Raw genomic sequence first — 57,671 nt, 5'->3', positions numbered from 1 at the left:
CTGATCCTGCACGGGCTTGACGACCGTATTCTTCAAGTTGCTGCTCGACTTGTTCTGTATCCGTTAACATAAATCGCTGCCGCCAAAGAATCGGCATTCCTGCTTCTGCAATGCGACGGCGATTGTCGGATTCAGCGAGAATCGTACTGATACGGGCGTAATATTCTTTTTCACGTTCGATCAGCCGATCGCAGATTGCAGCCCAGTCTTGCTCGTATTTCATTAGGTTTCTCCAGATATTATTTCCTGCCTGCGTGTTTATAAACTGAAATTGATTCGTTTTGTAAGAAAGACAACAAAAGCAACCGACTTCGGATTAGGTTGAGTGTTCGGGTCGATTACTTTTCCCATTAAATCGGCAATTCCTTTGTGTTCTAGAAGCCACTCGTCGTTTTCAATGGTTAAGTATCCTACTCCAAGATTGCTTTAACGGTCTTTTCGACATCGGTAACGTGTTGACAAGATTTAATCTGCGTCATGAATTCGAGCATTCCTGTCTCATCTTGAAGAACTCGGTAGTCAAGTAAACAGAGTGCAACGTGCATAACGGTACAGGGAGCATGTGCAAACTGAATGAGTTCTGAGGCTTCTAGATAGAGTAAATCTGCTGCTTCATCGGTAAGATTATATTTCATTCGGTTTGCGATTCCGACTAGAACCTCCCGCATTGATCGTCGAACAAGTTCAAGTTCCGGCAGCGACAGCGGTAGATGATTCATTGTGTGTTCTGGTATTCCTAATGTGGGTAATTTTGGTCTTGCTGCTGTTAGTTTTTAACACCTACCAATCCTTTTCCTCCACAGTGAAAGAGAGCTTTTGGACTCCATCTGAGCGCATCACGTAGAATGAATGGTTTAAATCTGTCATTTCTAAGACAATGTGATTGTCGGATAACCGATAATCTGCTAAGCCGGAATCAATTGAATCGACTACAGGCTGCGGTAGCTCAATCATGGGTGATTTGACCATTGCTGAACGGTAGGGATAAATTCCAGTTAGATACCAACCCGGGATGAGCTGTAAACCATTAAGCTGTTGTTTCATTAGGTTCTCCGTGACACCCCCACTTCGCTCCGCTAAAACCGCACTGGAGTTCATTTCAGGTTGGCGGTAGCCAAAGTTCAGTATTACGATACTCAAGCGTCGATCGTGCTGGTGTGCCAGATCGGAACAGGGGGTGATTTCAGTAAAATGAAGCTTTCATTCTTGATTCATCGTTTGCAATTTGAGCTACACGGTTTCGGGATTTCTCACTTTGCAAGGAATCAGATACAGAGACCGCCACTTGTTGCCGATCTTGCTTATGTCTTAGGGGCGTAAAGACTGGCGGTAAAGCCGCAGTGTTTTGGCTCCTTGAGCAAATTCTACCCTGACCCAACCTTGCTGATAGAAAAGCTGCTTAATTGCACTCTGTTGGTCTTGATCAAAAACCCTCAAGTTGACCGGTAGCGGAATTTCGATTTCGATTTGGCACCCGTTGTCTCTTTGTTGTCGTTGTGCATTAACGTATTGAACAAACTGATTTTTGAACTCATCAAAGTTCTGGCTAATTTCGGTTGCGCTGGTTGGGGGCGCAGGCAAGATTTTGTCAGTACTGGGCGGAAGTGCTCTACGCGAGAGCTTAAAGGTTTTGTTGTCATCGGCAAATTCCGCTAACGTCCACTGAGCTTCTAGATAGCGATCGCAGATATCTTGAATGACTTGTGGATTCCTTAACTGAAACTGCGGAGGCAACGGAATTAGGATGTCTTCTTGAGCAAGATCGTCGTAGATTGGACGTTGACTTTCAATGAAGTTGATAAATGTGTCTCTGATCTGTCCTAAATCAGAAATGCTGCTTTGCGGACCACTTGGAGTTTTATTCATACCTTTGCCTGTGTCAGAATTGTGTAGATAACCGTTTCAATATCTTGAGTGACAGATACCCAAGCTGCATCTCTATCTTTCCAGCTCGTGATAGGAACCCCATTGGGGGGCAACCACTGTAACTTTCTAAGGTCTTCGAGTGCGCTCAAGTTGAAAGGTCGTACAAGAATGGGAATCACGATCGACTGCTGTGCCTCGTGTTGCCGGACAGCCCGCTTAATCTCATACTCGTAACACCAGTCATTGTTGAAAAAACTTGAACTACACAGCAGCAAGATGATTTTTGCTGACTCGATCGAGTGAGTAATGTTTTCTTGCCACTCGCGACCTGGGGGGACGGAGCGGTGATCATTTAACGTGATTAATTTTCTTCGAATTAATGAACTTAGGTGAGATTTAAGTTCATCTCTTAGATTTTCGTCGGTGTCATCGTAGGCGATGTAGACAGAGGTGATCATAGGTTTGCTTTAGTTTTGGAATGGATTTTAGTTGAAGCCACTGAAGTCTTGCAGTTGAAGTTCTTGCTGGTTTATTGCGAGTGCTAAATCTTGTAGCTTTTGCCAGCAGGGATCTTCGGAAATTGGTTTTCGTCTGTATTCTGGCATGATTTGAGCGATTTCGCTGCTGCCAATTGATTCGGGAAATGATTCCAGTATTATGACTACGACGATGAGCAGTGCCTGTTGAAAGGCAACACTTTTCCCTGCACAGTAAGCGATATCAAAGCAGGCGTTGCAGGTGCGACCTGCACGAACTCGTACACCAAATAGCATTGGTTTAAGACCGACTTGCCACTGTTCGGTTTCGGATGTCCACCGTAAATGTAGATCTACGGTCGGTTGTGCTTTGTTAAACCTCATAATTTGTTGTAATTTGGGGTATGTGAAATTTTATAAGAACTTTGGAAGTTCCTCTGATCTCTTTTTCATAGAACAATCAAGCAATTACGGTTCTCCGTTCTTTGCTGCTATGTTTAATAAGCTAGAACAACGGTATTTGTGTTTTCAGTTTTGGACTTAAAGCTTGATTAATTGCTTTATGTTGTTTTTTCTATTACTTTTACTGTCTTAGTTTTAAGCGCGGTTTTCTTACTACTAGCATGTCTTGAAGCAAAAAATATTTGCGGTTGTATGAGAGTCCAACGGTGCGCTGAATCGCATTCCAAGCGGTCTATAGCAAAACCAAGCTTGGCACTTTCTAAGCACACAATCTCTTGAAATTCTATACGGGTGCTTCTAGCGGTTAAGATGCAGCTATCTGATTCGAAAATTTGTGTTCAGTGATGGTGTGGTTGTCTAGGGAAGCTGGCGCTAGAATCACAAGAGGTCATTTCCAAGCATCAGTACCGATTTCTAAGATATGAGTGTTCAAGCGAAATTTGATTGTTTTTCTTCTATTTAACAATTTTTCGATAGAAGTTACGCTCTGGCGGCACTCCAGCTTCTTCAAGCATTGCTGCCATTGTTTCTTGCATTATACGGCTAGAAGCGTGGTAGGCTTTTTTGAGTGTAGACTCAACGGATTGACTGAGCTGTTCAGAAGAAGAATGCATCGCCTCACTTGAGATAGAGACTCCGACTGGCGCTTGCAGACCATTGAGGACAATAGAAATAAAGGTATCGTCGGAAATTTCCTCAATCTGCATAGCTTGTAGCTGTGACTGTACTTTATCTGCGCTTGCTTGAATCTTTTGTGTTGCTTTAATTATTTGTATCAGTTCATCTCGGTCCGAATCGTTGGACGGTCGAGCTTTTTTGTGGTTTTCCATCATTAACTTTGCCTTGTGCGGTATTCAAACTAAAAACTGATTTCTGAATTTTGATGTTGGTGCAACTGCGCCTTTAGGAGGCGCTACATCATATTACTGAGTTTTTCGTTAGATCGCTATTTGCCAAATTTAAGCCCCTGACTCTAGGTTGGAAGCCTATTAATGCTGGTTTTTCACGAGTACTAGTGCCTCAGCACTGTCCAGCTAGTGGTCAGTGTCTAGATCCGTCACAGCGATCCGGTTCTTTCGGTGGAGTTCGTGTTTTTAATGCCTCAATTCGCTTTGCTTTATGAAGGAGTTCTAGCGTTTTTTCGAACGAAGTGCTTGAACGCGCTCTGCTAAAACTCCCTCTAAAGAGTAGACCTCAAGATGTGAATTTTCAGCGTATTCACATCCCCCAATCTGAAGAGCAAGAACATCTTTTTGAACATCAATAAGAAAATGCCAACCCGCTTTTGAATCGAATCTTACAGCATCCAGTACAAATATTTCCTTGTTTGCTCTTTTTGCAATTCCTAAAGCATGATTCTCGAAAATGTTGAAAGCGGTTGTTGTTCTTCCTATTGGAAGAAGAAAGATACTTCTCTCCTTATTTTGCTCGATAAAGGCTTGAAGACATTCTATTTGATTTGGATTATCTTTGATATTTCCATAATCAAATAGACCCATCGAAGAATGCATAATTAAGACTTGTTCTATGGTTGTTGAAGTAGAGATAAAAACATAACCAGAACAGGCTCCATGTCCTATACTTACAACTGGAAAGTCGTTGTTTTTCGTCAATAAAACTGCGGATTTTTCATAAATTTCAATGCAATTATCTATGCTTTTTTCGGGTAGAAAGTTAATTAAACTTGGCATTGTTCTTAAGTACTCCAGACTCATTTATAGTTAACGCTTTATCTCGCGCACAATCATGCGGTTTTAATTTCGGTGGTCGTGAAGCGCTAAACTACGAAATTTCTACTACCGTTTCTTTAGCAAAATCCACCTTTATCTTAATGATTATGAACCTACCAATCTTTGGCAAGCAGTTGTTATTTTTACTGAACGCCGCTTCAATGCGCTTTCTGCAGCCTGAAGGCGGGCGAATTCGGTCAAGAGTTTTGAGGTCAGTCTGGGCAAGCTACTTTCATCCCCCGATGAATCGTTGGGCGCTAAACTCCGGAAGCGCGGGCAACCCTAGAGATGCCTCCATACCCCAGGCTCTGTGCTTCTGTGGCAAGTACCAACCACTGTTGTCGTTCATCGAGATGCGGTAAGATCAGCAATAATTTCTCGCACAGTTTCTGCTCATCGTCTGGTGAATGTGCTTCAGTCTGTTCCATTAATAATCAATTGATACAATCCTTGGTTCTTGAGGATCAGTCAACTCAAGCATAAATCCCAGTTCAAGCGGTTCAGTTTTTGCAAGAGCTGAAGTTGAAGGCAAATATCCTGTTGCCCTTACCCTTGCACTCACTAAATCTGATCCTTGAAGTTGGGCGAGTTGGATGTCTTCAATCACAACTGTATGATACTTGGAATGCAGGATCGCATCTCGAAAAGCTGTGCGACTGCTAACTGGAAGTAGGTCTAGCTTCTGTTCCTTAACTGTTGTCTCTGTGCGATTGCTGTAGGATGTTGTAATCCAATCATTCAAAAACCTGAACACTGCATGATACTCAACTCTGAAATCGAGCCATGTTGCTTGCTCGCGGAGCGTCGAGTGATCCTCAATCGATTCATCTAGCACGATGCCAAATTCACTTTCAAGCTGATTCTTTAACAATGTGTAGGGTATCGTCGCGCACCATCCTGCCAAATCCCAAAAGTCCGACTCTTGCGTTAACGATTGATACCGCTCGATCGACAAGCTCAAAGCGTATCTCCAAATTTCTGCTAATTTTCGCTCTGTTTCAGTAAACTGCTGCACGTCGTTAACCTCTTCATCAATAGACATAATTTTGTTGTCTATCTGCTGCTGTTCGGAGCTTGTATGCGTCAATTTTTGGGAGTAGTCTGGAATGTCCCTATAATTAATTGGAGCTATTCTCTGAAGAATTTCTGGGACTGCATCGAGATACCGCAAGGTATGAGTGAGTCGATTTGTGCTGTCTCGATAAAAACCCGTATCCATCTTGCCTTTTGCAACGATTTCAGCTAGTTGCATATCAATTTCCTGATCGAAGCCAAGATCGGAAAAATTGAGAAGTGCAGACTGATGATTGTCAATCTCCACAGCTTCAGTAGTTCCTTGGGCTTTGAGTCTTTCAGCCAATTCAACGTTGAGAAATTCCCGCTCCTCCGCGCTCGCTTGCTTAAGCCACTCTTCCCGTTGCACCTCACTCAAATTTAGAAATTCATCAAGACGCATGAAGGAGTAACTCCTGTTATCTGAATGTATAGCCTCATTGTACTGTTGAAGTAGAGGTTGTACCGGCTATTTGTTGATGGTTCCTTAGGGTTGAGTTAGTTAGATTATCACTGTATAGAAACGGCAGGTTCTATTCCAGTACACTTCGCAATTTCGATTAGATAGTTTTAAGCTATTTCTAATATTGATCTTCTCGTTTTCAAATTTCTGGAATTTCCAAATCCTTAAATAATGCTTGATAAATCATTAATGTAAGTTGTTTCCACATAGATCAGCTTATGATTGTGCTGCTGCTTTCTAATAATTTTAACAACTCAACAACTCATTCAGATTCTACGTTTTACTAGTATTTTCACGTATGGTAAGAATATCTATGATATCCTTTTGGGCGTAGGCGGCTTTCGTTACCGAGTCTATATCTTCATCTAAATTCGGAGGGGATGAGTCTTTATCCTGTTTTGCTTGTGATTAGTTGCGTTGTGTTTTCTGTACTTGTTGTGTCTTTGAGATTTGTTGTACTAACCTATGCCAGAATCTTCTTTAGGTTTGTCTATTGCTAATTTGGTTCCCCAGCAGGTTGCTGATGAATTATGTCAGGACTTTGCGGTTCGTTTGAGTTCAAAGTTGGAATTAATGGGTATAGATTTTGCGTTTCCTGCTTCTTTTCAGCGATTTCCTTTGCATCAAAGCTGCTGCTTGATCACAGACTGGGCGAAGACGGGTAAATCTTTAACGCTGGAATTGGCGGAGCAGAATTTACGTCTAATTCTTGATGTTCTTTATGATCAGCAAGCTGATGCTATCTGGCATAACTATCAGTGCTTTGGATCGCCTCATGTTTCTGGAGGAGTATCCCTTAAATCCTGGGAGCTTGCGCTTGCTGCGGCTTTTGCTCGTCATGCTGTTCTAACTACTGGTGTTATTGGACGAAATGGCTTTCGATCCTTGACTGGGAAGTCTGACTTGGAGGTGGAGACGTTGCATAACGAGTACTGGGATAAACGAGGTGGAAGAGTTAATGCCTTCGCTCCTGAAAAAATTCAAGCTTTACTTGCACAGACAGGTGTTCAGGGCTTTTGATTACGGTTGAGGAGGTTTAAGTTCGATTGTTTCTTTTCCTGAGGTGAACTTTATGGGTAGTTCCGATATTGCAGCAATCCGAGCATCAGCTACAGATTTCCTAGATAGGATATGAACAATAACCATACATAAAAGCTCTGGCAAATGTAAAGGTTTGACAGTGGGTTGCAAGCTTGAATAACAGCTTGACTGCCCAAAAGCGATGACACAATCGAGCATACTTGCGAATGAACTGCTTCGCTTGCAGCCAAACATCTTCAATCGGATTTTGCTCCGGGGCACGAGGAGCGAGGCGAACACAAGTGATGTTCCATTGCTCAGATGACAGTCCTGCATTGACTTGAGCGAGAAACTCTTGCATCATGGCTGAACGATGGTAGTTGACTCCATCCCACACGATGATCAAGCGAGTGGACGGGTCGTAGCACGATTGCAGGTACTTGAGAAAGGCAACCGTGTTGACCTCGTTGCCCGCACTGTACTCTTGCACCACCACTTGTTTGGTCAAGTAGTCCAAAGCTCCATAGTAGGTTTGACGCTCTCGCGTTGATGCAATGGGCACATCCACCCGCTGATTCCGCCGACTCCAGGCGTATCCACTCACATCGCCCCACACCAAATGGCACTCGTCGAGAAACAACACCCTCACGTGCCCACTGGCAATTTCGCTTCGCCACTGCGACAAGAGCGCCAAAATCTCGGTTTTTTTTCGCTGACTTGATCCACATCTTTATCGGGGTGCGTCGGGTGTGACTTTTTCCAACTAAATCCTGCTTGTTGCAGCAATGAATAGTAGCTTTGGCGTGACTGATAGACCACCCCGTACTCCGTTTCGAGGTGCAGCATCACTTCCTCAATTGTCCAGTAATCCTGTTGGTCGAGCCATGCCAGTAACGATTGTTTCTGTTCCTGAGTCAGATAGCCTTGCGTCCCCCAGTAGTTCGACTTCAATCCCTCGACTCCGCCACGCTCATAACGCTTGTTGGCTTCTGTGATAAACCCGATGGAAACGTGCATCACATCTCGGATCTGGCGATACCGGTATCCCTGCTGACTCATTTGAACCGCGAGGGCACGTTTGAGTTCATTCGCAGGCGGATTACTTTGGATGTACTGTTGAAGCTCAATCATCAAGTTGGTGTTTGGGTTAGGAGTCACCTGATTGTATCACTGTTCACATCCTATCTGGGCAAGCTGTACTTCTGATTGGCTTACCCAACTTCGTAAAGGGCATCGGGTTGAGGTTTGGTATTTATTCCATGGTTCCTGGCTCAAGCGGATTTTGGCGATCGCTAATGTCTCTCATTCTACAATTTTCATTCCTGGTGCTTCTGACACCAATTTGAGGGGGGTGTGGGGTGGATCTGGGGGATACTTTTTTCGAGAGACAGGGGTCGATGCGAGATCGATTTCTGTAAAGTCCGGTGAGGACGTAGATTTTATTACTCCTGCTGCTGGGGAAGATTACACCGTGTGTCGCTTTGACTCTAACCAATCCGAAGTAGATTTTTATCCCAAGCCGGAAGAATTAGGCACTACTCTTGAATGGTTGCTTTCTATTACCTCTGGAACGTTAGTTGCGATTCATTTCTGGGTAACTCCCCAGAACGGGCGATCTCGTCGATATTACGTGTGTCGAACTGTTCAGAATGTAACTTCACAGTATATTTTTGTTGCTGATGCTTCTCCAGAGCGAGTAATGGGTTTGCCTGCTAAGACTGCTCATGGCAGGGGCAAGTTTGAGCGTAGTACGGGATTTCGGTTGAATGCCAGGGATTCTCTAGGAGACTTCATTAGCCCTATGTCTTGTGCCGATTTTGATCCGTTAGGTAGAACAAGCTTAAGCCACGTTGAGGCAATAGAGGCAAAACCATTGCCTGTATGGAGGTTTGATTCGTTGGTCGATAGCTCTATGACGCTCTGGAGGCGTTGGGTTACTGACTCGATTCACTTGATTTCGAGCTTGGTTTACTTTGAGGTAGGACAGCGGTTTGGTTTAAGGGGATGCCCCCGATGTTATCCAGAACATTATCGGGATCGAGTGCTTCCGGAGAAAGGACCATTGGCGCGGATTAAGCACTGGGAGGATTGTCACTCCAGCGTTCTTCTGGGTAGGGGCGATCTGCAATGGATACTGGGAGAACCACAAGTTGTGGATAGGACAGCCATAAGCGAACTCCTTTCAGGGCAAGCGGAAATTTCAATTTCTCAGTTAGCGAACAAGCTTGATCAAACTGCGTTGCAGGAGCGGTTTTTAAGTTCTTTAGAGTTCAAAAAGTGGGAACTTGTGAATCAGCAAAGGAAAAAGTGTGATGTGGTACTGGATAGGTTGGTAAAAGCGTTCTTTTCTGACTTCTTGCCAATTGTGTCTCTTGAGTATTTGCGATCGCTTGATAGTCTTGAACTTACTCAGAACCTTGATTTTTGGGTTAGAACTATTTTTTTGCGTTTGATTGTGAAGCAAAACTTTTCAACCCAGGGGCAAGTTGAGAACTTATTGGATCGTTATTTTTGTCGTGATTTTGTGACGGTAAGTATATTAGAAGAGTTAGGTGTTTTGAGCGAGCCAGGATGAATCTATACTGGTCGCTGCGATTGGATATTTGTCTCTCTATTAATATTTTTGCTCTGTTGTCGTTGAGTTAATTCTTGGTTTATGGTTCTTCAGATTAAGCCCATTGATTCCAATCTGCGTGGGAGTACCGCATTTTATAAAATGCGGAAGGCTCCAGAGCTTTATGAGTGTGATGTTCCTGAATATCTGCTCGATACTCCTTCTTTTGAATTTTACCCTATTGGTTCTGCCAGTGGTTTTGAGGCATGGCTTCAGTCGCTTTTTTCTGATTCAGGAGCCAGGGGTGTTTGTTTTGGAGATGCTTCTGTTGGCAAGACTTTTGCAGCAATTCATTTTGCTCGTAATCATTCTGCATTACAGTACCGCTATGTGTCCCAACAGGTTCCTGTAGTTTTTATTCGACCAGAACCTTGTACTCTTCTTTCTTTACTGAAGGATGTCTCTTATGATATTTTTCCTTGGGTTGCCGTTTCTCAGTGTCGAGGTCGGGCCGATTCTGGAGGAGCAAAGTATTGGCAGCCGAAGGCTGTGGAACTACTTCGGGCGGCTAAAACAAAGTTGTTAATTGTTGATACTTCTTCTTTATGGCAACCCAATTACTGGAAGGAGGTTCTTCAGTTTTTTGATGAAGTTATTCCTGATATTTCTGTTGCTTTGATAGGCACCCCTCTGATGATTGATTGGTTTATGCATCAGACTCCTTCACTCTGTCGGTGGCAGTCCTTCTGTTACAGCTGCTTGGATGAACACCAGTGCCTAGAACTGATGCGGTTGTGGGAAGTGAAGGCTTTGGGGAATCATTGTATTGACTGGCAGGGTTGTAGCCAGTTATTAGCAGAGATTACAGGTGGACTTCCAGAGCGTGTTTTGGGTGTATTGAGGTCGGCGTATGATTTATCATATCGACGGCAAGCTGAGCAGGAAATAAATGCTGAACAGCCCAAGAAATGCTGGATTTATCATGATGATGAGGGCAATTCAAGGTCTACCTATCCTGATAAGTATTGGTTTGGAAGCCAAGAGAAAGACGATGCTGCCCTTGCTCGTAAAGTATTGGAATTAAAGAAACGAACTTTTAACATTAGTCGTTTTATAGAAACACTTTCTTGTGAATTAGTTAAGCTTGAGCAAGCTAAAATTGCTTCTCTTTCTTCTCAACATTTTTTTCAGTTAAGACTTTACGAGAGTCTAAGAGAGTACCGCTTAACTTCTGAACAGAAGCCACTTCTAACTGTTTTGCAGTTAATTGGAGATGATTATGTGTTGAGGCAGTCTATTCGAAATAGGGTTATTTTTGCGTTTGAAAATCACAGCTTGGTTGGGGATCTGCTTTTGGAAGATCTTCGTATTCAGTGGGATTATGTGGATTTTAGTACCATAGATGGGGCAGGGATGTCGCCGGAGAGGATTGCTTATGCTTTAGATGCCTATTTTTCTTTGAAGAACCAGTCTGATGTTTCGACTTTACCTGATTTGGATTCTGTCAGTGCTATGTTGTCGTCTTTTAATCCTTCGATTCGGCAAAGCTCGGACGATTCTGGTGTTTCTAGGTATTTAACCTCGTTTTTGATGAATGAGTTGAGTTTGTCCATTATTAGAAATAGAAGAAGGTCCTAGCTAACAAACTTGCGATCAGTCGATTTTCAAAGCGTTCGCAAGACGGGTTGAATCGCTCAATGCGCTCCGCACTATTTGAGTTTCCTCGCTTACTGAGTAAATATTAAACCAGTGGAAGTGCTATCCCAGCATGCACCACGCCCACTATTAAGATATTGAAGATAAGTCGCCATTCCAGTGGGTGCATTCAATCGAGAGTATCAAGGTTCGGAGATTGCTATTAGTGCCGCTACCGTTTCAGCGACCTCGGCATAATCCATTTCGTCGTCTTAGAAAAATCGTTGCAGTCGCCTTATCGAGCGAATTCGTCTGAATCTTAGCTCAACAACCCATTAACAAGAGATCTGGCGATCGGGGTTGTACTTTGTGTTAGCAAGGATTAATGACGTTTGAATTAATCCTTGCTAACGTAGTAGCTTCATCGCTATAGGTCTAGTGATAATTGTTCTGAGTTCGATTCTTCTGCTGTTTTGATTTTAGAACCACGAACGGGTTTTGATTCGGATCGCTTTTGGCTGGAAGTGTTCGCAGAGCTTTCAGGCATTGGGGATGCGATGACGGGAGTAACTTCTGGCTCAGGTGCTATCTGGAGATGCGGCTGGCTAGTCCATTCTTCAGATTGACTCTCGTTTGTGCGGGCAATCTTTTGGGTTGAGCTATATACTGCTTGAACCCTGGCAGCGCTGCACCGAAAGGGAGGTTCCGCTTCGTATTTGAGCACAAGGCGATCTCCTTGAACCTCAGTTACAAGAAACAGCGACTGAGCGGTCGGTAGAGGAGTTGTAGAATTTACAGATAACATGATAGACGGCTCTGGAAGAAGTGCCAGTTTTACTCGATCGCCGACTTTAATGGTGGTCAATGATGATAATCCGGCGACAAGTTGCTGTCGTAGTTCTTGCACAAGTAGTCTTGCTTCTTTGCGATTGTCGTTGAGCAAATCGATTGCGACGGTTTCTATTTCCGTTGGGGTTGCTAGCCGTAAATCACGAGGATTTCGCTTTGTTTGATTAGAGGTGTACGGATCGATGAGTCCTGCAGAACGTTGTCCCTTCAATTCGTGAATTTCGTTGATGCGCCATACCTTTTCAGGGGTATCATCATCTGCTTTCTCAACCACGTATTGACCTACTGCAATGTGGGGATTACCAAAGCAGCTACTTAATTCCGATCGTAACGATTCAAGAGCGGACTGAAAGCTGTCTTCGTTTTTCTGCAGTTCCTCAAGAATTGCCAGTGGATGGGGATAGTCTTCTGCTTCTGGCTTGTTCTGGGACTGTTCTAGTTCCTCTGTCGTGCAGGCTTCTAGTCCGGATGCCGGGAATTTAAGGTACACCTCGTCAATCAGATTGGCGCGGAGCTGTTGGGGAATATGCAGATCGACCATCAAAGGGTTGAGCGGATTGACATCGGCAACTGTGGTAATCTGCCCCAGCCAGTGTTCCAATCCGATCGGAGTGCGATCGACGCGGACGCTATCGCCAATTGCAAACTCGCATGGTGGTTGGCAGCAGTTATCACTGAGCGGCTTGGCAATCACAACTAGAATTGCTGGTACGCCCGTTGTGGCAAAGGTGCCACCCGGAATCTTTTCATAGACCCCATTGAGTTCGGTGAACCAGGTTCTAAATTCTTGGGCGCGGTCGTCCTCCCGAAAAAACGGTCCGTTTGACATCAGTGAAACAATGCGTTGTCCAGGTTTGGTGCTGTCAACCATCTGCTGCAGGTGAATGACATCGGCGAAGTTTTCAAACGGGGGATTGGCGACGACGGCATCATAGGTATCAATCTGGTTTTGCGCGTCAATCAGAAAGTCATGCCCTGAAACGGTAAAACCCTTGAGATTCAGAATTTCTCTCAAGTCTTCCTGGATCTCCATCACGACGGCGTTTGCTCCCGCAGATCGGATTTCTTCTGCGATCGCGCCACTGCCTGCTTCTGGTTCCAGCACCCGATCTCCAGGCTTGATGCGTGCTAGCTTGACCATACGCTGGGCAACTAATTGCGGCGTAGGGAAAAAGCTTTTGATGCCGCGACTGAGTACGTCCAGTTCTTTGAGTAGAAGCTGGGTTTTCCGCTCGTTGAGTAGTGGGTCAGGCAAGATTAGCGAGTCGATCGCCTGTTTTGCTCGATCGAATATGACTTCCTGTCCGCCAAATGCTTTCATGGCGGCGGCTTGACTATACTGCCCGTCTACTAGTGCTTCGACTTCGGTTTTTGCTGTGATCCGCCGGAGGGGATCTGGGCAGCAGTTTTGTTCAAGTGCATAAGCAATCCCCAGCAGAACCTGCCGGACGCGATCGACTTGAATGGCTCTGTGAATGCCTTTGACGGTTTCGCGCCGCCGTTTGTGTGTGACAGGTTTGTGGGGTAGGGTGGGGCACCCTTTTGCTTGAATCGTGGATTCTAAAGCACTAGCGGCAGACTTGAGGCGATCAATCTGCTTTTTTAGGGTTGAGTTGGGGAGTGCATTGCACGCTACTTGATTCGGGGTCTGGGGGTTCTGTAGCGATCGATCAAGCAAATCTTCATAACTGATAGTCATTGGAGAGTGGTTTGGATTGCTGTGAATTTGGATCGATGTGGTTTTCGTGTTTTCCACGCGTTAAGTTCATGAAAAAGTTGTGCTCACATCTTTGGATGAGCGAGCACAACTCAATACTTGTATGTGTGCTAGGGGAAAGACTGGCGATTCCTAATTGAGATAGTCGCGAATCGGCTCTTATTTTTGTTGCTCGCCAGTGAGTTGCTCTTGACAGACTTTTGGGTTTCACCCTGTCGCAGTAATTGGGTTCTTGGTTTTTACGATGCGCTTAAGCCTGTTGCTGCCTGAACGGGGTTATTTGCCGGAAGTATCAGAAGAGACTCTAAACCAAAACGGCGATCGCAGAAAATTGGTTGAAGCGAAATGACAATTGAACAGAGTGTTGCACAACTTAAAGTTTCAGCCGAAATCATTCAGTCGTTTGTTTTTCAGGGATAAAGACAGCTGAAAGGGTTTGAGATTGGTGCGCGTTATAACGAGAAGTGCGTGTTATGGCGAGCATTGATTTGAATCGAAGTAATTGCTGTCGATCTTAAATTTAAGCACAAATTGGTAAAAAGTCAAAAATCTATGGAACTGTGATTCATAAGAGGTGACGCTTCATGCGACGAATCTGTCTGATACCGAATCAGCTACTAGTGGTTGCTGAACCCGGACTATTTAGCCAAATAGTCCGGCAGAATCCTTGTACTGTTAGGCTAGAGATTTTCCAAGAGTTAAACTCGATAGGACTTCAAGTTTGTCATCAACTCCTTGAACTCGTCTTCGAGATGTTTTACTACAGTTTAATAACGCTGTGACGTTGTATCCGTGCTTTTTGAAGAGCAGCGTAGCGGTGGTAGCCTTCTAACAAGTTGTAGTGATATGACGCAATCAGCGGCGGGAATTGAATCCCTTCCTGCATTAACTCCGAATAGCCATCAATAAGATCTGGGTTGCAAAACGGTAAACATTCCAGATTTGGTCTCAGTCGATCGAGGTTCATGATTTCATATCGGATCTGGCGCGATTTTGAAACTTGATTGATTGAGTCGGGGTGATTTATTCCTGATGCTTTATAGTGCCGTAAAGCCCATGCCCGCAAAACTTCTGGCTTCGTACTAGTTTCAAATTCTAAGTACCCAGCTTCAAGAGGATGGAATTTGGCTTGCCGTAGGAGATCAACCAGAGATTCACTGAGTAGTTGTTCAAGGATTTTAACAATTTGAGATTGACTTAGGGTTTTGTGACTGCCAATTTTCCAGCTTTCGCTTGTGAGTTTCTTCATGTAGCATGCTCCTGATTTTTGAGCATCAATGTGCCATTTTCGTTCGAGGAGCGCGATCGCTGTATCAGTCTTTGTCGTTATGGACGCATTGCCCTCAATTCGGATTTTGAATTCAGTAGGATGTTCTTCGATCAAAACTTTTACACAGTTTTTAGTCATAATGGCTATTCAGAATCTACTGCTGATGAGACACTCTCTGTCTCAAGTTTATATCTGCAATCAAAGCATTCGACCTTGATTGCACCCGTAAAATCGGGATGAGTGAGGTTGTGCTGAATAACGCCACTAGTGACCGAGTGCTGATACCAGCTAATCACCTCTTCTTGGATTTCAATGTTTAGATGTCGGCATTTCACAGCGGTAGTCTCATCGAAACCTCACGATCAACAGCAAATTCTGAATACCCGTTATTTCTTCGGTCTATGAACTGCAATTATTCGATCGTTTTGTTGTGCTTACTAAAAGCCCATTTTTTCAACTAGAGTGATGCACAGATCATTAACTGCACGGTGATTGACTGCATGTGGCAATGTTGTTTTCTGATATAACACCTCCATTTCATCGAAGAGCCTTTTAGATTCAGCGCTAACTTCTGCATATGAATATTTGCAGTTGCGAATGTCTCTTAGGTAATCTGCGTCGCCAGCAACTTCACGATTGACAATAATTTTGCCGTCTTTGAGAATTTCACATCCCATACGAAGTAGACGGATAGAGTGCATTACGTGTTTTGCGTCGTATCCTACACGCATTTCCATTCCAGCTCGTTCAGGATTGCGTTTGTCTTTCCACTCTTGATACGCTTTCCATTCATTTAACGCAGCTCGGTATTGCTGCGATTTTTGAAGTAGGAGAATAAAATCCTTGCTGCTGCGCGTCAGAGCTTGAGCATAATCAACAACTGCGTCGGGTAAGGGGTGTTGCTTTAATACTCCTTTGAAGTCGATTTCCTCGACTAACAGAGTGTAGATTTGATCACTTTTTTCCATCCATTCGACGCGATCTCGAATGAGGAGATAGAGAAATTCTAGGAAACAATTGAGATCCGCTTTATCGAGGGCTTTGGTTTCATCGAGTCCGAAGTCAGTTGCTTGCGGTTTATGCTGCGGTGGATTCAAAAGCCATCGCCGATGATTCTCAACGCGTTTAATCTGTGCGTAAGCGTAGCCACAAAATGAATGCTTGATTTTCTTGCTGTGAATGAGCAAAAGATTTGGCACAATTTGCAGATGAGTGGCACAGTTCTGCTAAGCCAGAACCCACAAATGTTTTAGGCTTCTAGCCCACTTCCAGTCATTCCCGCTTAAATACAGCTCATCTTAGGTTGTCAGGAATTAAAACGCTCACTCAGAGCCGCGTTGACGGATTGTGCCATTGATTTACGAATTCCGCCATATTTTTTGCTAATTCACACCAGAGTAATTCAAGAATATTCGGATTTGCTCCGGCTGCTAGCTGCAAGTACTTTCGCAGTTCGTAAATCACGCTGTCAGGGGCATTGTCTAATTCTTTTAATGTCCCTGGTTCTGTGTTCCAGCCTTTGTCTTTCTGCTCAAATTCACTAAAGCCGAGATAGTACTCTTTGGGTGCAACACAAATTCCTTTATACTCGAAATCTGAGTCAGGTAGGTTCGTTTGGTAGGACTGGCTACCCGCGATTCCCAGCAAAATTGTTCTTTGTTCTACGAGGGTTCTTTGCATGTGAAAATAGATTCTGAATTCAGAATCTCTCCAGAATTGATGGTGGTAGACAGTTTTGTTGATCGAGTAAATCCTAATATCTCAGTGAATGAGAACAATCGCGATTCGATCAACTAGGCTATTTGTCGAATTATTCCTAGTTCTGTACAGAACTGATGTATACCCGTTGCACAAAGGCGTAGAGGTATATTACATCAGGAGCGGCAATTCGTTCTTTGCAACAGGTGTTCATTCGATTTCTAAATATTTAGTTTTACTTAAATCGGAACACTAATGTTTTCGTTGTTGGGTCCTTCGTAACTGCACTGACGGTTTTGAGCAAGCTTTACTGTATGATTTTCTTTCTGCCTTACAGATTTTTAGTGAGCAACGATCGTAATCCATAAGTGTTTCCAAATTGCTATGGCTCAGATCTCTGTTTAGTTTTGAGAGACTGCGTTAGTTTGTAGTAAGAGGGGTCGTCCATCGGCTCATCCCAACTCCATCCGGATTGTTCTAGGTACTTTTGTAGTCCAGGATGATGTGCGAGTTCAACATACGTGAAGCCGTGAGGATTGATAGCGTGAATTGCCTCGATTAATCGAGTTCCATATCCTTTGCGTTGCCAGTGAGATCGAACTTGAATGTTAGCAACATCCACACCCCAAAGAAACTGGTTTTTGATTAAACGGGGTCTAACTCGGAGGTAAACTGCCAGAATCCGGCTCTGTGAATAAATCCACGTTGCTTGCCCATACCCAGTGATTGGAGTAATAAACTGCTGAATTTCGGTAAGGTAGTGTGTGTAATCGGGAAGTGACATGAGATGCAATTTACATAAATTGAGGAACATTTAGAGTTTATGTCGATCTGCTATTTGGTCGGTTTATATTTTGATCTGTTCTAGCTAATTTTTTTGCTATGTACTGGTATTGTTTGTATAGCAACTTCTAAAAACCTAGCGCTAACTGCGTAAAATTGTTAACTACTCGTACCTGACTCATTGTTGACTTACCCGTATGTAGCAACATTACTGCGAGACAAAACCAATTCGATTGATTGGGAATTTAGGATTTGGATCAGCACAAAATTCTCTTCCATTTCTGTGTCAAGATAGCATTTGCTTGCCTCTATGACGAGAACTGATTTATGGCTAAAAAATCAAAAAAGAGTGTAACGTGGCAAGACGTTAAAAAACTTTGCCGCTTGAGCGACAAGACCATTTGTCAAGCTCAAAAATTAGGAATGTCGCCACAAACGGTACGAGCAAATCACGCTAGTACTCGATCGGAAAAATGGAAAAGCGCTACCGCAGATTGGATTCAGGATTTGTATGAAAAGCGATTTGGTTCCGAGTGATCCACGATTCTTTGTTGGGGCAGTTTTGATTCGGTTCAGGCAGCCAAAACTCATCATAATAGAGGGTAGGTCGTGATTTATCCGAAAAGATGGTTCTCATTACCCCAGATGCCAATGCATTAGCGAGACTAGTTCAGGATTGAACTTCAAGCGGAAAAAGCTTATTGCATTGATAGAACGGGTATCGCGGCAAAAAATCAAGCAGATCGCTAGATGGAGAGCAGATTTCAAGCATAGGAGAATTGCAATGCTGATTGAGCAGCCCTCAGAGATTAAAGAAGTTATCGGAACCACACTTGTTAATGCCGTTGTATATGAGCAATTGCTTCAGCTTTGGGATGATGAGCGGCTAGGGACTAGCCATACCAGTACTGATGCGTTCCTGCTTGCAGAACAGTTGAATTTAATTGAAGCCGCCGACTGGATTCAGTACGACTCTCCGGGCTACGAGTTCGGACAACAAACTGGACGGTGGAAATTAGATACGGGAAGAACGTTCAATGGCACCGTGGTTTGTCGAGCTTTAGGCGCAAGCCGAACTCACCAACTCAATAATGTTCCCAGACTTGTACTACGACATAATTGCGGTGGTGGAGGATGGGGGTATGGAGGAAGCGGACCTCACGATTTGGCTTTGAACATTTTGACTTACTTTCTTCCTCCTGGAAGTGCCTATGGAACGTCTTTGTGGTTTCAGAACACGGTTTCATCGAAGCGGGCAGCAGAACTGCATTCCCCTTTTGCCCGCACATTTCTCGTTGATCGGGCAATGACTGATTGCTTTGATCTTCCAGAGTTAATAATTCGAGATTGGATCAAAGCGGCTACATAAATTAATTCATCCTGCTTTTACCAATGATCTCAACGCTTTTTGATGAATTTTGCATTCATCTCACACTGAATTGAAGATGATCTCGATCTAAAATCTTAACCACATTATTCTGCTAAAACTCACTTCAATGCTGTGATCCTTCCAGATAAACAAAGAGCTACAGTTCGTTTTGGGTGAGGTCTTAAAATGTGGACGACGATGCATTTCCAATTGGTCGGTAGGAGCGCTAAAGTTACCTCAGATTGGGGCGCTTATTGATTTATAGTACAATTGTTTCGTGTAAGCTATTCCTGATTAGTAAAGGCAATGACTCTTTCTAACGATCTTCAAACCTATCTCAACCCCCGGCAGCAGTGCTTGATGTTTCTCGATAACCAATGGTGGTTAGTCAACCTGCGTCAAGGAATTCGTCTGGCTGAACCGAATGATCTGAGCCGAAATCTTCCGCAGCTTGAGGTATGGAGATTCAAGCAAGAAATTCGTCAATCCTCGGCATATACAGAAATTGCCACAAATCAAGCCCACTTAACTCGATGGACTCACACCAATCAATGGCAAGACATTGTAAAAGCAATCTCTCCTTTGCCATTTGAAATTGCTATTCAGGATTGGAGATTTCGCTTACAGTATACAACTGTGGTTAACATTGTTGCTTGCTCCAGGTCGCAATCATTAAATCAATGGATACACTGCCCAATTGCGGCTCTACCCCTTCAGAGTCTTCCATTAATCTGGTTACAGACAAGCCATGAACAGATTCTCAGTATTGCACCGGAAGGTGCGGCTGTGTTGTGGAAGGAGTTAGTAGAAGTCGCACAGCCCAGTCCAATTTGCGAGTTTGTTCGGTACGACAGAAATTTAACAATGTCGTGTGGGTACTTCGAGTGTCCATACTGCCTGAAGCAAGCATCACTTGAGCAAGATGCTCATTTATCAACCTGTACCCATCAAACTGAATCTTGCCTCATTTTTCACTATGGACGTAATCAACTGAGCGAAGTTGATGATCTCCAAGTAAATTTTCCGGAGTATTTTAAGCGAACTAAAATGTATCGCTCGTAGCGTATTTTATCAGAAACGGCGATTGCCAAAAGCTGGGTCTAGTTGCTAGGAATTGCTAAATCGAGTAGCAAGGTCAATATCAATTCCTCATGTCACTAGATTTCTAAGGGTTTTGAGCCACAGTTAAAGGCTGTTGCCCTGAACCCCAATAGAATCTACATCGGCGATCGAGCAGTTGAGTTTAACTTGATGAAACGGTACGCCGTATCGATTGATCAAGGTGATCTTCAGATCAGCGTCTCCAATTTCCATTACTTTACAATGAAATTTGATTGCGCCATAAGTTCCACCAAAACGATGTAATACAATTGTCGGTTCACTAACTGGTTTGCAGTCAAACAGGTCGGAATCCATAAGGCAATAAATTGGATATTCTTCTTCCTCGTATGTCCAATCTTTAGGATTAAATGGCGCGATATCAATCTCAACAATGTAGGATAAACCAAGTTTTGCTGTTTTCGGATAAGTGACGATTGGTGCAATATTAAGGCTGTTCATTGTGAAATCTTCGTGTGGGTGACAGCGACGCTGGGTCGGGATTGATCTCGCCTAGCTCTGTGTGTTTATTAGGATTTGATTTCTCTTTGTTGTTTGATCTGTTGATCTGTCCAATACATATCATGTTCTCGATCCAGGATTTCTTGCTTGAGAATTTCAATTTCTTGTTCGATCTCACCTCTATAGGCTTTGAGAGATGCTTCGTAATCTTCGAATAGGTCAGCTTCTTTGACAAGTGCAGTTGCATTGAAGTCATCGTCAATTTCTTTAGTTATGCGGTTAAAGTTGTGGATATAAACGAGTCCATTCGGCTGGATCACAACTTTACCGAACCAAGGACGAATTGGCTGATCTGAATCAGATTCCATCGGCTGCCGGATCGTCCAAGCATAACGATCTGTTGTAACTTGAAGGGTTTGTTTTTCTTCTTCATATTGGTCTTCTCGTAGATCGAATACGTCCTGCATATTACTTTCCTTTTGTCAGTTTGCCATTTTTTGCGGTGGAAGACGCCGCTGTTAAATTAAGTCAAGCGCCTTTATCTTTCGATGTGAAGATGGGGAACCTCGAAAAACCTATTATTGGAGTACAACATTGCCTTGACTGTATCGAATTCAATCACAGACAGGGAATGATTGTGATAAGCACGTCCATGATGGTGTCCATACACGAGCACCGCTCAATGATGACAGCTTGTCCATCTATCAGCTTCTCTGTAAAGGTCATTTTTCTACGACTCTCAAGCGTTTTTTCTCGTAAGTGAATTGGGTCCTGAAATTTCCACCCTGATTGACAATTCGTCCGATTGTGTCCCAGCTCCATTCGTACTTTTCGCTGCCGTCTAAAGCGCAAACCCAGCCGAATGGAAGTAGGCGACCTGCAAGAACTGCAGGTTTGTGGTTGAGTGTAACGTTGAGGGTCGCTGCACGATCGAAAATTTGATCAATTTTGGTTTGGTTCATTGTTTAGCTAATGAAACGGGTTGGTGGTGTTTGAAACTCTTCCGTTTCTCGATCGACAAATAGTGGTTCTCTGACTAGTTCTTGAAGCTGTTACCGAAGCGACTTCTAATATTGTTGAGGTTGACGGATGGTTAAAGCAACGGTCAGTTGAACTTGGCAAACTCTGGCATTTGGCACTTAACCTCTTGCAGCTATTTTGATGTCGTTATATCAACCGGAACAAATGAAAAGATTAGGCTTCCTACTCATTTCGCAGGAAGCCTAATCAGTATTTACGTGCACGAAGTGATCTCTATAGTGCGTGGACATCTTTCACCGAAACGCGTGTCATTCGTCCAATCATACACACACCTGAGTCTAGGGTCAGCATTTGCACATACACATCGCGATAAAGATGCCATCGTTTTTCAATCGCGATAGCTAGACTTTCATTCACTCGAACGAGGACATAGTCTCTTGGTAGCTTTTCTGTTTCGACCCAGTAAACTGTTGAGACTGGGTGCCGCTGCCCGTGCTGATCAATCAGTGACTGAATTTTTATTTCTCCGTTTAGCTGCACAATTTCTACTTCTTTGACACTGAGAAAGTGATTTGAGCGCTGTGTCATAAATAATCGAGATAGATAACTGTGGCGAAGCCATTCAATTTTCTGCTTTATTGCAGCTTCTGCGGCAAGCCGTTGAGTTTCTCTGCGTTGCCTTTCTTGCTCAAGTTCTGCTTTCCTTAATTCTGCAGCAACCCGATTTTGTTCTTCTTGTTGTTGCCTTTTCTGTTCAAGCTTTTTGGTTCTTAATTTTGCGGCAATGCGATTTCGTTCTTGATAGTAGGCACTCTGAATGTTTGTTGGATCTAAAATTTTGCGACAGCAGAGACAGATGACCCAGGTGAAAATTGGGTGCTGGATTTGAATCAACAGCCCAAAATAGATCCGCCCGGCGTAGATTTGTTGCCAATAGCGTCGGTTTGCCTCCTGTAATCGCTGGAAGAAATCGCAGCGCCGCTCTGGGTCTTTAATTTTTTGATCTGGAATCATCGTGGGCGAGATTGAGTCGATGCGGAGTGCATCCTTTAATCCTCCAGAGATACACGCGATTTGAACCCATGAATTTTTCAAGAGCCAATGTCGGGCTTGATGAACCCAAAAATTTTCTCCTCCAGGCGGGTTTGCGTTAAATCTGTCCTTTTTTGGATGCCCAAAATTGAGATAGACCTGGTCGAATCCCTGCTTTCGGTAAAGATCGCATTCCTGAATTAAGGTATCCCGATTTTGATACTTTGTTTTCAGTAGATAAATCACTTTGCGGTGGGTTTGAGGATGTGTTCCACTGACTCGGTTTGATCCAACGATCGCATCGGTTTCAAATCCTCGCTGTTGAAGTGAGATCGCGATCGTACTTTGCCACACGCCGATCAACTCATTTTCTGCTCGATAGGTGCTGCAGTACAGCTTCTTTTGAGAACTTTGGTGAATGTGAAAAAAGTGCGGCGTCTTCTCGAACGAATTTCGGTAAGCGACCCGTAACGTGCTGTCTTCTAGATATTGAGCAAATTCCTCGATCGTCTTTAACCGTAAATCTGTCACACAGTCCGCACAATAGAGCGCTTGCTCCACATCTTGTCGTCCATTTTGGCTTTTGTGCTTGAGTTCAGTACGAATTGCATCCTGCTGTAGCTCGGTTGCCTGAAGCAGAAGGATGCGAGGATCGATGATTTGTAATTTCGAATTGACAGCTTGGTAACTCATCGACAGCAGAGGTTAAAGAGAGAAAGAGTTAAATAGGACCAGGTTCGCAAGTGATGCTATAGAGTTGCTGTTCTGATTCAATTTCTTTCCATTCTATCGATTGCAATAATAACTGCCCTCTAGTTTGCGTTGAATTTTTTACAAACTCTCTAGACATCTAGAAGAAAGGTCACAAGCAATCGAACTTCCCGAAATCAAATTCCTGTCGGGACTCGGCTGGAGGTGATGATATCTTTGACCAATGCCTCTGAAGTAATGGCATCTAAGATAATCAACGAACTCCTTACCCGCACTAATTCATAGATAAAACGAATTCATAGATAAAACGAATTCATAGATAAAACAGGGGTTTATCCGATGAAAACGCCGGAGTTTTGCTAAAGCAAGACCTGAAGCTGCACGTTCTTAACCGAGAAATTTGCATCGGAAGTTACGAGAGCGACTGCTCTCGTAAGCGGTTGATCAAAAGAGCCGCAGTCTTTACAGCCTGATGATGCCGTGTTGAGCTATTTGCGCTTTTCGAAGGGCGGCGTAACGATGATAGCCTCCTAGTAGGTGATAGCGACGCGACACGACCAAGGGTGGAAATTGCACTCCTTCTTGCATGAGTTCTGAATAAGCTTTGATATGCTCTGAGCTAGAAAACATCAAATTAGCCGGATCTGGTCGTATTTGATCGAGATTTACAACTTCATACTGAATTTGGCGGGATTGCCGAATTTGATTGAGTGAGTCGGGATGATCGATTCCAGACGCTTTGTAGTGTTGTAGCGTCCACGATCGCAGCACTTCTGGATCGGTGCTTGCGTTAAACGCTAGATATCCAGTTTCAAGTGGATGCGCTTTTGCTTGCCGCAGCAGGTCGACGAGTGGTTGATCGAGCAGATGTTCAAGAATGTCAGCAATTTCAACTGGTTTCAGGATTTTGTGTGGGGCAATCTTCCAGCTTTCGCTTGTAAAATACGGGGTGACGAAGGATCCCGACCTTTCAACATCGACGTGCCACTTTCGCGCCAAAAGCGCGATCGCTGTATCGGTTTTAATCGATAGACGGAAATGTGCCTCGATTCTGATTGTGAACTCAGTCGCTGTTGCTTCTTCGAGCAAAACTTTTTTCTTCATTTAGACGTTGTTTGAAAGTGGTGAGCCTGTTGCGGACCTGTGTTGGACTTTTGATTGTCTCAGGAACTGTTTTAGCGTGAACGATCTCTGTGTATAGCTGCTGTTCGTTTACAGCAGAGACGCTTTGACGATATAGAGAAACACTTAAACTTAAATCTTTGCAATCGTTTGAACGTTGTAGAAGTGGATGTTCCATTCTGCTTCGCTTCCACGATCTAATTTTTCGTTGCATAACAATTCTAATCTATCTGTTTAGTAAGAATTGGAATTCAAGAATTTTACAGTTTTGACTCATGCTATAAACCATCTCACAGAAACAGCTTGGTCAGAACACTATGAATTGATGTTTACCCTACATCGAGAGCAAGCAGAAATTGAATATCTATTGGGTAATTTCGAGCAGTCTGAACGCTTGATTGAAATGACCTTGAAACAAGCAAAATCTGCCCTTGAGAAAGCAGAAATTTACCAACTGCTGATTGTTCTCTACACCATGCAGGGGAAGTATCAACCCGCGATCGAGACTGGACGAGTAGCACTTTCATCCTTCGAGATTGATATTCCTGAATCAGAGTTATACAAAGCCTTTGAAGATGAGCTTGCGATCGCGAAAACACAACTCGCCCAGCAAAAGATTCCGGCATTATTAGATCAGCCAGAAATGATGATTCCAGAGAAAAGAGCCGCTGCAAGATTGCTCACAACCTTAGGAGCGCCGACTTACTTTTCAAATCATGATCTCTGGCTGATTTGTGTGATGAAGTTAGTCAATCTTTCTCTGAAACATGGGGTGATTTCAGAATCTACCTATGGCTATTCTGAGTATGGATTGATTCTAGGATCAATGCTCGGTGACTATCGAGCAGGCTATCAGTTCGGACAACTCAGCCTGAAGGTTAGCGAAAGATTTAACAATCAAGCGGAAAAGTGTAAAGGCTGCGTGGTTGTTGGTGGTTCGGTGAATCATTGGATTAGACCCCTCAAAGAAGATGCTGAAATTTTCATGGAAGGGTATCAGGCTGGCTTAGAGTCTGGCGAACTTCAATTTGCGGGCTACAATATTGCCCATCAAGTGATTAATTTATTCTACCAAGGAGCCGACTTAGATTCCCTGCAAGACAAGCTTCTCAACTATCTAGCGTTTACAGAGCAAACACAAAATCAGCTTGCAAAAGATATGCTGCTTGCCTGTCAGCTAATCTTTCACAGTTTACAAGAATGTGATGTTAGACAATGCAAGTTTGTAACGAAAGAACTGAGCGAGACTGAATATTTAGCAGCGTGTGAGGCACGATCGAGTTTTGCTGCGATCGGCTTTTTCAAGATTCTCAAAGCTCAAGTTTTGTATCTCTATGGTTGTTTTGAGGATGCTCATCACGTGATCGGGCAAGCAAGGCACCTGCTTAACTATCTCCCAGGCTGTATCTCGCTTGCTGAATTCATTTTTTACGACTCGCTGATTTTAACTTCCCTGTATCTAACTGCGAGTGAGCTGCAGAAGAGTGAATACTGGCAGCAGATCATAACGAACCAACAGCAGATGGAAATTTGGTCAGCGACCTGCCCAGAGAACTTTCGGCATCAATATCTATTAGTCGAAGCAGAGATCGCCCGATTGCAAAATGATTCAATGACCGCGATCGACCTCTACGATGAGGCGATCGCACTTGCAAAAACGAATGGATTTGTGCAAGATTCGGCATTAGCAAATGAGCTATCTGCGAAGTTTTGGATCACTACAGGAAAAGAGAAGCTTGCCCAAATTTACTGGATTGAGGCATATCATCTCTATCAATCTTGGGGAGCCTCTACTAAAGTTGCAGATTTAGAACAGCACTACCCACATCTTCTAGTTTTAGGAAACTCGAGCGTTGAGCTATCGCACATTGCAGATGAAACCTTATCGATCACTCATATTTCTTCAACTAGCACTAGCAGCACCCAGATTCTCGACCTCAGCACTATTCTGAAAGCATCTCAAGCTATTTCCCAGGAAATTCAACTCGATAGACTGCTTGAAAGCTTGCTTAAAGTAATCCTGGAGAGTGCTGGAGCAGAGCGGGGAGCGATCCTTTTGCCCGAAGAAGATCATTGGAACATCGCGGTTCAAGGAAATAGCGATCATACAGATGTTATACTTCAGCCGCTCACTGAGGAAATGCTGTCTCTATCAATTGTCCAGTATGCGGCTCGCACTCAACAGAGGCTAGTGATTCATGATGCTACCAAAGAGCCAATCTGTGCAGCTGATCCCTATGTATTGACACATCAACCGAAATCAATTCTCTGTTTTCCAATTGCTCACAAAAGCAAGCTATCAGGGATTATTTACCTAGAAAATGAGCAAACAACAGAAGCGTTTAGCCGCGATCGCTTAAAAGTTCTATCTCTGCTCTCTACACAGATTGCTATCTCTCTCGAAAATGCGACGCTCTACCGAACTTTACAAGCTTCCGAAGCTCGCGAACGCGAACGCGCCCAACAGCTAGAAAAATCTCTTCAAGATCTTCAAAACACGCAAGCGCAACTGATTCAAACTGAGAAAATTTCGAGCTTGGGCCAACTTGTCGCAGGTGTCGCCCATGAAGTCAACAATCCGGTCGGCTTTATTGCAGGAAATCTCAACCATACAAAGCAGGCAGTTGAAGATTTAATTGGGTTAGTCCAACTATACCGTGAAGCTCTTCCTCAACCTGGCAAAGAGATTGAGAACGAAATTGACGCGATCGATTTAGATTTTCTGATCGCAGATCTACCCCAAATGATTAGCTCAATGAAACTGGGAACGGATCGAATTAGAGAGATCATGCAATCGTTGAGAAACTATTCCCGTATGGATGGCAGCGAGAAACAACTTGCAGATCTGCACAAAGGGATTGATTCGACCCTCATGATTCTCTCGCATCGCTTGAAAGCAACTCCCGAACATCCAGCCATTCAAGTGATCAAAGACTATGGTGATCTACCCGAAGTGCCTTGCTTTGCAGGTCAACTGAATCAGGTTTTTATGAATTTAATTGCGAATGCGATCGATGCTCTAGAAGAAGCAAATCGAGGCAAGAGCTATTCAGAGTTAGAAGTAAACCCCAATTGCATTACTATCCAAACCAGCATTGAAAACAACGATGCAGTAATTCGGATCAAGGATAATGGTGCTGGAATGCCGTATGAAGTACAACAGCGAATCTTTGAAGCCTTTTTCACCACAAAACCGGAAGGCAAAGGGACAGGATTGGGGCTTCCCATTTGCTATCAGATCGTCCGTGAGAAGCATGGAGGACAATTGAGCGCGGTATCAGCGATCGGTGAAGGCACAGAATTTGTGATTCAAATTCCTATACATTCTTGATGCTTGCTATCGTTCAATGGTATCCATCAATTTAACTAGCACTACTCCGTTAAGTAGTTTGAGAACTATTAAATGACAAGCATGATCGGCGGAACGACAGCCAGAAATCCTGTTCTAAAAGTACGATCGAGAGACAATACTCCTAAATGACAACAGCCTGAATTCAGCGCTGTGTCTGGCTCTTAGCTTCGATCATAGTTGTCGCGACACGTATGATCGGATAGTGAGGCAGGATTCCTGGCTGTCGTCACCCGCCAATGTCGCTGGGCACTTGTCCAATTTTGGTGAATCCGAGAATTCAAACAGTCCGAAACCCAGAAAGCACGTTATGCTGGTTCGCGATCGCAACTTCGCTTCACCAAAAGTGGACAAGTACCGGTAATCGTCGCACAATACCCCCACGCGATGCGCAAGGAGTGCATGAAGAAACGCTAAGAGCGAGATGTAGAAGCGGTTTCAAGGATGAATGTATGCGATAGAAAAAGATATCAACTGCACGGCTTGGAGGCAGGCAACGATGTCTGAAAAGAATGTTAGTCTTACTGTAGCAGGTTTAGAAGTTACTACCACTGAGCAAGCCAATCCTGCCATTCCAACTTGGTTCGCAGAAGCTTTACTGCTAGGACAATACTGGCAACACTGTGGATTACTAGAGCGCTTGCAGCAACAGGTGCATGTGAATCGAGGACGGGTGGGCAAGTATGAAGTGTGCGACTTTGTGCTATTACTACTAGCTTATGCGGTGAGCGGTTTGACGAGTTTAGAAGCATTTTTTGAACAATTGAGTAGTGTTGCATCTGTGCTGATGTCAGTCTGGGGTCGGCAGCATTGTCCGGTTGCTTCTACCTTGAGTCGATTCCTCGCTGATGTCGATAATGATGCCGTTGAAGCTTTACGCGAACTTTTTGAGAGTGCCCTACTTGAACACTCACCCATCGACCCAGAATTGGGCGTGACAGACCGCAGTGGCAAGCGATGGATGGTCTTTGATGTCGATGGCACGACGAAGGCTGTTCGGCATCGAGTGTTACTGACTCAAAATACTCATCCTGTGCTGAAGCGTCGAAGTCGAAATGCCTGTAAGCCAGGATATGCCGGACGCAAACGCGGGGAAGCCGTTCGGACTCGGACCACGATTGAGCAGGCACATACTCGTGAATGGTTGGGGAACTTTGCAGAAGCTGGGAACTGTAACTCGAAAGAAGACCTCAAGCGATCTTGCACCGTAATTCAGCGCTACTGTGCGCGATCTACTTCACCCGTGACAGCGCTGTTGCGCTTAGAGGATGTTTTAAAAGACAATTGAGGCTGTAAAAAAGCTCTCCGGTCATAAGCTGTAAATACGTAAAAGCACAGCACCGAGAGAGCTACATGAGTAAATCGTATCCCAGTAACCTCACTCCTGCCCAATATGAATTGTTGAGCGACCTGCTACCTGATGCAAAACCTGGCGGACGACCGCGAGAAGTAGACTTATGGGACATTCTCAATGCAATTTTTTATGTTTTGGTCGAAGGAGTGCGGTGGCGAGCGTTACCTGGAGATTTTCCAGCATGGCAAACGGTCTACACTTACTTTCGTAATTGGCGCAAGGATGGAACCTGGTTGAGCATTCACGACCGTCTCTATCGCTGCATCCGCATCGAAGTCGGGCGCTCTCCGAGCCCATCTGAAGCAATTGTCGATAGCCAAAGCGTGAAAAGTGCGGCAGGAGTGCATGCAGCAATCGGATTTGATGCAGGTAAGGTGATCAAAGGGCGCAAGCGATTCATCACGGTCGATACGCTAGGATTGATCTTACGGGTCTTTGTCACTGCTGCCAGCACCCCAGAACGCGCCGGCGGCAAAACTGTCCTCCAGCGGGTGCGACAACGCGGCAAAGCTGTGTCTCGCCTACACACGATTTGGGTGGATGGCGGCTTCGATGGCTTTCCCTTTATGCACTGGGTGGTCACCGTCTGTCATTGGATTGTCCAGGTCGTATTACGCCCGGAACAAACCAAGGGCTTTGTTCTACTCAAAAAGCGGTGGGTGGTGGAGATGACCCAGCCAGACTGCCGCTGTAAACCTCAACTTTTTCAGCCGAATGTTTCGAGTCTGTTGATTTAGATTGTTGTTTCATTATTTGCTTCTCCAAGCTAAACCTATCGCATTGCAACTTTTGTTGCTAAGTTCGTTCATCGTCACTCTCGTTGGATTGGGCAAGCACTGATGTTTCTCCTTGCCACTGTTGGCGCATTCGGTCACTAAAAGACATTTGACGGCACTTGTTGAGCCGCTCAATTTCAGCTTCGTCTGCTCGAATAATCCAGCGATAGGGCGGTTTTTCCTGCTTGCGTCCCTCAATCCAGCCTCGCTTTACCCACTGATACAGTGTGCCATCGGGAATGCCAATCTGACGTGCCAGACCCGGAATCCACCACTCTCCATCGGCAAGCGGCTCTTTGTTATATCCTTTCGGACGGCGCTGATGCAAGCCTAACCGTCGTAATAGCTCCAATGTACTTTGATGACTAAAGCCCCCTTGTAATCGAGGCGGACGGAAGCCTGATTGGTTTAATTGCGCAGCAATTGCTGCGGCATCAAGTCCCTGTACGACAAATGCTTGAACTTGTTGACACAATTGCGGATAGTAACTTAACTGCTCAAAGCTGGCGACCGGACGAACGACAATTTGCTCACTCTGAAATCCGCCTAACCATTCAATGACCAGTTTTACCTGTTCACTTTGTCCTTGTGCTTCGACGACAATCCGATTGATCAATTGCCTCATGATTTCTTTGCGATGAGCGTTCGTTGTTGTATTTGCATTCCATAAGGTCGGAATATCTTGTGCAAGTTGTCGAATAGCACTGCGTTCGACCTCGGATAGCGTCAGCGGCTCTTGAGCTAAAAAACGCTGATAATCTTCCTGTACTTGTTCTACTGTAGCAAGCTTTGCTTCCCACTCTTTTCCAAGTTGACGGGCGACTAATCGATTTTCAGGTTCAACCTGTCGGTAATGCCGTCCAGATCGCTCAGCTTCGATATTTGCGCGCTCCAATTTTTGCTGCCACAGCTTATCAAGTTCAGTCCGCTCTTGCTCAATAGATTGAGCCGCTTGCAGGGATAGTTCTAGTGCCGCAGGCTCTAATGCTTGCAGCACTTGTTGAGTGATAGCAACATCGAGCGAACGACCTGCGATGTGCTGGCAGCCTCTGTCGGCATAGTCCTTCAACCGCCGATTGCATAGGTATTCGTGTGTTTTTCCCTGACCACTGTAATGCACAGTCATGCGGCAACCACAGTACTGACAGACCAGCAAGCCAGAGAGTAAAGCTGCTCCATGACGAGCCGCTCCAATAGTTTCAGCACGGGACTGGTTGGCTGCGAGGCGTGCTAGATTCTGTTGATACTGCTCCCAGCTAATATAGGCTGGAAATTGGTCAAACACTAGAGCGTGCCAATCTTCCGGTGCATTCACAACCCGTCCCGTTTTCGGTCGCCCAGGTTGTTGTTTGCGCGGGTCTTGCTGCCGACGACCATAGGCATACGCACCCGTATAAGCTGGATTCTTCAATAGATTTTGTAAGGTCATTCGATTCGGTTTGCGCCACTCTAAATCGCCACGATTGATCCCTTCACGAATTCGCACTGGAATTTGAATGTCCGCTCGCACCAGGTACCGTAGCACTCCGTTCAGCGTCCCAATTTCCTCAAATTTTCGGAAAATCAAATGCACCACCTGTTGAGCTTGCTCATCGGGGTCAAAAATCACTTCTCCAGACGGGCGACGGAGATACCCGATGGGTGGGTCGAATGGCAATTCTCCACGTCGAGCTTTATTGAGCTTGCCTTCGAGCAAACGGGTTTTGAGGACATGAAGTTCAGCTTCACTCATTGTACCTTTGAGTCCGAGTAACAATCGGTCATTGTACTGACTCGGATCATAAATCCCATCGAGGTCGCCAATCAATGTTCTAAACAACGCGCAGACTTCCAGCAATTGATGCCAGTCTTTCGAACAGCGTGCGAGGCGCGACATTTCAATGCCCAGAATTAGTCCCACATGGTTCAGGCTGACCTCTGCCACTAGGCGCTGAAACCCGCTGCGCCCCACGGCAGTTGTTCCTGACTTGCCTAAGTCTTCATCAATCACCAGCACACGTTCGCGCTGCCAACCTAACGCTTCTGCGCGATCTACCAAGCCATACTGAAGTCGGGTTGATTCTTGATGCTCTAGGACTTGTTGGAGGGTTGATTGTCGCACATAGACAACTGCTAATCGGTCGAGATGCAGATCGTCAATCTTCTCAGAGCGGCGGTTGTGAGCTTCACGTTTAGGATTCATGATGTTCCTCCTGCTCCAGAGCAGTGATCTGAGCGCTCATCATCTCGGTGAGAACGGCTACTAATCGTTGGCGTTGGGCAAGGGATAACTGAAACCACAGTTGATGGACTGCTGGCGGTTGAGACGGGGGGGAATGGGCTGTCCTGGCATACGACACCTGCTTGTGCGTCTAAGTCCTGAGTTGCCCGGTGCTGTGCCACGAAAATCACTAACCGCAACAACCCTTCAATACTTACAATAGGGCAAACTGAGTCCTTCGGGTTTAGGGCGGTATTCTGACTGGGTGATTGAACGAACTCTGGGCTGGCTGATGCACTGTCGTCGCTTAGTTCGAGACTATGAGTTACTTCCAGAAACTTCAGAAACTTGGATTTACTTAGCAATGATTCGGATCATGGTCAGGCGATTGGCATAAAATTTGACCGACTCCGGCTTTTCAAACACCCTCTTAGATGGGCTGTATGGTGGTGCGAACTATGTTACCCTTCTGCAACAGCGCCAGATGACGTATATTACTCGCTGTCGCGACTATCATCTGCTCAAAGAGCCAACCGTCAAAGCGATTCTCGCGACCGCTCCTCAACAACAATACCTTCACCCTGATAGTCCTGAGATCACCCGCGATTTGTTTGATATTGAATGTTTGGATGCCACTCGTCGCGGCTACCTTGAACCGATGCGATTGATCATTGTGCGATTGATTCGATTCTCCAAGCAGAAGCCCAGTGTCGGCAAGTGTGAGGGTAAGTACCTCTACGAACTATTCCTGACCTCATTACCGCCCTCTTGCTTTAGTGCAGCAGATGTCCTCAGTCTCTACAATGGGCGAGGTGGATTTGAGCAAACGCTATCTGAAGAGGATAGAGAGCAAGACTGCGACCGTTGGTGTAGCTGGCAGCCAGAAGGACAAAGCTTCTGGCAAATCTTAAGCCAATGGGTGTGGAACTGGCGCATTCAAGCAGGATGGCAGTCCCAAGCCCAACGTCAAATCCGACAAACGCTTTGGTCGCCTGCTCTAGACCAGCTAGAAACTCAAGAGTGCTCAGCCCCGACCATTGCTCCCCAATCTTTGCTATCCACACCGACCGTTAACCCACAACTTGCACCTTCTCCCAAGTATGGAGCAATGGTTGCCGTTCCAGGCTGGGGACAGAGCCGTCATAAGTACTCTGGTAAAGATTTTAAGATCATTGATGATGAAGCAATTGAGTGCCCTGCTGGACATCAGATGGATCGTCAAGAGGTGCGCTACAACCGAGTAGGCGATATGCAATTGGTCTTTGGAATTAAAGCCACCATTTGCCGAATCTGTCCAGTCATTCAGCATTGTCATGCAGATCGCTCAGCCAACACACGCGGTCGTCGGATCTGGGTGACTCGTGCAAAACTGCCAACGCCACCACTCCTTGCAGAAGTGCCAGAAATTATTGTGAAACAAAGCCTTTCCGCACTGAACGTTGGCACACAAGCGATCATCTGGACAGACATTCCAGCCACTCAGTTTCGACGAAAGCTAAAATGCAATCTAGAACGCAATCAGATTCAGATTGAAGCAGTTTCTGCTCATCGCCAAGCTATCGATTCAGCTCAACCCTTGCTCACTCGCCAGCAACGCGCCCATCGCCGCTTGAGTTGGGAGCAACGCTTGAAACGGAATCAATTGCAGGGGAAAGCGGTGAATTGGAAAGTCCAATTTTTTGGCATCTCTTCGAGTCTTGCTGAGTTTCTCAAATGCCCACATATTCCCGGTTTTCAGCGCTCATGATGCACTCCTTGCGCATCGCGTGGGAACAGCAGTTGTTCCTCGGTAGCAATAAATCTGGCAAGCTGCTGCCGAATTCGATCCGAGCTTTGTTTTCGACGGTCTAGAGCACTGAAGGGTTCCGATTCACCCCGTTGTTTGCGATCGAGCGCGGTCAAAACTTGTTGTTTCCATTGCTGAGAGTCAACAACGAGTTGATCCACCCGTTGGACTTGGCTGGGATTGTCTGAAACCAGGTTCCTCAACTGACTCAAGTTGGCATCGATCTCAGCATTTGCTTGCTCGTAAGGTTCCAGAAAATCCTGCCTTCCTGTCAGCAAATATCCTCGCAGCCCCGTTTCCATGTCCAGTAGCAACTTCTGAGTCGTGTTCGCTTGGGAAATCACTTGATTGGTATGATCGACCCAACGCAGCGCAGACAACAACCGAGTGATTTGCCAAATAGACATCCCAGAAAGCAGCAACAATAGCACGATCGGCAGAGCGATCGCACGAGTCAATCTCCGGCGGAATAGGGACTGGGAGAGTGCAAGCAGCATAGCCTTATCATAAGGGTCAATTTAACGCAGCGCAGTCACTAGAAATCGTCTTACACACTTTGAAGTAATACTTTTGGGAAAAATTAATTAGCCAACCTTTCTCCTCGTCAGTAAACTTGCAATTGTTTTGACTAACTCCTCTGGTTCTAAGGGTTTAGCAAGATGCTGTTGAAATCCGGCAGCTAGGGCTTGCTGATGATTTAGTTCTCCTGCATAGGCAGTGAGCGCGATTGCCGGACTTTGCTGTGCAGGTCGCAGTTCTCTAATTTTTTGCAGCAGCATATACCCATCCATTTCCGGCATCCCAATATCACTGACAATCACATCGGGTTTGCTGTGGAAAAAGACTGCCAGTGCCTCGATCGCACTGCTAGCAACAGTCACGTTCGCGCCTGCTTGTTCCAGAATAAAGACGGCTAACTCTCGTGCATCCGGTTCATCATCCACGACTAAAACGCAAATATCTTCTAAGGGATGAGGCAACAGGGAAAGTGAATCTAGGTCAGCCCCCGTCTTGATACTTTTGCCTGCGTCCTGGATGAGTGGCAGTCTTACGGTGAAGGTTGCGCCCTGATCTTCTCCAGGACTCTCTACGCCGAGGGTTCCGCCGTGTAGTTCGACGAGGTGACGCACGATTGCAAGTCCGAGTCCCAAGCCACCAAACTGACGGGTGATCGATGAATCTGCCTGCCGAAAATATTCAAACACATGGGGCAGAAAATTTGGGTCAATACCTCGACCAGTATCGGTCACTTGAATTTGGGCATAGCGTTGTCGGCTTTGGCTTCTAGAGGAGGGTTGAGTTGAATTTTCTACTGGGGATCTAGAAAGTTCAACGACTTCTAACCGGACAGCTACCGTTCCACCGCTCGGTGTGAATTTTACAGCATTGGTGAGTAGGTTCCAGACAATTTGCTGAAGCCGCGCCGCATCGCCTAAAACTTGCCCAAGTTCTGGAGCAAAACTCGTCTGAAGCTGAATCGATTTCGCCTCTGCCGCTAACCGCACCGTTTCCAGGGCGGCTTCAATCGTCGATCGCAGATCAACCGGAGTCATGTTCAAGCTGAGTTTGCCTTGCAGAACTCGGGAAACATCGAGTAAATCTTCAATCAGTTGGGTTTGCAGTTTGGCATTGCGTTCGATCGTTTCTAGCGCATGAGCCGTTTTTGCTGCATCTAACTTGCCGCTAAGAAGTATCTTCGTCCACCCCAGAATCGGATTGAGCGGGGTTCGCAACTCGTGGGACAACACGGCAAGAAATTCATCCTTGACTCGATTGGCGGCTTCTGCTGCACTTCTAGCCGTGCGTTCTGCTTCATAGAGATGAGCATTTTCAATCGCGATCGCAATTCGATGGCTAATGTCTTCTGCTAACGCCAGATCCGCTTCCCCATAACGGCGCTCGGATTCTGCGGTGACAAAAGCAATTGCGCCTAGAATTTGTCCTCGTGCCACCAGTGGCGAGAGAATGCAGGACTTGAGACCCAGTTCGTGCAGGAGTTGCAAATGTTGCTCATTCTGCACGGCAGCAGCGAGGGCTGCATCGGAAATTTCAGCCACGAGTTCTGACATTCCTGTTCGCAGTACCTTGGGCACTCCTTGGGCTGCATCCATTGCCACGGGAAACTGTCGATGAATTTGCCACCCCAATTCCACTTTTGCCGGATTACGATGAGCCACAGCGATGCGGTGAATAGATTGATTTTGCACGAGGTCGATTGAACACCAATCAGCAAAAAATGGCACGACAAGGTTCGCCACCTGGGTTAGTGTGTGCTCGCAATCTAAAGAAGACGCTAGAACCGTGCTGACTTCCGAGAGAAACGCGGCTCTTCGCTGGTCTGCTTCGGCTTCAAGTCGTGCCGTTTGCTCTTGAACCTGCTGCCGTAACAATTCAGCGCGTTCGGCTTCGTTCTGTTTGCGCTCGGTAATATCCTTGTTAATGCCAATAAAGAAAAGAGGATTTCCGGCTTTGTTGTACACCGTTCTAGCAGTAGTTTCGATCGCCACCTCTGAACCATCTTTGCGCTGACAGGGAACTTCCCCGAAAAATCCTCCCGTTTCGTCCATGATCCGAATCATTTCTGCCAACTTTGTCGGTTGGATATTCGGGTGATGCAGGAAATTGACGGGTCGCCCGATCGCTTCTGCTGCCGTATAGCCAAAAATTTGCTCCGCATTCCCCAACCACCGTTGAATTTTGCCTTCTAAATCAGTCATCAGAATGGCATCTGGCATTTGTTGTAATGCAACATCCGAGATCAGTAGCTCCGCTTCGGCTTGTTTACGCTCGGTGATGTCATGCATGACTACGACCGCTCCCTGGCTCTGTCCCTGGCGATCGACAATTGCCTGTCCACTGGCTAGCAGAGTTCGCGGAGTGCCCTGTTTCGGGGCAATCACCATTTCAACATTCTGTACGGTTTCTCCCTGCAACGCCCGAAACAATGGAATCTCGTCTTGTGTCAGTAACGTTTTACCATCGGGCTGATATAAGTCGTAGCATTCTGCCCACTGACCCGGTGGCAACGGTTGTTCTGGCAACCCATGAAATTCTCGTGCTGCCTGATTAAACAGGGTCAAAATTCCTTCGGCATTGCACGCAACAATCCCTGCCTGCACAGTGTCTAGTAGTATGCTGAGTACTTCTTGCTCTTTTTCCAGCAGAGTTTGGGCTTGCTGTCGTTCTGTAATTTCTAATTGAAGTTGATCATTGGCTTGAGATAGCTCGATCGTTCGCTGTGCAATCAGATTTTCTAAATCTTGCTGTGTCTGTTGCCGCGCTGCTTCGGTCTGCTGCCGCTCTAGTTCGGTCGTAATTCGGAGGACAAAGATAGCTAGGAGCGATTCCGCAAGCTGGACATCCGCTAGAGGTTTCGTATCCATCACGCCGAGTAATCCGAGCGGTGTCCCTGTGGCATCAAAAAATGGAATCGCAACATAGCTTTCTATACTCAAAGGCTCCAAAAGTGGCGCATTGGGAAACCGCTCTTGAACACGATTTGGATAGCAACACAGTTCTCGTTTTTGCAGGACTTCACGGCAGGGAGTGTCTCGCAGCCAATAGTCAAAGTTATCAATGATTTGCCCTTTAGCACAGACCGCGATCGTCTGAATGCTCTCTTGTTCCTTGCCGCTGACTAACCCAATGTAGGTATAGTCAACCCCTAGCGTTTTTGTGAGATGTTGCACCAGCGCTGTAAAAAAATCACTGCCGACTCTTGCAGACACGCCTTGGGTAACTTCCAGTAATGCAGCATCAATTTGCTTCACTTTGCGGGCGGCTAACCGAAGCTCTAGTTCATCGATCACCATTGCGGCAAGATCAATCAGTGTTGTTTCCTGTTGATCGGTGAGTGCCTCACGAGGTTGGGAATCGAGCAAGCAAAGTGTTCCCAAATTAAAGCCGTCATGGGTGATTAACGGCGCACCCGCATAGAATCGTACACCCGATTCACTTTGGACAAAGGGATTGCAGCCGAGGCGATCGTCTTGCCGCGTGTCAGGAATGACCAGAATTTTGTCAGACAACAGCGCTAAACTGCAAATCGTTGAATCGCGATCGACTTGCTGGAGGTGGAATCCATAGGCAGACTTAAACCAGCCTCGCGATTCATCAATCAACGACACCAGCGCGATCGGGACATCGAATAACCGGGCTGCTAGTGAGGTGATGCGATCGAAGGCAGTTTCGGGGGGGGTGTCCAGAATATCGTAGCGCCGCAGTGCTTCTAAACGTTCTGCTTCATTCAGGGAAACCGCAGGGGTAAGGTCAGTTGCTGTCGCGGCAGGAGTAAGAGCTTCAGTCATGGGAATCGATCCAGGGAAAAATTTGAAAGTGAGCGGAGAAGATACGTTGCCTGACTAAGTTGGCTTGAGGGGGTCAGGCTGTTTACCCACAAGGGATGCGATCGCATTCACTAATTGCTCTGGCTCGATCGGTTTGGTAAGATGCTGCTGAAATCCGGCAGCCAGGGCTTGCTGATGATCCAGTTCCCCCGCATAGGCAGTGAGCGCGATCGCTGGAAGCTGTTTCTCGCTGATCCGAAGGTGATAACGAATCTGCTGCATTAACTCATAGCCATCTATTTGAGGCATCCCAATATCACTGAGTAGGATATCTGGTTGGGACTGGGACAAGATCCTTAACGCTGCGGCTGCGGAATCTACGGCGGTCACGATCGCCTGCTCCAGCTCCAGCAAAAATGCTACATAATTCCGTGAATCGGGATCATCATCCACTACTAAAATCTGTAAACCCGTGAGCGATTGAGCAGGCGAGAGCGTTGTGGAATGATGGTCTATCCATTTTCTCATGGCTCTATCGCCCCATTCCCTCCGTAGCGGCAACTGAATCGTGAAGGTGGCTCCTTGTCCCATTCCGGCGTTCTCTGCCCAGATTGTCCCTCCATGCAGTTCAACAATCCGTTTGACGATCGCGAGTCCCAATCCCAGACCGCCAAACCGTCGGGTCGTAGCTCCATCTTCCTGACGGAAATACTCAAACACCTGCGGCAGAAAGTCTGGCGAAATCCCAATGCCAGTGTCACGGACGACAATTTGGGCATATTGGGTCATGGGTGCTGGGTCATGGGTGTTGGGTGAATCATCGCTGACCCACAACGGTTGTGTCGCGTTTTCGTTAGCGTTATCCGCATCAACCCATGACAATCCGACCTCCACGCGCCCTCCTGTGGGTGTGAATTTAATCGCATTGGAGAGCAGATTCCACATCACCTGTTGCAATCGAGCCGCATCGCCTGAAATCGGTTGCACATCTGGGTCAAGAGAGGTTTGGATCGCGATCGCTTTAGCGTCAGCCGCGAGTTGTACAGTCTCTATTGCAGCAGCAATGATAGATTGCAGTGGCACGGGAGTTACATTCAGCGACAACTTGCCTTGCATGATTCGAGAGATATCCAGCAAGTCTTCAATCAGTTGCACCTGCAATCTAGCATTGTGTTCGATCGTCGCCAGGGCTTGGCTGACTTTCTCTGGTGTAAACTGATGCGTTTGCAACATCTTTGTCCAACCCAAAATCGGATTGAGGGGAGTACGGAGTTCGTGGGAAATGGCAGCGAGGAATTCATCTTTCATGCGGCTGACGAGTTCTGCTTGTTCCCGTGCGGCTTGTTCGCGGCGCAAAAGCTGTTCTCGTTGCTGTTCAATCTGTTTACGAGCCGTAATGTCGGTCGTAGAGCCAACGACCCGAACGACTTGACCTTGGCGATCGCGGATGAGATAGCCCCGATCCCAGACATTGACCCAATGCCCCGCTCGATGACGAATCCGATACTCCACATCATAGTGATTGCTCTGCCCGGATACGATCGCTGCCCAGTGCTGCTCGACTTGGTGGTAATCCTCTGGATGCATTTTCTCTCCCCACCAAGCCGAGTTCTGGGGAACCGCTTCAGGAGGGAAACCGATCAACTCATACACGCCTTCAGAACGATAAACTTCCCCAGTTTGCACATTCCAGTCATACACCATGCCCGCAACCGCACGTGCCGCCAGTCGAAATCGCTCTTCGCTTTGACGCAGCAACTCTTCTGCCTGTACCTGCTCAGTGATATCCATCACCAAGGAGAGAACCGAGGCCACTTGCCCAGTCGCATCCGTGAGCGTGGAGTTATACCAGACGCAGTGAAGGATGGAGCCGTCTTTGGTGTAGTTGCGGTTCTGGGAAATAATTTGAGGTTCAGTGCCAGATAGGATGCGTTGGGAAACTTCCGTGATGATTGGAGTATCGTCCTCATACACCAGGTTCAGATCACTGATATAGGTGCCCAACACTTCCTCTGCCTTCCAACCAAACATTTGAGACACAGCACCCGACCACCGTCGAACAATCAGATTCGCATCCCATTCGATCACCGCCATTGGGGTGTTCTCCACATGGGAGTTCAGTCGTTTTAGCGCTTCCTGCAAAGAATTTTCTGTTTGCTTGAGTTCGCTCAAATCTAGATAGAAACAAACGATCAGTTCCTGTTCGGTATGCGGTTCATCGATCAGCGCTCCACCGATCAAAATTGGGACGCGATGTCCATCTTTGTGGAAGTATTCCTTTTCAAACGGGGTACTCACTCTGTGCTGGCGGAGTTCCTCCCCTGCTTGCAAATCAAGGTGTAAGTATTCTGGTGGTGTGAGATTAATCCAGAGAATTTGACCTGCTTCCAGTTCTTCTCGGCTGTATCCAATCAGGTTGAGCAGGGCATCGTTGGCATACAGCATTTTGCCGCTGAAGTCCCCGATCGCTACGCCAAACATGCTGATTTCTACCAATCGTCGGAATATGGCTTCGCGACGCTGGAGGTCTTCCTGAGAACACTTGAAGTCATGAATATCCACAGCAACGCCGAACCAGTGATGAATTCTGCCACTGCTGTCCTGAACTGGCGAACTGCGGCTCAGGAACCAACGGTACTCTCCATCGGCTCTGCGGAGGCGATACTCCATCTCGAACGGTTGTCCCTGCTGGGTCGATCGCTGCCAGCCCTGGTGAACGAGGTCTCGATCGTCCGGGTGAAGCGCAACTGTCCAACCCCATCCTTCTGCACTGCCAAGCGGTAGTCCGGTGTAGTCATAGAACCACTGATTGGCAGAACTGCACTCGCCCTTTGGCAAATTGATCCACAGTATCGCTGGGACTCCCTGACTGAGAAAACGATCGCACATTTCAATCTCGGACAGAGGCGCGAAGGTTGTGACCACCGCCCAAGGAACTGTGTTGTTTTGCTGAAAGAGCGGTTGGGCGTTGATCTTCAGCCAGACCAAATCCCCATTCGGTTGATAAACTCCCATGACTTCGCCAGTCACGGGTTGTCCCGTTCGGAGTGCCACCATTGGGGGATGACTATCTCCCGGAAAAGGAGAGCCATCGGTACGGATCGTCTGCCAAGGGCAATCGATGTAGTGGCAACCCTGCATTTGAGCCAGGGTAAATCCCAAAAATTTTTCCGCTACTGTGTTACAGGCTTGAATGCTTCCGTCTGCAAGTTGTAACACCATCCCAACCCGATCATCTCCAGAAACGAGCGCTGATGATCCAGTTTCAGTCGCTTGCCCATTGTGCTGCTCGGAGAAATCGTGACCGGATGTCTGGTTGTTAAGCATTTTTAGAACTCAATGTTAGGGAATGAACTAGGGAAGATTTAGCGACAAGAGCTGTTATCGCAGGCGATCGAGTAAGTTGACAATCGCTTCGATTAATTTGTCTGGCTCAATCGGTTTGGCAAGGTGTTGTTGGAATCCAGCACTCAACGCCTGTTGCTGGTCAAGTTCTCCGGCATAGGCAGTGAGTGCGATCGCTACGCAGTTGCGCTTTGCGCTAATCGCTGGAATCCTTCCTCCAGGTTGGGCGGACGGCAATTCCCGTTGTGAAGCCTCGAAAAGTCGTACTTGGCGCATCAGCATATAGCCATCGATCTCCGGCATCCCAATATCGCTGATTAACACATCTGGTTGCCATTGCGCCAGAATCGTTAGGGCTTCCGTTGCTGAGGCTACCACCTTGACCTGTGCCCCTTGTGCTTCTAGAATCGTCAGCATCAAGTCGCGCGTATCGGCTTCGTCATCGACCACCAGAATGTTCACGTTGTGTAAGTCAGCCGTTGAAGTTGTCGGGAACCGTTCTAGGTCAGTTGCTGAGGGGAAAGATTGTAATGGCAAGCGAACTGTAAATGTTGCTCCTTGTCCTTCCCCGGCACTTTCCGCGCGAACTGTTCCACCGTGCTGTTCGGTCAAATGCTGCACGAGCGCGAGTCCTAATCCCAGTCCGCCAAATTTGCGGGTCGTGGCTCCATCTTCCTGACGGAAATAGTCAAACACATAGGGTAAAAAGTCAGGGCTGATGCCTTTGCCTGTGTCCTGAACCTGGATCTGAGCAAACCTGTCACAGTGATCGAGGCGCACTTCGACCCGTCCGCCTTGTGGCGTAAACTTGACGGCATTGGTGAGCAAATTCCAAACAATTTGTTGGAGCCGAGCCGCATCTCCTGAAACCACGCTCTCATTATCGTTTAGGGCTGTATGAATCTCAATGTTTTTCGCTTCTGCGGCTAGATGAACGGTTTCGATCGCTGCCTCGATCGTCGTTGCCAAATTCACGGAACTGATGTTCAGCACCATCTTGCCCTGCAAAATCCGCGAGACATCGAGCAAATCTTCAATCAATTGGGCTTGCAGTTTGGCATTCCGTTCGATCGTGGCGAGTGCCTGAGCCGCTCTTTCTGGGCTAAATTTCTGGCTTTGCATCAGTTTCGTCCACCCTAGAATCGGATTGAGCGGCGATCGCAGTTCGTGGGACAACACCGCTAAAAATTCATCTTTGATGCGGTTCGCTCGTTCGGCTTCTTCACGAGCCGTTTGTTCTGCCACCAAACTACGAGCCAATTCAGCTTGGGCGTGTCGTTGCTGAGTCACATCGCGCAGGGTGACGATCGCGAGGATCACCTGCCCTTGCTTATCCCGAACCGGCGTGCCGCCATAGTTGCCAATAAAGGTTCTACCAATGTCGCGACGATGAGCTTGGATCTCACAATTGGAGAACGTTTCACCCTGCAAAGCTCTGGCGATGGGCCATTGCTCCATCGGGACGAAACTCCCCTGCAAATCATGCACCTCAATCGTCTCAGGGAACTTGTGTAAGTGTCGCTGGACTTGCTCAAGCGAATCGTATCCATGTATCGCCAGCGCGGCTGGATTAAATGTGAGAATGTTGCCCTGCGGGTCAGCAACCACTAAGCCCTCCGCCATGTGGTTAATCACCGCTTCGAGTTGCCCTAAGCTCGTCTCCAATCGGTGCAGCAATTGTTCACGTTCGGCTTCAGCTTGCTTACGATCGCTGATGTCCCCGATAACCCCAATCAAACGAAGGGGCGTACCGTCGGGTGCTAAATCGAATTGTCCACTAAACTCAGCCCAGCACCACTGACCCTTATCGTGCCGACGAATGCGGCAAACTCCCTGAAAGGAGCTGTTCTGCATCATGCTTTCTGCTAACTTCAGTTCAAACGCCTCTCGGTCTTCGGGATGAATGACGTTGTTGATAAACTCGACTTTGTTCAGTGTGCCTTCCGCCAAAGTGCGCCCGAAAATTTCGTACATCCGGGCGTTTTCCCAAACGGCATAATCGGTCTGGATGTTCCATTCAAATACGCCTAGGTTCGCCGCGCTTGTTGCCAAGTCGAGGCGTTGTTCTCGTTCGCGTAATGCGGCTTCTGCTTGCTGACGTTCTGCTTCGTTGCGCTTGAATTCACCTCGATCCAGCACGAAGCCAATCACGGTCTGCTCGTCCCGCGTCACCGAACCCAGAAGCATGGGCACTCGCGCACCATCTTTACGAATGTATTCTGTTTCAAACGGAGTGCAAACGTCAGTCGTGCAGCGTTCTTGCTGGGCATGGCTACATTGGTTCCACTCGGATCGCTGAGTTGCTTCCTGATACTCTGGGGGGACTATCTCGTTCCAACGAATTCGCCCAGACAGCAAATCCTCCCGTGTGTAACCTAACATTTGCAGAAAAGTATCGTTTGCTTCGGTAATCGAGCCGTTCCGATCTGCCTGAAAAATGCCGATGATATTAGCCTCTGACAGATGAGCAAATTGGGCTTCGCTGTCACGCCAAGCCTTCAGGTTTGCATCGGCGCGTTTCTTGGCACTCCGTTGAGCTTCATTCAAAGAACTGATCAAGATTGCCGCGATCGCAAACACACTCAACTGGAACACGGCTCTTAGGTTAGCTAAATCGAGCGAATAGAGTGGTTCAAGGAAAAAATAGTTTAGAGCGACCGTAGACAACAGCGTTGCGAACAAGCCCGCCCCGAATCCTCCTAACCAAGAACTGATCATCACTGCAACAAAAAACAAGGCAGCCGGAGTGCCTCGCAGCAGGGGATCGAGTAGCAGCGTGATACTCAGGGCAGCAGCGACCGCCAGCAGTGCAATACTGTAGCGCCAGACCGAAGCCTGGATTTCCAGATCGAACTGGGCTGGAAAAAACCGCTGTAGTTTTGCAGTGATTGTCCTAGTGACCATCGTTTTTCTCCTTAGCCCGACTTGATTTCATGCGGTGAGCATTTGCAGCATTTACTGACGCAATCACCCTGACTAGTTCCTCTGGCTCGACTGGTTTTGCCAGATGGTGTTGAAACCCGGCTGCAATTGCCTGTTGCTGATTCATTTCTCCCGCGTAGGCAGTCAACGCGATCGCGGGAATCTTTCCGCCTTGCTCTGCGGGTAAGGCTCTGATCTGCTGGAGCAACATATAGCCATCCATGTCTGGCATTCCAATATCGCTCAACAGAAGATCAGGTTTGGATTGAGTGAAAACTGCCAACCCTTCAAAGCCAGAAGCAACCGCTAACACTTGTGCCCCAGCCTGCTCTAAGAGAAAGGCAATCAATTCGCGAGTATCCGTCTCATCCTCGACTACTAAAACCCTAATCCCATCTAAACCCAGGGTTAGATCAGGCTCTAAACTCTCTGTGTCTGTCTCTGCTTGGGTTGGCATCAGCGGTAGCCGAACGATAAAGGTTGCTCCCCGTCCTTCTCCCTCGCTCTCTGCTCGAATCGTACCGCCGTGCAGTTCCACTAAGTGACGGACGATTGCGAGTCCTAATCCCAGTCCGCCAAACTTGCGAGTTGTTGCACCGTCCTCCTGGCGAAAGTAGTCAAACACATAGGGCAGGAAATCTGGAGCAATGCCCTTGCCCGTGTCTCGGATGATCATCTGAGCTTGATCGCCAAGGTTCTCTAGCCGGATATTGACTCGTCCCTCAGTCGGTGTGAATTTGACCGCGTTGGAGAGCAAATTCCAAACCACTTGCTGAAGGCGGGCGGAACCCCCTAGAATTTTTCTAACTGAAGTATCAAGCTCTGTCTGAATCTGAATTGACTTCGCCTCAGCCGCCAACCGCACCGTTTCCATTGCGGCTCGAATCGTCGCAGCTAAATCGACGGGAACCATGTTCAGGCTCAGTTTACCTTGCAGAATCCGCGAAACATCGAATAGATCTTCAATCAGTTCAGCCTGCAATTTCGCATTGCGTTCGATCGTGGTTAAGGCTTCCAGCGTCCTAGCCTGATTCAGTTTGCCGCTTTGCAGCAGTTTTGACCAGCCCAAAATCGGATTCAGCGGCGTTCGCAACTCGTGAGACAGCACCGCTAAAAATTCATCTTTAATGCGGTTGGCAGCTTGGGCTTCTGCTCGTGCGGCTTGTTCCCGTCGTAGCAGGTGTTCGCGCTCGGCTTCAGCCTGTTTGCGCTCGGTAATATCTAGCGCAATCCCAGTCATCCGGATCGGCTGATGATCTGCATCATAGAAGGTTTGACCGATCGCTGTGATCCAGCGTGCGCCGTGGATGGGGTGGTGAACGCGAAACTCGACATTGAGATCGCTCTGGTGTTCTAGAGACTCACGGGCAATGCGATCGGCGCGATCGCGGTCTTGTTCCACAATCGAGTCCAACCAATTGTCGTAGGAGGGCTGAGTTGTTGCCGGATCAAGTCCATAGAGTTGATAATATTCTGCTGACCAAGTGACCTGATTCGTCACAATATCCCAATTCCATACACCCGCTTTGGCTGCCTGTTGAGCAATCCGCAATCGCTCCTCGCTTTGGTGTAAGGCGGACTCGGCTCGTTTACGATCAGTGATATCCGTCGTAAACCCACACAGGACTTTACCCGGAAAGCCGACATCTTCAGCAGGGAGTTTAATCGAGAGAAAGGTGTGACGACCATCAGGGAGATCCAGCGATTCCTCTAGTTGCACCAGCTTGTTTTCCGCTAATATCCGGCGATCGTTCTCTAAAATCTCCTCCAAGTTTGGGTCGGAAAAAATTTCTCGATCGCGCTTTCCCACAATTTCTTCGACTGAGCGACCTGCCAATTGAGCAAAATGACGGTTGACCATCAAGAGTCGTCCTTCCTGGTCTTTGATATAAATAACCCCTGGTGTATTGTCCAAAACGCTCTGAAGCAACCGTTCGGTGCGATGCTGTTCCGTAATATCCTGTAAACTTGCGATCGCGCCGACTAGTGTTTGATTGTCCACAATCGGTACAGCGTTAATTAAAACAGCAACCTCAGAGCCATCTGCTCGTTGAATGAGAAGTGCCCTGTTCTTCACTGCTTTGCCTGTCCTTAACACTTCAGCGATCGGTGTGTCAGCATAACAAACCGATTGACCATTGAAGTTCAATAAGTTGAAGGCGTGATGAAATGCCTCATCGGTCGCCTTTGCGTTAGGAACTTGCCCCCATACTTCGATGGCAGCCTGATTGAAGGATTGAATTTGCCCCCTACGATCGCAGACGTAGGTTGCCACGGGAACAAGATCGAGCAGACGTAAATCATTGATGACCATCGGGTTAAGGGAAAGCAGTTTATTCATAGAGGGTGACGGACTTCACTCAACTGAAATCATAAATTCCTACTTTCCTTCCAGCCAACTGGCTTAATCTCATTGGATTGGAGGTTATCTCGGTTTCTATTAGTACTGGGGTATATGGGTGAGTTTTCCTCTAGAAAATACGGTTTCAGTAGCGCGATGCCAGGGTGATCGATTTGTCGTACCAATTCTGCGATCAGCTTCAACGCCATCGGTAAAGGTGTAGTGTGCCCATTCTCTCAGTGATTAACGGTTTTGAACGAAACCCCTAGCCGAGCTGCAAAACTCTCCTGAGATAGGTTGAGTCGCTGTCGCAGGTCACGGATTAACGTTGCAGTATTTGATAATTTCGTGATTGGCATTGTCTTTTTCTTCTCCTTTAGGAGGAAGAATAGGGCACAAGGGATACTGAGGAACCCGACTAGAGGCAGATTTTGCAATTCGGGATGATGGCAAACTATTCCTCAGGTGGGAGGTATGAAAATAGACACGAGGGACATACTCTATAGCGGGCTGCCTAAGTTGCGAATCATGCCTCATGTCTTACTGGTTGATGATGAAGCCCCTCTGCGGGATAGCCTGAGTTACGCTTTGCAGAAAGAGGGCTATGAAGTCACAACCGCAGCGGACGTTGCTGCTGCATTGAAACTATTTCACAAGCAAGTGCCGGATGTGATCTTGCTGGATCTGATGCTACCGGAGGTAGGCGGCATGGAGGTGTGTTGGCGCATCCGAGCCTTTTCCGATGTTCCCATTGTGATGCTGACCGCAAAAGATCAAGACATCGACAAAGTGTGGGGACTCGAAGCAGGAGCCGATGACTACATCACGAAGCCATTAGAGTTGTTGGGGAATAAGTTGTAGAGTTGTGAGATTCCTGCTTTTTGCCATCAGATTAAGCAGCCATCAAGTAAAAGTTCCAGAGCCCAGCAGCAGTCAGCATTAAACGGTCATCAAAATCTTTTATACGATTGCGATAGATTGCGCTCACCGCACCATAACGCTTGATGCCTGCAAACGCATTCTCACAGAGAACTCGCGATTGGCTCAAACTGCGATTTTCTTGTTTCTGCTCATCGCTTAACTCACCCCCTCTCGGTTTCTTGTGCGGAATGCGAATGTTCGTGTACTCGGACTGCAAGCCTTGAAACCCCAAATCGACTTCAATGGGAATCTCATCTGGGATATGAAACGCAATCTCTTCTTGGGCTTCAAAGCGCTTGTCGTGGAGCTTTCCTTCGCAGGCTTTGCTCAACACCAACACTCGTTTGGTTTGGTCTACTGCCGCTAGGTGCTTGCGGGTATGACGACGCTTTTTGCCGGAGTAGTTTTGCGTCTGCTGTTCTGCATCTTGAGGGCGTTGAATCGGACGCTCAGTTCCATCAATCATCACCCGTTCCACGCCTGGAAACATCTCCATGAAAGCGTCAATGCTGCGTAACTTGCGTTCGGGTAACACTAACTCATGCCCCAATGCAGTTTCGAGAATCGGTTGCAGTTCATGCATCCATTCATGCGTCTGAGAACGGTCAAGGTCAAACAAAATCCCGGCTAAATCAAAGGTCGGGTAGCATTTAAAGTAGAACAAAATGTAAAACAGCTTCGCTTCTGTGCTGTTCAACCTGGCTTTGCGCCCACCGCCCTTTGCTCGTTTTCGGACTGGCTTTGCCGCACTGCGGCTTGCCTCATACGCTTGCTCAAAACTCGGCAGCAGGGCATCAAAAGCTTTACGATTCAGTCCAGTCAAAGCTCGAAGCAAGCGATCTTGGTTTAGGGCGCGTTCAAGGTTCAACATCAGATGCAATTCACAGGATTTCTGTCTATTATCCTCTATTTCCCAACAACTCTATTTAACACGCGAGAATTGTTGGCACGCATTCGAGCGGTTTTGCGGCGACGCTCGGCGGGAGAAGGATCACCAACTGTGGATTAGGGGCAATGTGGTTGAAACGATGCGGTTCAATCAAGTGGAATTCGTTACACACAAAGCTGTTACTCACTTACTAGCTGCTCACGGTGCTGGGAACGTCGCTGATGGCAGGGTTTCTGTTGCGATCGCTCTCCGCGTACTTTATGCAGATGCGACAAACGGATTTAGAAAATTGGACGACCGCCATTAGTGAAAGTGTTGCAGATGAGTTAGAGCAAGAAAACGTTCAGCGGGTGCAGCAGTTGATGGAACGTCATGGTAAACCCGAAACAGTAACCGTGCGTGTTTTGAGTCCAAAAGGCTAGCTACTGGCATCCTCTGCCTATGAAGACTACCGCATCACAAACTGGCTAGCAGTTCCAGGTGTGCGAGAAGCTTTACAAAATCAGCAGATGGTGCAGGGAACCGCAAAAGGGGTATTAGCGAACGACGATCGCTTGTATGTTGCCCACCCGATTCGGCGAAATGGACAGCTTTTGGGCGTGTTGCGGATGTCGGTGACACTAGAGCAATTTCAGCGGCAATTTTCGTTTTTATGGTGGATGGTCATTGGAACTCTGTTGCTAACGATGCTGCTGTGTGCGGTGATCAGCGATCGTTTAGCGAGGAGTTTTTCCATCCCGATTCAAACGATGCGAAATTTTGCGATTCGCTTGGGTAGCGGTCAGTTTGGTGATAAACTCAGCATTCGTCAAAGTAATGAATTGGATGAACTCGCGATCGAACTCAATCGCATGAGTGAACGGTTAGCCTCACTCGATCAAGAGCGTCGGACGTTTCTCGCCAATGTCTCGCACGAACTGCGTACCCCAATTAAATATCCAAGTGACCGTAGAAGCCCTGCAAAATGGAGCCGTGGAAGAACCGCACTTGCGCGATCGCTTTTTTGAGTCGATTGAAGATGAAACACGACGATTAGCCCGATTGATTCATGATTTACTCGATTTGGGACGATTAGAAGCCGGAGCAACCTTGTTAGAGCAGCAGCAGATTGATCTCCAGCAACTCATCAACCGTGCCGTTCGAGCGCTCGAAACGCGAATGCAAGCTCGTCAAATGTCCCTGCATCTCAATGTTGCAAAGGTTTCACTCGTTGGCGATCCAGAACGACTTTTACAAGCCTTATTAAACATTCTGGACAACGCCATCAAGCATTCCAAAGAAAATTCTCAGGTTTCTATTACTGGCGCACGAGACGGTCAACAAGTCGTGATTACGATTCAGGATCAAGGACCGGGGATTGAGCCAACTGCATTACCTCGAATTTTTGAGCAGTTTTATACGGGTGATCCGTCCCGTAAAGGCAATAGTACGGGCTTGGGACTCGCGATCGCACAGCGCATCATTCAAGCACATGGAGGTACGATCACAGCAAGCAGTTCAATTGGACAGGGTGCGAAATTCACGATTTACTTACCACTGCACCCATTAGAGCGTTCCACCAATTGAGCAATGATCCTGACGAGTTCTTGAGCATTAATCGGCTTTGAGAGGTGCTTATGGAAGCCAGCATTGAGCGCTTGGCGTTGGTCTTCGGGTCGAGCATAGGCAGTCAAGGCAATCGCCGGAATGTCTCGCCCTCTAGAGGCGCGAATGTGCCGAATCGAGTCATAACCGTCCTCTCCAGGCATGGCTATATCGCTCACAATTACATCGGGTTGGGTATGTTCTAGAGCGGCGATCTCTGCTTCAGCAGAGCACATCGCAATAACGATCGCTCCCGCCTCTTCGAGAACTTTCTGAACCATCTCACGGTTGTCTGTATGATCTTCGACCACGAGAATTTGAAGCTGTTCGAGAGAGGGGATTTCCTCCACTGTAGTCGCTGCCATTACGTTGGGTGCCGAATCAGCGATCGTTTCTGGATGCCAATTGGAAATCGGTAGATGCACTCTAAAGGTTGTTCCTTGATTGCATCCTTGGCTGTGCGCCTCGATTTTGCCATTGTGCAGTTCAACTAACTGACGCACGATTGCGAGTCCCAATCCCAGTCCGCCGTGGGCACGAGTTGAAGAACTATCGGCTTGCCGGAAGTGATCAAAAATGTGGGGTAGAAATGTGGGGTCAATGCCAATTCCCGTATCGCGGATTTGTAGTTCAATCCGGCTATTCGCGGGCATCACTTGCAATTCGACCTGTCCGCCTTCTGGAGTGAACTTGATCGAATTCGTGAGCAAATTCCAGATAATCTGGCGCAATCGTACCGGATCTGCTTCAATTTTCCCAATCGTGGGATCAAGGTGCATCGAGAGCTGAATCGATTTAGCATCAGCTTGGGGACGGACGGACTCCACCGTTGCATCAAGGAATGAAGCGAGATCGATCGGATGAATCGAGAGTTCAACTTTGCCGCGCATCAATCTAGAGACATCAAGAATATCTTCGATCAGTTGCGCTTGTGCTTGGGCATTCCGATTGATTGTTTCTAATGCTCGTCGGGTCGTCGCTGGATCAAACTCACGATCGAGCAAGAGTTGGGACCAGCCGAGAATCGAGTTGAGCGGTGTTCGGAGTTCGTGAGAGACGATCGCGAGAAATTCATCTTTCAGACGGTTCGCATTTTCCGCTTGTTGACGAGCCGCTTGAGCGCGGATGATTTCGGCAGTTTTAGCAATTAATTGGGCCGCTTGCTGTTGGACTTCGAGATTTTTCTTAAATAGACCTCTTGCGAAATAAAAGCGAAGTTTGAACAGCATCATAACGAACTGGATAACTTGAGATTTAAGCAGCAATCAAGTAAAAGTTCCACAAACCTGCTGCAGTCAACATTAAACGATCATCAAAATCGGCGACATGATTGCGGTAAACGTGGCTCACGGCATTGTATCGCTTTATTCCCGCAAAAGCGTGTTCACATTTGACCCGATGCTGACTCAACTCCCGATTTTCCTGTTTCTGTTGCTCAGTCAACGCCTGCTTTTTTGGCTTCTTGTGCCCGATTTTGATGTTGTCGTACTGATTCTGTAGCCCTTGAAACCCCAAATCTACAGCAATGGCGACTTCAGTGGGAATGGTATGAAGTGTCAACTACCGGAACTTGTCCACTTTTGGTGAATTAGATGTCAAAATGGAATAACAGCTTTTTCCATTTGAATGTGGAACTTTTCAACGAACTATTACCTAATCGAGAACATCTACAGCTTCAAGACTACCAGGTAGATCGCGACCAGCACGTTATTACTATTTTCGTCTGTTCAACACAATCTAGTAATCCTTGCCCATTATGTGAACAGCGAGCCAAGCAAGTTCATAGTCGCTATCGTCTGATACTGGCTGATCTGGCATGGGCAGACTACCGCATTGGAATTGAAATAACGGTGCGAAAGTTCTTTTGTCGGAATTCTCGCTGTGAGCGGCGAATTTTTACTGAGCGTCTTCCCGATGTTATGGAACCCTGGGCAAGACGAACGCAGCGTTTAGCCGAACAGTTGTATGAGATTGCGCTGGGTTTAGGGGGTGCAGCAGGCACAAAATTGAGTAAAAAGATACATTGTGGTGTGAGCCGAAATACCTTGCTGAGATTGCTGTTCAGACAGCCACTGCCTGCTTACGAAGTTCCCAAAACTTTAGGAGTGGATGATTTTGCTTTTTGTAAGCGCTTGAGTTACGGAACGATTTTAGTGGATTTAGACGCACGAAAGCCGATTGCGCTACTCAAAGGGCGGGATGCGAGCCTGCTTGCAGAATGGCTGAGACAGCAGCCTGGAGTTGAAGTCCTGTCCCGTGACCGTTCCCCGGTGTACAAAAGCGGGATGAGTCAAGGTGCGCCGAATGCGATTCAAGTTGCAGACCGCTTTCACCTGATTCATAACTTGGCTGAGGTGTTAGAGCAAGTTTTTAGGAGCCACAACAGTGACTTGCGACACATTACGTCTACTCATACAGATCATCAGAATCGTGAGGAGCTTGAACGAAGCCGCAATCAAGGAGAATCTATTGAGACTGTCGAACCCTTATCCACAGTGTTAGAGCGCTTGGATGTACCCATGAAGACATACTATCAACGTCGTCGCGCGTTACATCATGTGGTTTGGCAACTTTTTGAGCAAGGATGGTCAACTGAAGCGATTGCTCGATATACCGAGATGAGTATCCGAACCGTACAGCGCGACCTCAATAAACCGAAACACGTTGAGCATCAACATCGGGCTGATTATGGTCAGAACCTAGCAAGTCCTTATCGAGACTATATACTGCAACGCTGTACACTGGGTCATCGATGCGTCGGGCTGTTGGCGGAACTTCAAGCTCAAGGGTACAAAGGCAGTGACCGAACGTTGAGACGGTACTTGAAGTGGTGAGCAAGCGAAGAACCCAGCAAAGAACCAACAGCACTATCTTTACCTGCTTTGCCATTAATGAATGCCCCACCGCCAACTGCTTGGCATCCACCTTTGAGTGCGAATCGAGCCACTTGGTTAGTTTTACGCAAAACTGAGCCTGAAACTCTAAGAGAACAGCAATTGCTTAATGCTTTACAGTCCTCTCCTCAGTTTGCTCTGGCCATTGATTTAGCTCAATCGTTTGCTCGATTAGTTCGAGAGCAACAACCGGAGCACTTTGAGGCATGGCTAGACCAGGCATTACACAGCCAAATTGCTGCTTTTGTCAACTTTGCCAATGGTTTGAAGGAGGACTTTGCTGCAGTTCAAGCCGCAATGAAGCTTAGTGCGAGCAATGGTCAAGTAGAAGGGCAAATCAATCGATTAAAGCTTCTGAAGCGGCAAATGTATGGTCGGGCTGGAATCGAACTGCTGAGGCGACGGTTTCTAGTAGCAAATTGAGCTATCTGGTAAGCCTATCATAAGAAGTTGCTACGAACCTTCAAGTAGACTGACAACAATCAGATACCACAGTGTCTAGCTCGCTTGCTTCACCAAAAGTGGACAAGTTCCGGTAGTTGACGCGGCATAGACGACGGCGCTCGGTGCTTCCATTCCTAAATTAATGCCGATGATGCAACGAGAATGTGTATCCACGATCGTCGTTAGCCACGGTCGTCCTAACACTTCTCCCATTTGATCCACAACCAATAAGTCCGCCCGCGTGTGGTCACATTGCCACACTTGATTACTTTCTTTGACTTCGACTTCTAAGCCTTCACGGGTTTTCAGGAGCAAGGTTTCGCCACTCCAGCCAATGGAACGGGAGCGCGATCGCTCCTCTTGTCGATCCATCTCACTTTGCAGAACGCGATACACACTCGCTCGGCTCGATGGATGACTATCGCCGATTTCTAATGCCCGTGCTGCCACTCGAACGGCAACTTGGGCACGGCTCATTCTGCGTCCACCCCGATTCCCAGCCCGATACGTTTCCAGAATGTAATCGCTCCAATCTTCGTCGAGTCGCCGCTCTCCCCGATCCGATCGCTCTTGTCGCACAACGCCATCGACTCCTTTGGTTTGCCACGCTTTCATCAAAAGCTGCACGTTTCGCACCGTCATGTTCAATTGCTGGGCAACCTCTTGCTGAAGCGCGAGATAAGTTGGGCGATCCGGCGCATTTGCCAACCGCTGCATCGATTTGACGCGCTCTTGCTCAGCGAGCGTCAACGACCGCGATCGCACTTTGACGCCTGCGTTGTCTGGAACGGGTACTGGCTCAGCTTCCTCGATCGTCATGCCCTACTGCTGCGAAATTTAATCTGAGATTCGACGCTGTTACTCTACACCCGTCCAAGGTCGCTTCTGTTCTCGCTTTACACAATTTCTCCGTTCGTAACTTTCCGCAAAAAACGTAATTTAATCTGAGACAACCTATTCCAGAAATTTACGAAAAATAATTAATTCGGTAAACCCCCAGCTCGGCTGGGGGACTCCCAGAGTTTGACAGTTCCAGGAATCTAAGAAAGAGTCTCAAAGACACGAACACAGTGATTCGTGCAAGGAGACTCAAAATGAAAGATATCGGAAGTTTAAGTCATACGAAGTGGGAGTGCAAATATCATGTGGTATTCATCCCCAAGTATCGAAAAAAAGCGTTGTACTACGAGCTACGGCAGCATTTAGGCGAATTGTTCCGAGAGTTGGCAGCGCAGAAGGAATGTCGGATTGAGGAAGGACATTTGATGAGCGATCATGTGCATATGCTGATCTCAATTCCACCGAAGTACTCGGTGTCGCAAGTGATGGGATACATCAAAGGCAAAAGTGCGATTAGCATTGCGAGAACGTATCAGGGGCGGCGGAAGAACTTTACGGGACAACACTTTTGGGCAAGAGGATACTATGTCTCGACGGTGGGACGTGATGAGGCATTAGTGCGCCAGTACATCCGGGATCAAGAAAAAGAAGATCAGCGGGTGGATCAATTGAATTTCTTCAACGAGTAGCCCGAATGCCTCCTTCAGGAGGTGCTGAACTGCCGCTTTGAGCGGCGCACATACGTTAAAGCCTTCGGCTCTGCCGGAGGTTTATTACTCCGGTTTCATCTATCACCACGCTTACCGAGCATTCTTCACCAGATGCAGGTATCTCACAGCAACTATTCACACCGTCTCATCTTCGTGATTTTCAAAAGCCGCTTACGGATGCTCGTTTGCTGCAATCTGAATCGTTGCAGGATCAGATTGAGCGCAACCCTGTAGAAATCGCACAACAGGATTCAGACCCATCATCAGAAGAGGAAGAAATTATTGGAGTCGAAAAGCTTCAGAAGCCAACCTCAACTCCGGTCTATACGATAGACTCCGATGAAATTCGGCGTGAGAGTGCGGATAGTTTAGCCGAAATTTTGCGGAGGTTGCCCGGATTTGCGGTCAATGATGCTGGCTTTGGAGCCGATATTCACACTGGAACTTTCTATCGAGGAGCTTCAATCAATCAGTCTGTATTCCTGCTTAACGGAAGACCGATCGGCACCAATGTGAATATTTATCATGGTGGCACTGATTTAAGCTCAATTCCCACAGGTGCGATCGAGCGAGTCGAACTCACGAGCGGAACGGCTGCCACGCTTTATGGATCTGAAGCGATCGGGGGTGTTGTTAATGTCGTTACCAAGAAAGGAACTGGCATTCCTCAGTTTAATGGCTTTGCTCAGTTGGGATCATTTAGCACCTCGAACTATCGCGGCAGCTACTCAGGGGCACTCGGAGCGGTCAACTATCTATTTAGCTATCAACGATTTAAGGCAGATAACGATTACTTTGTTCCGGTTGGAGCCGCAAATCGAGGTCCGGATGGACGATTGTTTAATGGCGATTCGACTCAAGATAATTACTACGGTAACTTGAGCTTTGACCTCAACGATCGCAACTCACTCAGTTTAGATGTTTCGACTGTGACCAGTCGGCGCGGCTTGTTGTATTTTGGATTTCCCTTACAGCGCGATCGTTTAGATCACGATACCGTGAATGTCGGTTTGACTTGGAAAGCAGCGCTAGGTCGTGGAGACGATTCAACGCTCAATACAACTCTGTCGTTTAATCAAGACTATTTCAGCACTTACGGACCCACACAAACCACATTCTTTCGCCGAGGGATCGTAAATTCTCGCGGCTTCAATGCCAGAGTCGAACATAACTGGCAAACCAGCAAAACGAACAATTTGCGATGGGGCGTTGACTTACAAAATTCGCTGCTCAATGGAGAAGCCTTTAGTACGCTGCCGCAACTAGCCCAATTTAACGGTGGGTTCGACCGCGATCGCTTTCAAACTGCTTTGTTTGCCTTAAATACCTGGCAAATTACCAACAGTTTCCAAGCCGAATTTGGTTTGCGTCAAAACTTTACGAGTGAATTTGGCAGTTATCTCAATCCTAGTGTTGGAACACGATGGGCAGTCTCTCCTAATCTTGCACTGCGAGGTAGTTGGGTATCTGTGCATCGTAATCCGGGCTTGGATCAACTGTATGCGTTTGATACGGTTCACAATTGGTTGCCCAATCCTAATCTCAAGCCTGAAACCGGATCGTCTTGGACGGCTGGGATCGATGTACAACTGTCTCAGAGCTTTGCAGCACAGTTCACTTACTTTGGTAGTCGGTTGAACGATCGCATTGCCGTTCAGTCGGGGCAATGGGCGAATATTGGATTAGTCAACACGAACGGCATTGAGGCAGCATTGCGCTGGCAGATTGCGCCACAGTGGTCTACGTTTGTCAACTACACTTACACCGATGCCAGGATTGGTAGTGGTGTAGAACAAGGATTGCAGTTGAGTACGATTCCGTTTTCAGTGGCACGCTTTGGAATTGGTTATGCCTCAAACGGCTGGGAAGTCAATTTATTTGCCAATTACTTCAGTGGCGCACGACGCGCTTTATTTACGCTTGCGAGCGATAGTTCTCGTGATTTTTCACCCGCCTGGATCAGTTTTGATCTAGGCTTGCGGATTCCCATTGCTCGTGGATTAGGTCTCAGCGTGTTTCTCGAAAATCTTGCCGATCATAGCTATGAAAAAGTGAACCGGATCTATCAACCTGGTTTGACTTATCGAATTGGTCTAGTTTCAGATTTTTAGGCATTGCCGGATTAATTGGTTTTCGTAAGTGTCAAGCTTCTGAATTCCTTTAGCTCTCAACCTTGGAGCTGATTTATAAGGAGAATCTAAACGTAGACGACGATTCGCTTAATGCTGAAACGAATGACCGCTTAACTTCTTGCTTATGAATTCTGTAAGGCTTTTACTTGCTTATAGTGATCGGGAATGTACGATTGCCCAACGTCCATTTCCTCGCTATCGTGGATTGTATGTATCAAGGTTTAGATACTACCCGCTCGATGCGTTTGATGATGGTTTTCCTGATTCAGTTTGCTTCACCAACAGTGGGACTGAGAAAGTTACAGGATTGTCAGTCAAAGTGGGAGAGCGCGTTTTTCAGCTTGAGAACAAAAACGGACTGTTTCTGATCTCTTCGGAAATAGCAAACATCTAAGTACAGGACAAAAATTGTAGAGTATCGTAACTACTCAGGTTAAAAGATCGTAAGGAATTGTAGGCAAGTACGCAAATAACAGTAAGGTTCAAACTATTCAAAGTTGTCGTGAGGGCATCCTCTTGAGCGACCCTACTCCTAAAAATCTGGCAA

At 46.8% G+C, this 57,671-nt stretch carries 52 protein-coding genes and 3 pseudogenes (1 of these 55 running past the window's edge); 21 read left to right on the top strand and 34 right to left on the bottom strand.

Going from position 1 to position 57,671, the window contains the following annotated elements:
• The 8 genes from ACQ4M5_RS21860 to ACQ4M5_RS21825 form a co-directional block, all read right to left on the bottom strand.
• Nucleotides 1-223, bottom strand: partial view of a hypothetical protein gene (locus tag ACQ4M5_RS21860; protein WP_430677784.1) — the 5' portion only. 113 nt of this gene lie to the left of the window's left edge; the window shows 223 of its 336 coding nt (coding positions 1-223); the start codon lies at nt 221-223; the stop codon falls past the left edge of the window.
• A 187-nt stretch (nt 224-410) separates the two neighbouring features.
• Nucleotides 411-719, bottom strand: coding sequence for a hypothetical protein (locus ACQ4M5_RS21855; protein ID WP_430677783.1), 309 nt, complete (start codon nt 717-719; stop codon nt 411-413).
• Between the two features lie 61 nt (nt 720-780).
• Nucleotides 781-1,044, bottom strand: a complete 264-nt coding sequence (locus ACQ4M5_RS21850; RefSeq protein ID WP_430677782.1) for a hypothetical protein — start codon at nt 1,042-1,044, stop codon at nt 781-783.
• Between the two features lie 264 nt (nt 1,045-1,308).
• Complete coding sequence (locus ACQ4M5_RS21845; protein ID WP_430677781.1) at nt 1,309-1,866, bottom strand: hypothetical protein; 558 nt, start codon at nt 1,864-1,866, stop codon at nt 1,309-1,311.
• Nucleotides 1,863-2,324, bottom strand: coding sequence for a toll/interleukin-1 receptor domain-containing protein (locus ACQ4M5_RS21840; RefSeq protein ID WP_430677780.1), 462 nt, complete (start codon nt 2,322-2,324; stop codon nt 1,863-1,865). Before ACQ4M5_RS21840 ends, ACQ4M5_RS21845 begins: the two co-directional genes overlap by 4 nt.
• A 27-nt stretch (nt 2,325-2,351) precedes the next feature.
• A complete protein-coding gene (locus ACQ4M5_RS21835; RefSeq protein WP_430677779.1) occupies nt 2,352-2,726 on the bottom strand; it encodes a hypothetical protein in 375 nt (124 codons plus the stop codon).
• A gap of 533 nt (nt 2,727-3,259) precedes the next feature.
• Nucleotides 3,260-3,637 carry a YbaB/EbfC family nucleoid-associated protein gene (locus tag ACQ4M5_RS21830; RefSeq protein WP_430677778.1) on the bottom strand — a complete coding sequence of 126 codons (378 nt, stop codon included), beginning with the start codon at nt 3,635-3,637 and terminating at the stop codon, nt 3,260-3,262.
• Nucleotides 3,638-3,934: 297 nt separating this feature from the next.
• The gene (locus tag ACQ4M5_RS21825; protein WP_430677777.1) at nt 3,935-4,495 is read right to left on the bottom strand and encodes a hypothetical protein; all 561 of its coding nucleotides are present in this window, start codon (nt 4,493-4,495) and stop codon (nt 3,935-3,937) included.
• 106 nt (nt 4,496-4,601) lie between these two features.
• Between ACQ4M5_RS21825 and ACQ4M5_RS21820 the strand changes: the two are divergent.
• Nucleotides 4,602-4,715, top strand: a pseudogene (locus tag ACQ4M5_RS21820) (DUF2887 domain-containing protein); the annotation flags it as partial.
• A gap of 76 nt (nt 4,716-4,791) precedes the next feature.
• On the opposite strand, the gene ACQ4M5_RS21815 reads toward ACQ4M5_RS21820, so the two are convergent.
• On the bottom strand, nt 4,792-4,962 hold the full coding sequence (locus tag ACQ4M5_RS21815) for a hypothetical protein (protein WP_430677952.1): 171 nt from the start codon (nt 4,960-4,962) through the stop codon (nt 4,792-4,794).
• Nucleotides 4,962-5,990 carry a hypothetical protein gene (locus tag ACQ4M5_RS21810; RefSeq protein WP_430677776.1) on the bottom strand — a complete coding sequence of 343 codons (1,029 nt, stop codon included), beginning with the start codon at nt 5,988-5,990 and terminating at the stop codon, nt 4,962-4,964. Before ACQ4M5_RS21810 ends, ACQ4M5_RS21815 begins: the two co-directional genes overlap by 1 nt.
• Nucleotides 5,991-6,515: 525 nt before the next feature.
• On the opposite strand from ACQ4M5_RS21810, the gene ACQ4M5_RS21805 reads away from it, so the two are divergent.
• A complete protein-coding gene (locus tag ACQ4M5_RS21805; protein WP_430677775.1) occupies nt 6,516-7,070 on the top strand; it encodes a hypothetical protein in 555 nt (184 codons plus the stop codon).
• 100 nt (nt 7,071-7,170) lie between these two features.
• Here the strand turns inward: ACQ4M5_RS21805 and ACQ4M5_RS21800 are convergent, their stop codons facing one another.
• The 3 genes from ACQ4M5_RS21800 to ACQ4M5_RS21790 form a co-directional block, all read right to left on the bottom strand.
• Nucleotides 7,171-7,713, bottom strand: a complete 543-nt coding sequence (locus ACQ4M5_RS21800) for an IS630 family transposase (protein ID WP_430677774.1) — start codon at nt 7,711-7,713, stop codon at nt 7,171-7,173.
• A gap of 2 nt (nt 7,714-7,715) precedes the next feature.
• Entirely contained in the window at nt 7,716-8,228 is a 513-nt protein-coding gene (locus tag ACQ4M5_RS21795; protein ID WP_430677773.1) for a helix-turn-helix domain-containing protein, read from the bottom strand.
• A 776-nt stretch (nt 8,229-9,004) separates the two neighbouring features.
• Complete coding sequence (locus tag ACQ4M5_RS21790) at nt 9,005-9,133, bottom strand: hypothetical protein (RefSeq protein WP_430677772.1); 129 nt, start codon at nt 9,131-9,133, stop codon at nt 9,005-9,007.
• Between ACQ4M5_RS21790 and ACQ4M5_RS21785 the strand changes: the two genes are divergently transcribed.
• Complete coding sequence (locus tag ACQ4M5_RS21785) at nt 9,133-9,645, top strand: hypothetical protein (protein WP_430677771.1); 513 nt, start codon at nt 9,133-9,135, stop codon at nt 9,643-9,645. The two genes, ACQ4M5_RS21790 and ACQ4M5_RS21785, sit on opposite strands and share 1 nt — an antisense overlap.
• A gap of 81 nt (nt 9,646-9,726) precedes the next feature.
• Nucleotides 9,727-11,262, top strand: a complete 1,536-nt coding sequence (locus ACQ4M5_RS21780) for a hypothetical protein (protein WP_430677770.1) — start codon at nt 9,727-9,729, stop codon at nt 11,260-11,262.
• A 424-nt stretch (nt 11,263-11,686) separates the two neighbouring features.
• Here ACQ4M5_RS21780 and ACQ4M5_RS21775 read toward each other — a convergent pair whose 3' ends face one another.
• From ACQ4M5_RS21775 to ACQ4M5_RS21755, 5 genes are all read right to left on the bottom strand, one after another.
• Entirely contained in the window at nt 11,687-13,807 is a 2,121-nt protein-coding gene (locus tag ACQ4M5_RS21775; RefSeq protein WP_430677769.1) for a hypothetical protein, read from the bottom strand.
• A 778-nt stretch (nt 13,808-14,585) separates the two neighbouring features.
• Complete coding sequence (locus tag ACQ4M5_RS21770) at nt 14,586-15,233, bottom strand: hypothetical protein (RefSeq protein ID WP_430677768.1); 648 nt, start codon at nt 15,231-15,233, stop codon at nt 14,586-14,588.
• A 299-nt stretch (nt 15,234-15,532) separates the two neighbouring features.
• Complete coding sequence (locus ACQ4M5_RS21765; protein ID WP_430677767.1) at nt 15,533-16,294, bottom strand: hypothetical protein; 762 nt, start codon at nt 16,292-16,294, stop codon at nt 15,533-15,535.
• Between the two features lie 127 nt (nt 16,295-16,421).
• On the bottom strand, nt 16,422-16,775 hold the full coding sequence (locus ACQ4M5_RS21760) for a DNA polymerase beta superfamily protein (protein WP_430677766.1): 354 nt from the start codon (nt 16,773-16,775) through the stop codon (nt 16,422-16,424).
• Nucleotides 16,776-17,175: 400 nt separating this feature from the next.
• Nucleotides 17,176-17,577: a hypothetical protein gene (locus ACQ4M5_RS21755; protein WP_430677765.1), complete on the bottom strand. Its 402-nt coding sequence runs from the start codon at nt 17,575-17,577 to the stop codon at nt 17,176-17,178.
• 326 nt (nt 17,578-17,903) lie between these two features.
• Between ACQ4M5_RS21755 and ACQ4M5_RS21750 the strand changes: the two genes are divergently transcribed.
• The 3 genes from ACQ4M5_RS21750 (at nt 17,904) to ACQ4M5_RS21740 (ending at nt 20,007) form a co-directional block, all read left to right on the top strand.
• The gene (locus ACQ4M5_RS21750) at nt 17,904-18,113 is read left to right on the top strand and encodes a hypothetical protein (protein WP_430677764.1); all 210 of its coding nucleotides are present in this window, start codon (nt 17,904-17,906) and stop codon (nt 18,111-18,113) included.
• 247 nt (nt 18,114-18,360) lie between these two features.
• Complete coding sequence (locus tag ACQ4M5_RS21745) at nt 18,361-18,945, top strand: DUF6166 domain-containing protein (RefSeq protein WP_430677763.1); 585 nt, start codon at nt 18,361-18,363, stop codon at nt 18,943-18,945.
• 306 nt (nt 18,946-19,251) lie between these two features.
• The gene (locus ACQ4M5_RS21740) at nt 19,252-20,007 is read left to right on the top strand and encodes a hypothetical protein (protein ID WP_430677762.1); all 756 of its coding nucleotides are present in this window, start codon (nt 19,252-19,254) and stop codon (nt 20,005-20,007) included.
• A gap of 123 nt (nt 20,008-20,130) precedes the next feature.
• On the opposite strand, the gene ACQ4M5_RS21735 is transcribed toward ACQ4M5_RS21740, so the two are convergent.
• The 5 genes from ACQ4M5_RS21735 to ACQ4M5_RS21715 all read right to left on the bottom strand — a co-directional run bounded on the left by ACQ4M5_RS21735 (nt 20,131) and on the right by ACQ4M5_RS21715 (nt 24,333).
• Nucleotides 20,131-20,505 (bottom strand): hypothetical protein, encoded by a 375-nt coding sequence (locus ACQ4M5_RS21735; RefSeq protein ID WP_430677761.1) that lies wholly within the window; start codon nt 20,503-20,505, stop codon nt 20,131-20,133.
• A gap of 68 nt (nt 20,506-20,573) precedes the next feature.
• Entirely contained in the window at nt 20,574-20,972 is a 399-nt protein-coding gene (locus tag ACQ4M5_RS21730) for a hypothetical protein (protein WP_430677760.1), read from the bottom strand.
• Nucleotides 20,973-21,227: 255 nt separating this feature from the next.
• Nucleotides 21,228-21,467 (bottom strand): hypothetical protein, encoded by a 240-nt coding sequence (locus ACQ4M5_RS21725; RefSeq protein WP_430677759.1) that lies wholly within the window; start codon nt 21,465-21,467, stop codon nt 21,228-21,230.
• A 292-nt stretch (nt 21,468-21,759) separates the two neighbouring features.
• Nucleotides 21,760-23,211 (bottom strand): hypothetical protein, encoded by a 1,452-nt coding sequence (locus tag ACQ4M5_RS21720; protein WP_430677758.1) that lies wholly within the window; start codon nt 23,209-23,211, stop codon nt 21,760-21,762.
• Between the two features lie 480 nt (nt 23,212-23,691).
• The gene (locus ACQ4M5_RS21715) at nt 23,692-24,333 is read right to left on the bottom strand and encodes a ParB N-terminal domain-containing protein (RefSeq protein ID WP_430677757.1); all 642 of its coding nucleotides are present in this window, start codon (nt 24,331-24,333) and stop codon (nt 23,692-23,694) included.
• Between the two features lie 286 nt (nt 24,334-24,619).
• Here ACQ4M5_RS21715 and ACQ4M5_RS21710 point away from each other — a divergent pair, with 286 nt between their 5' ends.
• From ACQ4M5_RS21710 to ACQ4M5_RS21700, 3 genes and pseudogenes are all read left to right on the top strand, one after another.
• A complete protein-coding gene (locus ACQ4M5_RS21710) occupies nt 24,620-27,682 on the top strand; it encodes a GAF domain-containing sensor histidine kinase (protein ID WP_430677756.1) in 3,063 nt (1,020 codons plus the stop codon).
• 517 nt (nt 27,683-28,199) lie between these two features.
• Nucleotides 28,200-28,988, top strand: a complete 789-nt coding sequence (locus tag ACQ4M5_RS21705; protein ID WP_148664758.1) for a hypothetical protein — start codon at nt 28,200-28,202, stop codon at nt 28,986-28,988.
• A 65-nt stretch (nt 28,989-29,053) separates the two neighbouring features.
• Nucleotides 29,054-29,728, top strand: a pseudogene (locus ACQ4M5_RS21700) (IS5 family transposase); the annotation flags it as partial.
• Between the two features lie 121 nt (nt 29,729-29,849).
• Here ACQ4M5_RS21700 and ACQ4M5_RS21695 read toward each other — a convergent pair.
• Nucleotides 29,850-32,012: a recombinase family protein gene (locus tag ACQ4M5_RS21695; RefSeq protein ID WP_017291662.1), complete on the bottom strand. Its 2,163-nt coding sequence runs from the start codon at nt 32,010-32,012 to the stop codon at nt 29,850-29,852.
• 280 nt (nt 32,013-32,292) lie between these two features.
• On the opposite strand from ACQ4M5_RS21695, the pseudogene ACQ4M5_RS21690 reads away from it, so the two are divergent.
• Nucleotides 32,293-32,421: pseudogene (locus tag ACQ4M5_RS21690) on the top strand (transposase); the annotation flags it as partial.
• A 9-nt stretch (nt 32,422-32,430) separates the two neighbouring features.
• A complete protein-coding gene (locus ACQ4M5_RS21685) occupies nt 32,431-33,777 on the top strand; it encodes a hypothetical protein (protein ID WP_086371078.1) in 1,347 nt (448 codons plus the stop codon).
• Here ACQ4M5_RS21685 and ACQ4M5_RS21680 read toward each other — a convergent pair.
• The 6 genes from ACQ4M5_RS21680 to ACQ4M5_RS21655 form a co-directional block, all read right to left on the bottom strand.
• On the bottom strand, nt 33,765-34,313 hold the full coding sequence (locus ACQ4M5_RS21680; RefSeq protein WP_017291667.1) for a CHASE3 domain-containing protein: 549 nt from the start codon (nt 34,311-34,313) through the stop codon (nt 33,765-33,767). The genes ACQ4M5_RS21685 and ACQ4M5_RS21680 overlap by 13 nt on opposite strands.
• Nucleotides 34,314-34,400: 87 nt before the next feature.
• Nucleotides 34,401-38,123 carry a GAF domain-containing protein gene (locus ACQ4M5_RS21675; protein ID WP_017291668.1) on the bottom strand — a complete coding sequence of 1,241 codons (3,723 nt, stop codon included), beginning with the start codon at nt 38,121-38,123 and terminating at the stop codon, nt 34,401-34,403.
• Between the two features lie 54 nt (nt 38,124-38,177).
• The gene (locus tag ACQ4M5_RS21670; RefSeq protein WP_430677755.1) at nt 38,178-41,429 is read right to left on the bottom strand and encodes a PAS domain S-box protein; all 3,252 of its coding nucleotides are present in this window, start codon (nt 41,427-41,429) and stop codon (nt 38,178-38,180) included.
• A gap of 54 nt (nt 41,430-41,483) precedes the next feature.
• Nucleotides 41,484-44,351, bottom strand: coding sequence for a hybrid sensor histidine kinase/response regulator (locus ACQ4M5_RS21665; protein WP_017291670.1), 2,868 nt, complete (start codon nt 44,349-44,351; stop codon nt 41,484-41,486).
• Nucleotides 44,341-46,683, bottom strand: a complete 2,343-nt coding sequence (locus tag ACQ4M5_RS21660; RefSeq protein WP_430677754.1) for a PAS domain S-box protein — start codon at nt 46,681-46,683, stop codon at nt 44,341-44,343. Before ACQ4M5_RS21660 ends, ACQ4M5_RS21665 begins: the two co-directional genes overlap by 11 nt.
• A 263-nt stretch (nt 46,684-46,946) precedes the next feature.
• The gene (locus tag ACQ4M5_RS21655; protein WP_199323936.1) at nt 46,947-47,069 is read right to left on the bottom strand and encodes a helix-turn-helix domain-containing protein; all 123 of its coding nucleotides are present in this window, start codon (nt 47,067-47,069) and stop codon (nt 46,947-46,949) included.
• Nucleotides 47,070-47,238: 169 nt separating this feature from the next.
• Here ACQ4M5_RS21655 and ACQ4M5_RS21650 point away from each other — a divergent pair, with 169 nt between their 5' ends.
• On the top strand, nt 47,239-47,571 hold the full coding sequence (locus ACQ4M5_RS21650) for a response regulator (RefSeq protein ID WP_017291675.1): 333 nt from the start codon (nt 47,239-47,241) through the stop codon (nt 47,569-47,571).
• A gap of 31 nt (nt 47,572-47,602) precedes the next feature.
• Here ACQ4M5_RS21650 and ACQ4M5_RS21645 read toward each other — a convergent pair whose 3' ends face one another.
• Nucleotides 47,603-48,502 carry a transposase family protein gene (locus ACQ4M5_RS21645; protein ID WP_017291676.1) on the bottom strand — a complete coding sequence of 300 codons (900 nt, stop codon included), beginning with the start codon at nt 48,500-48,502 and terminating at the stop codon, nt 47,603-47,605.
• Nucleotides 48,503-48,723: 221 nt separating this feature from the next.
• Here ACQ4M5_RS21645 and ACQ4M5_RS21640 point away from each other — a divergent pair, with 221 nt between their 5' ends.
• From ACQ4M5_RS21640 to ACQ4M5_RS21630, 3 genes are read left to right on the top strand one after another with little or no spacing between them, the layout of a single operon-like run.
• Complete coding sequence (locus tag ACQ4M5_RS21640) at nt 48,724-48,942, top strand: hypothetical protein (protein WP_199326397.1); 219 nt, start codon at nt 48,724-48,726, stop codon at nt 48,940-48,942.
• 60 nt (nt 48,943-49,002) lie between these two features.
• Complete coding sequence (locus ACQ4M5_RS21635) at nt 49,003-49,527, top strand: hypothetical protein (RefSeq protein ID WP_199323937.1); 525 nt, start codon at nt 49,003-49,005, stop codon at nt 49,525-49,527.
• Nucleotides 49,463-50,086, top strand: a complete 624-nt coding sequence (locus ACQ4M5_RS21630; protein WP_199323938.1) for a sensor histidine kinase — start codon at nt 49,463-49,465, stop codon at nt 50,084-50,086. The genes ACQ4M5_RS21635 and ACQ4M5_RS21630 overlap by 65 nt, the downstream gene beginning before the upstream one ends.
• On the opposite strand, the gene ACQ4M5_RS21625 is transcribed toward ACQ4M5_RS21630, so the two are convergent.
• Both ACQ4M5_RS21625 and ACQ4M5_RS21620 read right to left on the bottom strand, forming a co-directional pair.
• Entirely contained in the window at nt 50,047-51,336 is a 1,290-nt protein-coding gene (locus ACQ4M5_RS21625) for a hybrid sensor histidine kinase/response regulator (protein ID WP_017291677.1), read from the bottom strand. The two genes, ACQ4M5_RS21630 and ACQ4M5_RS21625, sit on opposite strands and share 40 nt — an antisense overlap.
• 22 nt (nt 51,337-51,358) lie before the next feature.
• Complete coding sequence (locus ACQ4M5_RS21620; protein ID WP_017291678.1) at nt 51,359-51,664, bottom strand: transposase family protein; 306 nt, start codon at nt 51,662-51,664, stop codon at nt 51,359-51,361.
• Nucleotides 51,665-51,696: 32 nt separating this feature from the next.
• Between ACQ4M5_RS21620 and ACQ4M5_RS21615 the strand changes: the two genes are divergently transcribed.
• Nucleotides 51,697-52,938 carry an ISL3 family transposase gene (locus tag ACQ4M5_RS21615; RefSeq protein WP_017291679.1) on the top strand — a complete coding sequence of 414 codons (1,242 nt, stop codon included), beginning with the start codon at nt 51,697-51,699 and terminating at the stop codon, nt 52,936-52,938.
• 57 nt (nt 52,939-52,995) lie between these two features.
• Complete coding sequence (locus ACQ4M5_RS21610; RefSeq protein ID WP_017291680.1) at nt 52,996-53,421, top strand: ISL3 family transposase; 426 nt, start codon at nt 52,996-52,998, stop codon at nt 53,419-53,421.
• 75 nt (nt 53,422-53,496) lie between these two features.
• Here ACQ4M5_RS21610 and ACQ4M5_RS21605 read toward each other — a convergent pair whose 3' ends face one another.
• The gene (locus ACQ4M5_RS21605) at nt 53,497-54,261 is read right to left on the bottom strand and encodes a DDE-type integrase/transposase/recombinase (protein ID WP_017291681.1); all 765 of its coding nucleotides are present in this window, start codon (nt 54,259-54,261) and stop codon (nt 53,497-53,499) included.
• Between the two features lie 275 nt (nt 54,262-54,536).
• Between ACQ4M5_RS21605 and tnpA the strand changes: the two genes are divergently transcribed.
• The 3 genes from tnpA (at nt 54,537) to ACQ4M5_RS21590 (ending at nt 57,518) form a co-directional block, all read left to right on the top strand.
• Nucleotides 54,537-54,971: an IS200/IS605 family transposase gene (gene tnpA / locus ACQ4M5_RS21600; RefSeq protein WP_017291682.1), complete on the top strand. Its 435-nt coding sequence runs from the start codon at nt 54,537-54,539 to the stop codon at nt 54,969-54,971.
• Nucleotides 54,972-55,177: 206 nt separating this feature from the next.
• Complete coding sequence (locus ACQ4M5_RS21595) at nt 55,178-57,103, top strand: TonB-dependent receptor plug domain-containing protein (RefSeq protein WP_017291683.1); 1,926 nt, start codon at nt 55,178-55,180, stop codon at nt 57,101-57,103.
• 145 nt (nt 57,104-57,248) lie between these two features.
• Nucleotides 57,249-57,518: a hypothetical protein gene (locus tag ACQ4M5_RS21590; RefSeq protein ID WP_017291684.1), complete on the top strand. Its 270-nt coding sequence runs from the start codon at nt 57,249-57,251 to the stop codon at nt 57,516-57,518.
• Nucleotides 57,519-57,671: the final 153 nt, after the last annotated feature.

The sequence above is a fragment of the Leptolyngbya sp. AN10 genome, assembly GCF_050565645.1.
Taxonomy (GTDB): domain Bacteria; phylum Cyanobacteriota; class Cyanobacteriia; order Leptolyngbyales; family Leptolyngbyaceae; genus Leptolyngbya.
This window is presented reverse-complemented; position numbering and strand designations above follow the sequence as displayed.

What these genes read in the sequence shown, in the direction of transcription:
- ACQ4M5_RS21855 (WP_430677783.1), bottom strand. Translation starts at nt 719, where the DNA reads ATGAATCATCTACCGCTGTCGCTGCCGGAACTTGAACTTGTTCGACGA.
- ACQ4M5_RS21850 (WP_430677782.1), bottom strand. Translation starts at nt 1,044, where the DNA reads ATGAAACAACAGCTTAATGGTTTACAGCTCATCCCGGGTTGGTATCTA.
- ACQ4M5_RS21845 (WP_430677781.1), bottom strand. Translation starts at nt 1,866, where the DNA reads ATGAATAAAACTCCAAGTGGTCCGCAAAGCAGCATTTCTGATTTAGGA.
- ACQ4M5_RS21840 (WP_430677780.1), bottom strand. Translation starts at nt 2,324, where the DNA reads ATGATCACCTCTGTCTACATCGCCTACGATGACACCGACGAAAATCTA.
- ACQ4M5_RS21835 (WP_430677779.1), bottom strand. Translation starts at nt 2,726, where the DNA reads ATGAGGTTTAACAAAGCACAACCGACCGTAGATCTACATTTACGGTGG.
- ACQ4M5_RS21830 (WP_430677778.1), bottom strand. Translation starts at nt 3,637, where the DNA reads ATGATGGAAAACCACAAAAAAGCTCGACCGTCCAACGATTCGGACCGA.
- ACQ4M5_RS21825 (WP_430677777.1), bottom strand. Translation starts at nt 4,495, where the DNA reads ATGCCAAGTTTAATTAACTTTCTACCCGAAAAAAGCATAGATAATTGC.
- ACQ4M5_RS21815 (WP_430677952.1), bottom strand. Translation starts at nt 4,962, where the DNA reads ATGGAACAGACTGAAGCACATTCACCAGACGATGAGCAGAAACTGTGC.
- ACQ4M5_RS21810 (WP_430677776.1), bottom strand. Translation starts at nt 5,990, where the DNA reads ATGCGTCTTGATGAATTTCTAAATTTGAGTGAGGTGCAACGGGAAGAG.
- ACQ4M5_RS21805 (WP_430677775.1), top strand. Translation starts at nt 6,516, where the DNA reads ATGCCAGAATCTTCTTTAGGTTTGTCTATTGCTAATTTGGTTCCCCAG.
- ACQ4M5_RS21790 (WP_430677772.1), bottom strand. Translation starts at nt 9,133, where the DNA reads ATGGTCCTTTCTCCGGAAGCACTCGATCCCGATAATGTTCTGGATAAC.
- ACQ4M5_RS21780 (WP_430677770.1), top strand. Translation starts at nt 9,727, where the DNA reads ATGGTTCTTCAGATTAAGCCCATTGATTCCAATCTGCGTGGGAGTACC.
- ACQ4M5_RS21775 (WP_430677769.1), bottom strand. Translation starts at nt 13,807, where the DNA reads ATGACTATCAGTTATGAAGATTTGCTTGATCGATCGCTACAGAACCCC.
- ACQ4M5_RS21770 (WP_430677768.1), bottom strand. Translation starts at nt 15,233, where the DNA reads ATGACTAAAAACTGTGTAAAAGTTTTGATCGAAGAACATCCTACTGAA.
- ACQ4M5_RS21760 (WP_430677766.1), bottom strand. Translation starts at nt 16,775, where the DNA reads ATGCAAAGAACCCTCGTAGAACAAAGAACAATTTTGCTGGGAATCGCG.
- ACQ4M5_RS21755 (WP_430677765.1), bottom strand. Translation starts at nt 17,577, where the DNA reads ATGTCACTTCCCGATTACACACACTACCTTACCGAAATTCAGCAGTTT.
- ACQ4M5_RS21750 (WP_430677764.1), top strand. Translation starts at nt 17,904, where the DNA reads ATGGCTAAAAAATCAAAAAAGAGTGTAACGTGGCAAGACGTTAAAAAA.
- ACQ4M5_RS21745 (WP_430677763.1), top strand. Translation starts at nt 18,361, where the DNA reads ATGCTGATTGAGCAGCCCTCAGAGATTAAAGAAGTTATCGGAACCACA.
- ACQ4M5_RS21740 (WP_430677762.1), top strand. Translation starts at nt 19,252, where the DNA reads ATGACTCTTTCTAACGATCTTCAAACCTATCTCAACCCCCGGCAGCAG.
- ACQ4M5_RS21735 (WP_430677761.1), bottom strand. Translation starts at nt 20,505, where the DNA reads ATGAACAGCCTTAATATTGCACCAATCGTCACTTATCCGAAAACAGCA.
- ACQ4M5_RS21730 (WP_430677760.1), bottom strand. Translation starts at nt 20,972, where the DNA reads ATGCAGGACGTATTCGATCTACGAGAAGACCAATATGAAGAAGAAAAA.
- ACQ4M5_RS21725 (WP_430677759.1), bottom strand. Translation starts at nt 21,467, where the DNA reads ATGAACCAAACCAAAATTGATCAAATTTTCGATCGTGCAGCGACCCTC.
- ACQ4M5_RS21720 (WP_430677758.1), bottom strand. Translation starts at nt 23,211, where the DNA reads ATGAGTTACCAAGCTGTCAATTCGAAATTACAAATCATCGATCCTCGC.
- ACQ4M5_RS21715 (WP_430677757.1), bottom strand. Translation starts at nt 24,333, where the DNA reads ATGAAGAAAAAAGTTTTGCTCGAAGAAGCAACAGCGACTGAGTTCACA.
- ACQ4M5_RS21705 (WP_148664758.1), top strand. Translation starts at nt 28,200, where the DNA reads ATGTCTGAAAAGAATGTTAGTCTTACTGTAGCAGGTTTAGAAGTTACT.
- ACQ4M5_RS21695 (WP_017291662.1), bottom strand. Translation starts at nt 32,012, where the DNA reads ATGAATCCTAAACGTGAAGCTCACAACCGCCGCTCTGAGAAGATTGAC.
- ACQ4M5_RS21680 (WP_017291667.1), bottom strand. Translation starts at nt 34,313, where the DNA reads ATGCTGCTTGCACTCTCCCAGTCCCTATTCCGCCGGAGATTGACTCGT.
- ACQ4M5_RS21675 (WP_017291668.1), bottom strand. Translation starts at nt 38,123, where the DNA reads ATGACTGAAGCTCTTACTCCTGCCGCGACAGCAACTGACCTTACCCCT.
- ACQ4M5_RS21670 (WP_430677755.1), bottom strand. Translation starts at nt 41,429, where the DNA reads ATGCTTAACAACCAGACATCCGGTCACGATTTCTCCGAGCAGCACAAT.
- ACQ4M5_RS21665 (WP_017291670.1), bottom strand. Translation starts at nt 44,351, where the DNA reads ATGGTCACTAGGACAATCACTGCAAAACTACAGCGGTTTTTTCCAGCC.
- ACQ4M5_RS21660 (WP_430677754.1), bottom strand. Translation starts at nt 46,683, where the DNA reads ATGGTCATCAATGATTTACGTCTGCTCGATCTTGTTCCCGTGGCAACC.
- ACQ4M5_RS21655 (WP_199323936.1), bottom strand. Translation starts at nt 47,069, where the DNA reads ATGCCAATCACGAAATTATCAAATACTGCAACGTTAATCCGTGACCTG.
- ACQ4M5_RS21650 (WP_017291675.1), top strand. Translation starts at nt 47,239, where the DNA reads ATGCCTCATGTCTTACTGGTTGATGATGAAGCCCCTCTGCGGGATAGC.
- ACQ4M5_RS21645 (WP_017291676.1), bottom strand. Translation starts at nt 48,502, where the DNA reads ATGTTGAACCTTGAACGCGCCCTAAACCAAGATCGCTTGCTTCGAGCT.
- ACQ4M5_RS21625 (WP_017291677.1), bottom strand. Translation starts at nt 51,336, where the DNA reads ATGATGCTGTTCAAACTTCGCTTTTATTTCGCAAGAGGTCTATTTAAG.
- ACQ4M5_RS21615 (WP_017291679.1), top strand. Translation starts at nt 51,697, where the DNA reads ATGTCAAAATGGAATAACAGCTTTTTCCATTTGAATGTGGAACTTTTC.
- ACQ4M5_RS21610 (WP_017291680.1), top strand. Translation starts at nt 52,996, where the DNA reads ATGAATGCCCCACCGCCAACTGCTTGGCATCCACCTTTGAGTGCGAAT.
- ACQ4M5_RS21605 (WP_017291681.1), bottom strand. Translation starts at nt 54,261, where the DNA reads ATGACGATCGAGGAAGCTGAGCCAGTACCCGTTCCAGACAACGCAGGC.
- tnpA (WP_017291682.1), top strand. Translation starts at nt 54,537, where the DNA reads ATGAAAGATATCGGAAGTTTAAGTCATACGAAGTGGGAGTGCAAATAT.
- ACQ4M5_RS21590 (WP_017291684.1), top strand. Translation starts at nt 57,249, where the DNA reads ATGAATTCTGTAAGGCTTTTACTTGCTTATAGTGATCGGGAATGTACG.